This window comes from Gordonia pseudamarae, assembly GCF_025273675.1.
GTDB classification, from domain to species: Bacteria; Actinomycetota; Actinomycetes; order Mycobacteriales; family Mycobacteriaceae; genus Gordonia; species Gordonia pseudamarae.
In genome coordinates this window covers 4150370-4208040 of the sequence record NZ_CP045809.1, presented here as the reverse complement: position 1 = coordinate 4208040, position 57671 = coordinate 4150370, and the positions used below count along the sequence as shown (strand labels likewise).

Genomic DNA, 57671 nt, shown 5'->3' with positions numbered 1-57671 from the left:
GTCGAAATAGGGGTCGTCGTGGATGCGCGGATCGCGGGCGGTCAGAAATCCCCAGCCGATCGATCCCAGTTCGGTGGCCGGCGACTTGACCCGCGACGATGCCCAGCGCAGCGTGTCGCCGCGCACCATGTCGCGCAGCATGGTCGATGGGTTGGGCAGCCATTTGAGCACGTTGACCACCGACAGCCAGGCCGGGATGAACGCCGATGGCATCCCGCCGGTGATGTAGATGTCGCGGACGATGTCGTCGCAGCCTTCGACGGCGAACACCGCGCCGAGGCCCTCGGGCCGCTTGTCGGCGGCCTGTAGCGAGTTGATGGCCGAATACGACCAGCCGGCCAGGCCGAGCTTGCCGTTGCACCAGTCCTGTGCGCGCACCCAGTCGAGGATCTCGACGGAGTCCTGCTGTTCGCGGGCGCCGAGGATCTCCCACTTGCCGTGACTGGCGCCGGTGCCGCGGACGTCGACGATGATCTGGACGTAGCCGGCGCGTACCAGGGTGCGGTTGATGCCGAAGATGTCGAAGACGCCGCCGGCGAGGGTCTTGGTGAGTGTGCTCAGGCCTTCGAGCGCGGTGCCGGCGGCGTCGACCGAACCGGCGGCGGTGCGCATGGCCTTACCGACGACGGGCACGTTGAGTATCTGGTCGAGGAAGTCGATCGCGGCCCGGTTGTACGGGTTGATGTTGACGATGGCCGGGTACGGGGTCATCGCGGTCTGGCCGAAGCGGTTGGCGGGGCGGATGACGGTTGCGCGCAGTTTGACGCCGTCGCTCATCCGGATGGTGACGTCGCGGTCGATGGTGACGCGGGGGTAGATCTGGTTGCCGTCGACCTGCTCGCGCCAGCGGATGCCGTCGCCGCCGCCTGTCGGGTCCCCGAGGGGGAGCGTGCCGAAGTGATCGCCGCGGCGCAGTGGCAGGCCGTCGGCGTAGTGGGTCTCGGGAACGGTTCCGAGCTCCGGAACGGCTCCGAGACGGCCACGGACCGGATCGAGTTGATACGTCATGGTGCATCACCTGCTTTCCCACACGTGACGACGTGTCGCCCGCGTGGGTTCACAGGGTGGCTCCGGCGCGTTGTCGGAGGGCCTGTCGGCACATCGTCGTATCGATGCGAACATTGCATACAACAAAATTCATCTGTGTTTTATGTCACGTTCGCGGTCTAGCTGAGACTAACTCAGGTTATGTATCGGACACACAACCGGGGGGTCTCAATGTGATACATGCTCGGAAAGTCCCAGGTCAATCGCTGCGGCGGCCTCCAAAACCATCCATCCGGACAGTTGTACGGACAGGTCTTGCTCCGGCATCTGCGACGACTGTGTGGCTCCGTCCACCGTCTTGCCCACGGCCCCGCCGGACACCGGCATCCGGGCCGGAATCCGCCAATCGTGGCCGAACACGGGGGAGCCGCCGATGTCGAGCCGGTTGGCCCACGCCGCCTCGGCGCTCGTGGTGACGATCGCGGCGGCGCGCCGGCGCAACTCGTCGGCACCGGGTGCGCAGGAGGGCAGATCCGTCGCGATCAACGCCAGATAGCGGGCCAGGATGCCCGAGAACAGGCCGCCGTCACCGCCGCCGCCGAACGGGGCCGCCTTGATGATCTTGTCGGGGGCCAATCGCCGCTCGACCGCCCCGAGCAGCCGGTCGATGCGTTCGGCGTGCACCGCCTCACCGGTCAGCCGCAACAACTCGGTCTCGGCACCCAGGACGACCCCCTGACAATAGGTATAGATCGCGGTGACCCGCTCGGTCCGATCGGGGCCGGGCCGGATGCCGTCGATGATCAGTTGTGACGCTGTATCGACGAGGGTCGTCTCGATCCAGTCGCACATCGCCGCGGCCCGGTCCGCATGTCCGGTCCGTGCCAGCAGGATCGCGGCCGGACCGTTGGCCGGTGCGTTAAAGAACGGATCGGTCTCGTTCGACGCCTTCGCGTTGCGCCATGGGATGCCGCCGCCCGCCTCGGGTGCCCAGGGGGTCAGCAGCTGTCCGGTGAGGTCCCGCAGGGCCCGGGGATGGGACATGCCGAGCTTGCGGTCGGCACGTTCGACCGCCAGGCCGAGCCAGGCCATGTCGTCGTAGTAGTTGTTGATCCACCTGCCGCGGTTGCGCAGCCGGATACCGCGCAGCAACAGCCCGACCGCCCCGGCGACCGCCGGATCGTAGGAACGGTCCCCGTCGGCGCTGCCGCTGGGCCGGTGCACCGCGGCGTCGACCAGCGTGTCGACGAAGTGGGCGTGCCACCAGTAGTGCCAGCTGTGGCTCTTGCGCCGGGGCCAGGCCACGTCGGCGATGCGGGTGCCCGGCAGCCGCAGCAGCCGCCGCAGATGCCGGGTCGCCACCGCATCGGCGGCCTCGGCGGCGCGGTCATTGGGCCCGGCGGTATTGGGAGCGGGGGTTTTGGGAGCGGAGGCCGTGGCGCGCTGCACGTGATCGGGTGCGTCATCCATGGCCGGTAAGCCTAGTGGTGGTCAGGGAGTCGCTCGGCCGCGCACACACCTGTCTCCACCGGAGCGCTCAAGTTCCGCGCGGGACCGGCTGAGCGGTGGGTCCGGAAGGGGATTGGCCTAGCCTGGGCCTTTCACGGTAATTCCGTGTCGTTAACAAAGAATGGTGCCCTGACCTGGGATGATTGAACTTGCGAAGGTTCCAAACAGACCAGATCGAGGAGCACCATTCAGGTGAGTAAGTCTACGTCGCCGTACCCGTCAGTGTCGGTAGATGGTTCAGGAACCGGTGTCGTGTCGCATGCGGGGGCTGTGGTGTTGCTGCGTACGGCGCACAAAACTGGTCTGACCAGCGCACTGTCACAGGCATTGGCGCCGTGGCGTGCGCCGATGGCAACCCATGATCCGGGCAAGATCATCGCTGATCTGGCCGTGGCGGTCGCGATCGGTGGGGACTGCCTGGCCGACATCAACCAGGTCCGCACCGATCCGGGTGTGTTCGGGCCGGTGGCCTCCGATCCGACGGTGTCACGGCTGGTCTCGACGTTGGCCGCCGATGCCACCACAGCTTTGGCGGCGATCAACACCGCACGCGCAGCCGCGCGTGCGACGGCGTGGTCCGCTGCCGGTGAGGGTGCCCCTGATCATGGCCGTGATGCCCGTGCACCGCTGATCATCGATCTCGATGCCACGTTGGTGACCGCCCATTCGGAGAAGCAGCAGGCCACCGCGACGTGGAAGAAAGGATTCGGGTTCCACCCGTTGTGCGCGTTCGTCGACCACCAGGGCGAGGGTACCGGTGAACCCCTGGCAATCGAGCTACGCCCGGGCAACGCTGGTTCCAACACCGCCGCCGACCACATCACCGTCGTCGAACAAGCGTTGACACAGATCCGGGGCACCGGCGGGTATCGGGTGGGTAAAAGCGTGTTGATCCGCACCGATTCCGCTGGTGGCACACACGATTTCCTGGACTACCTGACCCGTCGGCGCCTGTCCTATTCGGTCGGGTTCGGGCTGACCGAGACCATCGCCACCGTCATCGACCGCCTCCAACCTGCGGCGTGGACACCGGCCTATGACAGCGACGGCACCGAACGCGACGGGGCGTGGGTGGCTGAGCTGACCGGCGTGCTCGACCTGTCGGGTTGGCCCGACGGTATACGCGTGATCGTACGCAAAGAACACCCGCATCCAGGGGCGCAACTGCGCTACACCGACTCCGACGGAATGCGGTTGACCGCTTTCGCCACGAACACCACCACAGGTCAGCTCGCCGCACTGGAACTGCGCCACCGTCGTCGTGCCCGCTGCGAGGACCGCATCCGCAACGCGAAAGACTGTGGCCTGACAAACCTTCCATTGCACGGCTTCGACCAGAACCGCATCTGGTGCGCCATAGTCATGCTCGCCTGCGAACTGATCGCCTGGACCCAACTCCTCGGATTCGACGGCACCACCGCACGCCGTTGGGAACCGAAAAAACTACGACTGCACCTGTTCTCCATCGCCGCCAAGATCACCCGACACGCCCGACGCACCCGACTCAAACTCGCCACACACGCACCCGGCCGACACCTACTACTGGCCGCACTCACCCGGCTGGACACCCTACCCAACCCCCGCTGACCACCCAACCAACCCGACCAACCAACACCGAAAGGACCACATTTCGGGGCCGTGAACCCCAACGCCCACCGACGCCTCGGCACACTCCTCACGGCCTCGGCCCGAAGTCAGGTCCCCAGACCACCCAATCGGGCCATCGGCAACCGACCGCCACCCCACGAAATTTTGAGGCTAGCGAAAGAAATCCTCCGAGTAGGAGCCTTCCAGGGAATGCTTTGCGCTGCGAATTAAAATCTATTGTGCGATATGGTTCGCATTGCGTATGTTGTGGCCCATCGGAAAGGGTGACTTCGGTGTGACGCGGGCGATGAAACATCCTCGGATGTGAAATAGAGCAACAATCGACGGTCCGCAATCTTTTTGTCCCCATGGTGATCCGGGATCTGATGTGTGGTGTTTCCCGTGACCGAGATGTCCGGTTGGGTAATCCGTGTTGAACGTGGCCGTAATGCAATTCTGGTTTGTCTCGCCCGATATCCAGAATGTGTTACCTGTGGGTAACCTGGTGTGTGGCACGCATTTAAAAGTGGGCATACACCCTTCGGGCTAGTGGTCATCTCCGTTAGTTCGTCGGGGGTCACGCCGCTTGGCGGAGGGTGCCGTCGTTGTTGAGTCGGTTGAGGTGGCGGTTGAGGTGGTCGCGGGTGTATTTCCAGCCGAAGGGTTCAGCGTTCTGGTTGTAGCGGTCCTCGAAGGCGAGGATTCGTTGCGCGAGGTCATCGAGGTCGGTGAAGTCGCCGGTGGTGATGGCTTTGCGTTGCAGGATCGAGAAGTAGATCTCGACTTGGTTGAGCCACGAAGCGTGTACGGGCAGGTGCACCAGGACCGCGCTGGGGAACGCCTCACGCATCCGGTCGATCGATGCCTGCCCGGCGTGGGAGGAACCGTTGTCGACGATCCAGAACACCCGCTTCGCTGAGGCATACGGTTCCTGGGTCATCACTTGTTTCACGAGGTGGGTGAACGGCACGATCCCGGTCTTCGGTGCTGTCATTCCATGCACCTGGGCGTGGTGGACGTCGTAGGCAGCGAAGTAGGCCAGCGTGCCACCGCGGCGGTACTCGAACTCGACTCTGCGTGGTTGCCCTGGTGCCGCGGGTGTTTCGGGGTGACGCCGCCTGAGGGCTTGCAGCTGGGACTTCTCATCGGCGCTGATCACGTATTCATCAGCGCCGAGCTCGACACCGTTGTACTGCCGTTGGTACAGGTCCAGCACCGGACTTGCTTTGACCGCGAAGTCGGGGTCGCGGGGAAAGATCCAGGACCGATGCTGCCACGGCTTGATCGCATCGGCGGCCAACCACCGGCCGATCGTGGACGGCGAGACTGGCCGCACCAGCCCGGCCGCAACCGCGTGTGTGCTGAGTTCGGCGGTCGACCACCTCGTTAACGGCAGATCGTGGTCGGCCGGTCGCGTGCACGCGAGTGCTTTGACCTCGGCAACCTCGACCGGGGTGAACACCGGTGGCCGCCCTGATCGGGGCCGGTCCTTAAGCCCGTCAAGACGCTGCACGCAGAAGCGATGTCGCCAGCGGCGGGCGGTGTCCTCGCAGACCCCCACGTCGCGGGCAATCTGGGCGTTCGCGACACCGTCAGCAGCAGCGAGCACGATCCGGGCACGCAGCAGATCGCGATGGGGGCATTTCGCGGCGTTCGCGCGGCGTGTCAGGACATGTCGTTCTTCATCGGTGAGGACCACGACGTCAGCACTGGTGAGAGTCACATCCATTTCTGACGCTCCGAGCCGCCGGAGGCCAAGACGCCACGCCGACACCGAACAGATCAAGGCAGCACATGACGATGCCACGATGATGAGAATCATGGCGAAGATCCCCGACTCGACCCAGACCTCGCTACGGCAAAAGCTCCTGGCCCGCGCCGCCGAACGCTGGCCCCAGATCCAGACCCTGCACACCCGCTACCGTGCGGGGTTCGCCTACATCGACGCCACCCTCACCGACGGCGAGGAGGTGAAGCTATGCCGGCTGCGCTACGCCGGATCGGCCAACCAATGGGGCTTCGCGATCTACCGCGCCAGCCACAACGACTACGAACAAGCCGTCCTCCCCACCGGCTGGCCCTCAGGCACCCCCGAGCAAGCCCTCGACACCGCCTGCGGCCTCTACCTCAACGACCCCACCACCTGGCTCCCAGACCCCCGACGAACTAACGGCGATACCCACTAGGTACGATCCAATCTGAAAACAAGGCAGATTTCGGGTTGAGCACCTCGTAAGTGCGGGCTACGATTCTCGTAATCCTGAATCGTGCAGAATCTGCTCTCTAGCAAACTACTCTCTTCGGGTTCCGCCATGCGCAGAACTGCGTCGGAACCGCCTCCGTCGGAAGGTGAAGCATGATGGCCAGCGATATACGAGCTGACGCATTGCTCGGTGTGCGTCGCCGGAAGTTCGGGGGGGCCGGCAGGGTCCGCGGTGCGATGACCTGGGCTCACGACTATGCTCGTCGGATCGCGCTGACCGATGCGGTTATCGTCACCGCCGCGGTGCTGGTGGCGCTGGTGGTTCGTTTCGGGCGTGAGGCGATCGGTTACAGCGTCGGCATGCAACTGTTCGCGGGCGGACTGGTCCTCGCCTGGGCCTGTGCGTTGCGCATCGGGCGCAGCTACGATCGGCGGATATTCGGCAGCGGGTCGCAGGAGTACAGCCGGGTGGCGACGGCGTGCTTCACGGTCTTCGGTCTGCTGGCGATCGTCGACCTGCTGTTTCAGCTGGGCGTCGCGCGTGGCTTCGTCGCGCTGGCGTTGCCGATCGGCAGCATCGGACTGTTGCTCTCGCGCTGGTTGTGGCGAAAGTGGTTGTGCCGAAGTCGAAAAGCAACCGGTTGCAGGATGGACAAGGTTCTGGTCGTCGGTGGCGAGACCTCGGCGATGAGTCTCGTGCACCGGCTGATCAACACCCCGGAGCTCGGGTATGACGTCGTGGGAATCTGTCTGCCTTCCGGAGCGGAATCCGCACATGACTCGCTGAGAATCGGGGACCGGGTTATTCCGGTGCGCGGAGACTTCGACGATGTCGCCGCTGCGGTCAGCAGATCGTCGGCGACCATTGTTGCCGTCACCTCCGCAGAGGCGCTCGGTCATCAGGCTATGCAGGACCTTTCCTGGGACCTCGAAGGGCTGTCCGTCGATATGGTGGTCGCGCCCGGGGTGATGGACATCGCCGGTCCGCGGATACTCGTTCGCCCGGTTGCCGGACTTCCGCTGCTGCATGTCGACAAACCGCAGTATGCGGGCGCCAACAAGACTCTCAAGGCGCTGGTCGACTGGTTCGGGGCGGCGCTGCTGCTGTTGGCGTTCGCCCCAGTGCTGCTTTCTGTCGCGATCGCGGTCAAGGTCGATTCCCGCGGGCCGGTATTCTATCGTGCGACGCGAGTAGGATTGAACAACAAGTCATTTCGGATGTGGAAGTTCCGTTCGATGGTTGTCGGTGCCGATCTCGCCAAAGTCGACCTCACCGACCGCGACGAAGGTGCGGGAGTGCTCTTCAAGGTGCGCGAGGACCCACGCGTCACTCGTGTGGGACGAATCATCCGGCGGTACAGCCTCGATGAACTCCCGCAGCTGTTCAACGTGCTCGGCGGTTCCATGAGCATGGTCGGCCCACGGCCTCCGCTGCCCGAGGAAGTGCGGAACTACGACGGTCGGATCGCCCGGCGCATGCTGGTCAAACCCGGTATGACCGGCCTCTGGCAAGTGTCCGGACGTTCGGACCTGCCGTGGGAGGAGGCCGTGCGGCTGGATCTGTCCTACGTGGAGAACTGGTCGATCATGCAGGATGCGGTTATCCTGTGGCGCACCCTGCGTGCGGTGGTATCACGTTCCGGCGCTTACTGATTCAATCTTCTTTCCGCCGATCCCCGTCGCCGTGGATCGGGACCAGAACAACCGATGCCTCCCATCGACACAGTCCTGACCGGGCTGTCGGGCGAACCCACTGGAGAAACATGAAGAGAGCTCTGATCACCGGAATCACCGGGCAGGACGGGTCGTATCTGGCGGAACTGCTGCTGTCCAAAGGTTACGAGGTGCACGGCCTGATCCGCCGCTCGTCGAGCTTCAACACCACCCGTATCGACCATCTCTACGTCGACCCGCACGAAACCGGCGCCCGGCTTTTCCTGCACTACGGCGATCTCAGCGACGGCGCCAGGCTGGTGACGCTGGTGGCGACGATCAATCCCGACGAGGTGTACAACCTGGCTGCCCAATCGCACGTCAGGGTGAGCTTCGATGAGCCCGAACACACCGGTGACACCACTGGGATCGGCTCCATCCGGCTGCTGGAGGCGGTTCGGCTGGCCGGCGTCGAATGCCGCTACTACCAGGCGTCGAGTTCGGAGATGTTCGGGGCGTCGCCGCCACCGCAGAACGAGGACACCCTGTTCTATCCGCGGTCACCGTATGGCGCGGCCAAGGTCTACTCCTACTGGGTGACGCGCAACTACCGCGAGGCCTACGGCATGTACGCGGTCAACGGAATCCTCTTCAATCACGAATCTCCGCGGCGCGGCGAGACATTCGTGACGCGAAAGGTCACCCGTGCGGTGGCCCGGATCAAGGTGGGCTCAGAACGCTATCTGTACATGGGCAACCTCGACGCCGTGCGCGACTGGGGGTACGCACCCGAGTACGTCGAGGGGATGTGGCGGATGTTGCAGGCCCCAGAACCCGACGACTATGTACTGGCCACAGGTTTCGCGTTCACCGTCAAGGACTTCCTGGTCGCCTCGTTCGAACACGCCGGTCTGAACTGGGAAGACCACGTCCGGTTCGACGAGCGTTACCTCCGGCCCACTGAGGTGGATTCACTGATCGGTGACGCTACCCGTGCGCAGACCCTGCTCGGCTGGAAGGCAACCGTCGACGCCCCCGAACTCGCCCGGATCATGGTTGACGCCGATATCGCGGCGCTGGGTTGCGAGGGCCGATCGTGGATCGACAGGCCGGTCCTGCCGGCGTGGGGCTGACATCATGGCACGGCAAGCCTCGACCACGGGCATCTTGACGGATACGACAGACAGCACCGATGCGCAGGGCGGTGTCGCGTACCCGATCGACCGCACCGCCAGGGTGTATATCGCCGGACATCGCGGGCTCGTCGGGTCGGCGCTGTGGCGGCACCTGCGGAGCCAGGGATTCACCGATCTGGTGGGCCGCACCAGTTCCGAGCTCGATCTGCGTGATCGGGAAGCGACCTTCGAGTTCTTCGCCATCGAACAACCCGACGTCGTCATACTCGCCGCGGCCAAGGTCGGCGGGATCGGGGCCAACAGCACCCGGCCCGTCGACTTCCTGTCCGACAACCTGCGCATACAGGTCAACGTCCTCGACGCGGCGCTGGCCCACCGGGTCGACCGACTGCTGTTTCTCGGGTCATCGTGCATCTACCCGAAGTTCGCGCCGCAGCCGATCACCGAGGACGCGCTGCTGACCGGGCCACTCGAATCGACCAACGATGCCTACGCCATCGCCAAGATCGCCGGCATTCTCCACGTGCAGGCGGTCCGCCGCCAGTACGGGCTGCCGTGGATCTCGGCGATGCCGACCAACCTGTACGGCCCCGGTGACAACTTCTCGCCGACGGGCAGTCACGTGCTGCCCGCGCTTATCGCGCGGTACGAGCGCGCCCGCGGCCAAGGGGAGCGAAGTGTTGTCAATTGGGGAACCGGCTCGGCGCTCCGAGAGTTCCTGCACGTTGATGATATGGCCGATGCCTGTCTGTTTCTCCTGGAGCATTTCGATGGCCCGACACAGGTCAATGTTGGTACCGGGAAAGATCTTTCGATACGTGAGCTGGCGGAGATGGTGGCCTCGACGGTCGGATTCACCGGTGAAACCCGCTGGGATGAGACGAAGCCCGACGGCACCCCGCGAAAGGTCCTGGATATATCGACACTGACGAAGCTCGGCTGGCGCAGTCGTGTGGGGCTGGCGGAGGGCTTGGCGGCCACCGTCGAGTGGTATCGCACAGCCGGTGCGGGTGTTCGTGGCCAGGGTTGACGGTCGTGGTGATCGATGCGCAAGGAGGTTGCCGCTATGAGGATTCTGGTCGTCGGGATCAATTACGCGCCGGAATGTACGGGTATCGCACCCTACACCACAGGGCTCGCTGACGGACTTGCGGCCCAGGGGAATTCGGTGCAGGTGCTCACCGGCATCGCGCACTATCCGGCGTGGTCGGTGCACGAGGACTTTCGCGACCGGCGTACCTATCGCGGTACGGCCGTCGCCGGAAGTCCTTCGGTCACCCGGTTACGGCACTATGTTCCGAGCCGTCCGAGTATGTTCCGGAGACTGCGGATGGAGCTGAGTTTTGCCCGCCGCGTCGTGCTGTGTCGATGGGGCCGGCCCGATGTGGTGATTGTGACCAGCCCCGCGCTGCTCAGCGCCTCGGCCGTGGTGCTTCGCGCCCGATTGCGGCGCAGGCCGGTGGGTGTGATCGTCCACGATCTGTACAGCCGTGGGGTGAAAGAAACCGGTGCCGCGCCCGCGACGGTGGCAAGGCTCGTCGGCATCATCGAATCATGGACGATGAAGTTGTCGTCCGGTACCGTCGTGGTCCATGAACGGTTCATCGACTCCTTGGTCGGGATCGGTGTCACACCAACAAATCTGAGGGTTGTCCGCAACTGGGTTCACGTGAATCAGGAAGCGCAGGAGCGTCGCGCCGATGTCCGGGACGGCTTGGGCTGGGGCGCGGACGACATCGTCGTCCTGCACAGCGGGAACATGGGCGTGAAGCAGGGACTGGAGAACGTCATCGATGCCGCACGGCTGGCGGAGGAACGGGACTCGAAGATCAGGTTCGTGCTCATGGGTGACGGGAGCAGGCGTGCGGACCTCGAACGCCAGGCGCGGGACGTCAGCCGTCTGCAGTTCGTCGCCCCGGTCGCCGAGGAGCAGTACACCAGCCTGCTGAAAGCCGCGGATCTTTTGCTGGTCAACGAATCTCCTGGCATCGAGGAGATGGCCATTCCGAGCAAACTCACCTCCTACTTCGCGTGTGCGCGGCCTGTGATCGCCGCGGTCGGCCGGCAAGGGCTCACCTCGGGTGAGATCGCCCGCTCAGGTGCGGGTGTCGTCGTCGACGCAGGAGATCCGGAAGCGCTGGTCGCGGTCGCCGAGCAACTCGCAGCCGACCCCGAGCGAATCGCTGTACTGGGTGAAAATGGTTGCAGCTATGCGAGTTCCATGCTTGACCGATCGGCGGCGATCGCCGCATACGGTCAGTGGTGTGCGGATCTGGCTGCTTCCGGGCAGGTTCTGGCAGATCAGCGAAAGGCGTGGCGATGAAGCGATCAACGGGTATCCGGGCAACTCTCCTGGACATGCGTATGGCGGGAACGTACGTTTCCGTCGTGGTCGGTCCTGTCGCGGAGGTGACCGACGATGAACTCCTGAATCGACTACAGCACATGACATCAGGAGGACCGGAGTACCGGATCGGTATTCTGCCGTCGTCCTCGAAGCGGCAGTGGGCATATCAGATTCCCGACGAGGGTTGGGTACACACCGGTACCGGTGCGGATACGCACGACGTCGCCGCGTCGGCTCTTGAGGCCCTGGAGTGGCGGGAGACCGCGCCGGTCGTCGCTGCACGTGGCCGCGATCATCTCACAATCAGATTCGATCACGGTATCGGTGATGCGTTCGTGATGTATTCGGTAATCGGCGCGCTCTGCGCGCTCGACGGACGGTCACCGGTCTTCGAAGAATCGCAGCGCTGGGCGTGGAGTCCGCTGTCCCGTACGGTGATGAAGTCGGTGCTCGTCGGCAGGCGGCAGTATCTGGAGGCCGTGCGATCGACCATCGGCGCGGCGTTCCGGCGAGGCCGCCGACCCGGTCCCGTCGGACCCGGCGGTGACACCGATCGGCTGCCGGAGATGCGTTCCACCGTCGTATTCGCCAGGTCCGGTGACCAACTCTGGACCGAATTGCGTGAGGCGGCCGGTAGGCACGCGGCGGCGACCCCGAGCGCGTTGCTGTGCTACCGACTGTCGTCGGCGCTGCGTCAGCATCTACCCGCGATCGACGACCAGTTGAAGGTGATCGTCAATATGCGCAGATACCTGCCCAAGGGAGAGTCTTTCTACGGAAATATGAATGCCGCGGCCACTCTGGCGGCGAGCTCCGATCAGGATGAGTTCGTAGCCGGCTACGTGGCGGCGGTACGCGATAACACGACACCTGGCCGGCTGGCGGCATCTGTCGTCAAAGCCCGGATCACGACGGCCATCTCCAATCCAGGAAAACAGCGGGCCATCAGCACCGACAACACGATCACCCTGGTGGTTTCGGATATCTCTCGTGGTGACATGTCCGAGGTTATTCACTACGTTGATTCGGGGTCCGTGCCACGCACCTTCTGCGTAGCGCTACCGCTGAGCCGGCCGAACCAAATGTCACTGCTGATCGCGCGTGTCGGGGCAGAAGTCCAGGTGACGGCGACTTTCGACGCGGGCTTGGTGGATGCGGACGCGGTGCGGGCAGCTCTGGCTCACGCACTGCGCGACTCGCAACCGGACGCAGCGGTGACCGAGGTGCGGACGACGGAAGGCATCGGGGAATGATGGCGCGGGTTTCCTGGGTGAAGGAGCGAATACGCGCTGCCGCGGTTATGCCGGCGCGGCTCGCTGTCGTCCCCGTGCTTGCCGTCCTGGTCCTGGCCCAGTGCGGAACAGGGCCGCCGCGGGTGGGCGGTGGCGGAGCGTACCTCGACCCGGTTCCTTGGCGGGGCACCGATCGGCCGCCGCAGGGCAGAATTCTCGAACGGCTTGACGCGGCCGACCTCGGGACCAGCTTCGGCGCCAGTGCCCGCACCGTCGAGAGACTGGTGTATCGGTCGACGGGTCCGACGGGAGCCGACTCACGGGTGAGCGGCGCGTTCTTCATTCCGCGTGGAACACCGCCTGCTGCCGGCTGGCCGGTGGTTTCCATTGCACATGGCACCGTGGGGGTGGCGAATCGGTGTGGGCCGACGTGGGACTCGCGGCTACGCGGCTACGACAAACTGGTCCGATCGCTGCTCGACGCGGGTTACGCGGTAGCACTGACCGATTACGAGGGACTCGGCGACGACGGTGCCCACCCTTATCTGGATGCCGGTGCCGCCGGACGCAACGTCATCGACGCCGTGCGGGTTCTGCACCGACTCTCCGCGGACGTCGACCGGCGGTGGGCTGCGGTCGGTGATTCCCAGGGTGGACAAGCCGCTTGGGCCGCAGCCGAACTCGCGCAGGACTACGGTATCGGCCTGGACCTCGTGGGTGCGGTCACGTTATCTCCGCCGCTTAATATCACGCCCTTGGCGGAAGCGGGAGAGGCCGATGCGCTCACCGACGACCAGCGCACCGTGTTGCCGCTGATTGTGGAGGGGGCGCTCAACGCCGGCCACGATCTCGGTGGCGTGTCGGCACGCCTCGGCGGGGTCGATGACGACCTGCGCGCACGGGCTCTGGGCTGCGATAGCGCCGCCAGGGCCCAGGCGGCCCGACATCTGGCTTCTGTCGGCGGCCTCGACCTGAGCGCGGATGAATGGGACTTACTGTCCGGAGTGCTGAGGCAGAACGCACTGCCCAAGAAACCCACGACTGTCCCCGTACTGGTGGTCAACGGCGACCGGGACCAGATGATACCGGCGGAGTGGACGGGCCGGGCGATAGCGCAGGCATGTTCGTTCGGAACCGGCGTCGATCATCGCTTCGAGGATGCCGGCCACTCCGACCTGCGCATCGACAGCCGGGCAACGGATTGGCTGGCGTCCCGATTCGCCGGAGACCCGGTGCAGGCCACGTGCGTGCAGGAGGGGGCGAACAGATGAGGATCCTTCAGGTCGCCACATTGTTCACCCCGGACGGGGAGTATGGCGGGCCGGTTCGCGTCGCGATGAATCAAGCACTCGCGCTTGCGGCCGCGGGGCATGAGGTGACGCTCGCCGGTGCGGCTCGCGGATTCGGCGGTGAGCGTATGCACGTCGACGGAGTGCGGATGAGGCTCCGGCCCGCGGCACAGGTGATCCCGGGAATCGGTTTCGCGGGACTGTACGCGAAGGGACTGGTACGTGGCCTGGTGCGCGATATCGGTGACTACGACATCGTGCACATCCACCTCTCCCGTGAGTTCGTGACACTTCCGGTCGCCACACTCGTATCCCGCCGAGGGATTCCGTACGTGGTGCAAACCCACGGAATGATCGACCTGTCGAATCACCCGCTGTCGGTGCCGTTGGACAGGTTCCTCACCCGGCCCGCGCTCCGCGGGGCCGACCGGGTCTTGTACCTGACCGGCACCGAATTGGGTCTGTTGCAAGAGTTCGCCGGAAATGATCTGCACACAGCGTGCCTGCGAAATGGTGTGCCGATGCCGGCTGAGTACGTCGAGCCACCGGACGGACCACCGGAAGTCCTCTTTCTCGCCAGGCTCCATCAACGAAAACGTCCCGACCTGTTCGTGCGCGTCGCCCAGGACATTCTGCGGGCGGGCACGTCGGCGACGTTCACCGTGGTAGGCCCCGACGGCGGTATGCTCGCCGCGCTAGAGGCGCAGGTCGGCGAAGACGGGGGTGTCGCCCTGGAAGGTCCGGTCAGCCCGGACGCCGTGGCCGGCAGGATGGCGCGCGCATCGGTGTACGTTCTGCCAGCGGTCAACGAGCCGTACCCGATGTCGGTGCTGGAAGCGATGGCGGTGGGCAGACCCGTGGTGGTCACTCGGACGTGCGGTCTGGCGGATGCTGTTCGCACGTACGAATGCGGAATTGTTGTGGAGGAATCGGCCGCCGCGCTCAAACACGCGATCAGTTTCTACCTCGACAACCCCGACGCGGCCCATGCGCACGGTCGCAACGGCAGAAGGGCAGTGCGCGAGCACTTCTCCATGAACGCGATCCGTGCCGAACTGGAGCAGATCTACCACGGGTGCGGTACCGGCCGCCGCTCTCGAGGTGCACGATGCTGACCGCGGACCTCGGCGGCCTTCTGAGACGATCATGGTGGATCATCGTCGCAAGCATGTGCGGCGCAGTGCTGGTGGGTGGATCCTTCGCGTACTTCTCCGACCCCGAGTACACCGCAACCGCGTCGATCGTCACATCGGCGGACGGTGGTCTGCGTGACGGCGGCGGTATGCGGGAAGCGCAGCTGATGGATTCGCGCATAGCCGAGTACGCGGCGATTGCCGAGGCATCGACATTTCTCGACAGAGTGGTCACCAGCCACGGACTGACGATGTCCGGGCCGGAACTGGGTCGTGTCCTGACGGTCTCCTCACCGAAGTCCACTTCCCTGATTCTGTTGTCGACGACGGGATCGACGCGTGAACTCGCGTCCTACCGGGCGAACGCGGTCGCCAACGAACTGGCCCGTGTCATACCCGTACGCGAGGATCCCATTCCGGTGCGGGTCACCGTCGCCGGCCGGGCCATGCCTGAATACGCGACTCCGGCGAAGAGTGGGTTGCTGGTGACGGTTCAGTGGCTTGTGGTGGGCATGACCTTCGGGTTCTGTCTGGTCATGCTGCGCTGCCGATGGATCGGGCATGACGAGTCCGGAGGTGACAGCTCATGGTGACCGTCTACGCGGTGGTGGCCCTCGCCGCTGTGCTCATCGGATGCTCGCCGATCAGACCGCGATCATTGTCCGGCGACGACCGGATCATGGTGGCGCTCCTGTTCTTCTTGACCGCGTGGCCGATAGGGATGACATTCTTCGTCGGACCGGCGCTTCTCGGAGGCGTGGCGGCTGCGCCATGGTATCCGGCGGCGTGGTACTTCCCGGCATGCCTGCTTGTGCTCTGGTCACTCGCGACGAAGATCCACAGCGGCGTTGCCCGCCTGGATATCTCGGCGGCATTGCTGGTTCCGGTATCGGTGCTCGCGCTGCTGAGTCTGATCCTCGGCCCGGGCGCCGACATCCAGAACCTGCCGCGGTGGGCTCTGTCGGCGGCGATCTTGGCATCGGTTGTCGTCAAGACCGGGCGCATCGGCCTGGACGTGATCGCGGTGGGCTGTCGTCTCGGGCTTCTCGGCACGGCGGTGGCGATCGCATTGACGGTGCTGCTCGTACCGTCGTCGGTCACCGGTTGCCGCGTAGACAAATGCGGTACGGCAGGGTCGGTTCTGACCTCGGAGTTCGCCGGCAACGGGAACATCCTGGGTATCACGGTGGCAATGCTCCTGCCGTTCGCGCTGGCGCGAATCCCGTGGTGGCGCGGTGTCCTGGTTATCGTCGGTGTAGGCGTCATCTGTGAGCTGTCGGGTAGCCGCACCGCGATCGCTGCGGTCGTCGTGATCGTCCTGGGCTACGCACTCGGTCGCCTTGTGCGCCCGGACCGGCGGTCGGCCGCGCTCCTGTGGCTACTGGGGGCATCGGTACTGGCATCGCTGATACCCGCGATATACAACTTCAGCGCAGCGGACTTCAGTTATCGTGCGGCGCTGTGGTTGTCGGCGCGGTCGATGATCGCCACCGACCCCGTCCTCGGGCGGGGGGCCACCGCATGGGAGACGTTCGGGGCGTCGGCATTGTTCGATGCCAACTATTCTCCACACAATTCCTGGCTCGACATCACCGTCTCGGTGGGCCTGGTCGGACTCCTCCTGATCGTTGCCGCAGTGGTATCCAAAGTGGTTCTCCTGGCCGGCGAGGAGCGGGAATACCTGCTCCTGTTTCTTTGCGGACTTGCCGCGGCCTCCACACTGGAATCATTGTTTGTCCCATACTTTCTCGGGATCGTCCCGTTCACCGTTGTCCTTGTGTTCATGCTCGACTCGACCAGGGTCGCGGTCCCTCCTTCGTTGGCCCCCCGACCCCGGAAATTCACGAACAAAGTCATCTATAGCTCCCGGATCTGGAGGTTGGTCAAGTGAATTCGCTGCTGGAAATCTACCGTCGTCGAATACTGTGGGTGGTGCTGTGCGCTCTGATCGCAGTGGCTATCCCGGTCGCACAGGCGATATCGTCGTCGGATTCCTATCGTGCGACAGCTCGACTGTTCGTGGCCACGGCCGCGCAGAACGTCACCGACGCGAATCAGGGAGCGCTTGCCGGGCAGTCCCGCGTCACAACCTATGCCGAGATGGCCACCGGGCCCGAACTTCTTCTCAATGCGGCGGAAGACGTCGGAGGCGGGGTCACCGCCGGGGACATCGCATCGAGTCTGCAGGTGACATCTGTACCGGGCAGTGTGCTGGTGGACATCTCCGCGCGATCGAGCAACCGGGAGCGTGCTGCCGCGATGGCACAGGCGGTGGCCGATCAGCTCGTACATCTGGTGGGCCGTGCGGAGGCGCCGATCAGCGGCGGCACCCCGTCGCTGGGTCTGATGGTGATTCAGCCGGCGGCGTCGGCCATCGAAAAGGTGCCCGCCTACAACTGGAAGGTGATCGGCGCCTGGGTGGTGGGTGGACTGATTCTGGGAAGTCTGCTGGCGATCCTGATTCCCGAGCGTTCCCGACGCCGCGGCGCGAACGACCCTGCTACGGTCCAAGGCGCGCGAGAAGTGCTGCCGGACATGGCCGATGATGATCTTCGTCCTACGCAGGAACTGAGGTTGTAATGAAAGGGCAGCCGCATGGCGTGGTTATCCGGAACCTCGCGGGATACCCGGACTCGGGTTTCGACAGGGGGCGCGCCACATATGTGCGGGTGCTGTGGCTGGCGGTGTGGGGAATGGTGGGCGTGCGGTGGTGGTGTCCCAACCGCGCGCGGCTCGCGATTCTGCGGTTGTTCGGGGCCCGCTTCGGACAGGGATGCATTGTGCGGCCCCGCGTGCGGATCGACCTGCCGTGGAAGCTCGTTGTCGGCGACCATTCGTGGATCGGCGAGGCTGTCTGGATCATCAACCCGGAAACGGTGACAATCGGGTCGAACGTCTGTCTGTCCCAGCAGGCTGTGGTGTGTTCGGGAAGTCATGACGCGTGTTCTCCGGTTTTCGCACGGAACTCCCGGCCGGTCCGGATAGACGACGGCGCGTGGATCGCCCTGCGGGGCACCGTTCTCAGCGGTGTGCGGGTGGGCAGTGGCGCCACAGTGGGTGCGGGTGCCGTCGCCTCCCGTGACATCGCGCCGGGAACATTTGTGCGTCAGGAGACTGCGCCGACGGAGAACATCGCCCAAGAGTCGGAAGGCTGGAAGTGAACAGTCAAGAAGAACAAGCTCTTTCGGTACTGATTCCGGTGTTCAACCCGGGGCCGTATCTGGATCCCGCTCTCGGCAGCGTCCTCGATCAACTCGGTGATGGCGACGAACTGGTGATACAGGACGCCGGTTCGACGGATGGCACTACAGCGGCCCTACTGGCCGCCGCCGAGCGCGACCCACGGATACGGGTTGTGGTCGAACCGGATGACGGGCAGTCCGATGGTCTCAATCGATGCCTGGCCCGGGCGCGCAACCGATGGTGCGTGTGGCTGAACGCCGATGATCTCGTGCTCGACGGTGGGATCGCCGCGCTCAAACGTGAGATTGCCGCGCACCCCGCCGTCGATCTCGTCATCGGAGGACATCGCCTGCTCCGCGCCGACGGGTCGACTGTCGACGAGTTTCCCGGACATCTGCTGACCGTCGAATACTGCGTGGTCCGGGGGATCGCGGGATTCTCCGGCTCCATCGCGATGCGGACAGAGTTCTTGCGGTCGGTAGGTGGATTCAGGAACGACCTCAACACGGTCATGGATCTTGAGCTACAGCTGCGGATGGCGGCCGCGGCTCCCCGGCAGGTCCTCGTCGATGCCCCTGTCGGCGCGTTGCGCCTGCACGACGCGTCGAAGTCGTCGAATCTCGGCCGGCAGTTCGTCTCCGAGAGCCACGCGGTGCGACAGGCATACGCGAAGTCCGCGGGGTTACGTGTGCGGGCGTTCGGCTCCACGATCTTGCATGTCGTTCTCCTCGTCACGTGGCCGGTTCGGCTGCACCCTGCATACCGGCGCGTTCGGGCCGCGATCCGCGCAATGAAATAGTGGGAGGAGCAGCATCCGTGGGCGTCCCCACCCGAGCTCGTCGTACTGACGGCGCGTCTGCCGTGGTCTTCAGCGTGCTCGGACGCGTGGGATCGAGGATCATCAGTTCGCTCGGCCTCGGTGTGGTGATCGTGCTGGTGGCCCGCGCCGCGGGCCCGGCCGAGTTCGGCGTCTTCATGGCGGCTTTCGCGGTGGGCTCGGTCGGTGGTCTGGTCTGTGGCTTCGGTGCTCCGGTGCGAGTGCTGCGGATCGCCGGACAGGACCGCCACCTGGCGGGGCAACTGTATGTGATGTACGTCCTGGCGATACTGCTCGCCGGGGCACTCGCGGTGGCGGTCTGCGGGTTCGCCGGGCTGGGGATGCCGGTGATCGCGGGCCTCGTGTTCGCGATAGGAGACGCTGTTCAGGGGTACGCGCAGGCGCATTTCACCGGACTCGACCGTCAGGGCATCGCCAACCTGCTCGTGGTGACCCATCGCATGCCGCCGCTGTTCGCGGTCATCGTCATCCAGATGGACCGGTGGACCGAGCACTCATGGGCAGTGATGGTGGTGGCCTTCCTGGTATCGGTGGTTGTCGGTGTGCTGGTGCCGATCCGTGCCGCCGCGGGGGTGGATCCCGCCGGCGCGCTGTCCTGCGTATCCGGTGGCCTCGACTACTGGGGGTACTCGCTGTCGGCGGTGACGACGCAGCTGCAACTGCCGTTGTTGGGCTTGGTGGCCTCGCCCGAAGTGACCGGCTGGTTCGCGTTGGCCACCAGAGTGGTGGGTCCCATCGCTTTGGTGCCGACATCGGCTGCCGCGATAGCTGTTCCGGAACTCGTCCGGCGCCAGGGGAGTATCGCCGCGCGTGAGCGGCTGACCAGACAGCTCTACGGCGCCTGTGGCGGCTACGCGATTCTGGTGTGTCTGGGGGCTGTTCCGCTGGCCTACCTCCTGCTGCACTTCACGGGGCCGGAGTACGACGCGGCACTGCCGATCCTCATAGGCGCGATCGTCGGCGCAGCGGTGAGCTCATTCTCGCAGGGCTTCAACGCAAGACTGCTGGCCGACGGTCGACCCCGGCACGCGATGTGGTCAATTCTGGCGGGTTCTGTGGTGGGCCTCACGTTGATCGCGGCTCTGGGCCGGTCGGGCAGCGCGGTTGCGTTGGGCTCGGTGGCAGTCGTTTCTCAGGTCGTTGTCCTGATCGTGATGATGGGAGCAGTTCGTGCGGAGAAGTAGCAGGATCGGATGCATTGCCTTGCTCGCGATGACCCTGGGCATCAACGGATGCTCGCAGGTACCCGAGTTCAGCCGGGTGGCGGGTCCGTCGGCAGCGCTGAACTACCTGGTGCAGCGACAGCACCACATTCTGGTTGTCGGTGACAGTACAACTGCCGGAACAACATTCGGTGGCCATGGCTATACGAACTGGGTCAACGTCGTCGCCACTGACCTGGCGGCCGAAGGGCGTTCGGCGGCCTTCGCCCGGGTCGCTTCGGGAGGTTCCGGATACCTGACGCCGAGTATCGATGACGGCGCCACCTTCTTCTCGGGCGTGCGGCGAAACGCAGGCCCCGACACCGACCTGATCGTCGCGTTCGGCAGCAACAATGACATGGAAGCCCCCGGTGACCTCCGGGATGCGGTGCGCCGAGTCATCGAACTGGCGCAGCAGAGGTCACCGAGAACTGCGATCATTCTGGTGGCGCCGATCTGGATTCGTAGCCCCCAACCGCCCGCATCGCATGACAGGATGACCAGAATTCTGGCCACCGTGGCCGAGGAGTATGACCTCGAGTATCACGACCCGACGCAGGAACGGTGGCTGGCGGACACGTCCGGGTATCTCGGTGAGGACGGTATCCATCCAAATGATGAAGGGCACCGAATACTCGCGAATCGGATGGGCGATGTCATCGGTCGCCGACTCGATCGCCTGGAGGCCGACCAGGCGTGATCAGCCGCCGGTGAGCGAGGTGATGGCGGCGACCACGGGCTTTGGTGTGCCGTCATGTCGGTACAGCCCCATGTTGCCGTCGAGGATGCTCGGACCTGCCACGAGGTCATGGGAATTGAATATGAATATGGCGGCGACCCAATCCGCCGAGTTCGCCAGTGACAGTGCATCGGTCACGATGGACGCCTGCTTGGCCTCGGACACCGACATGGACGATGTACCGGTCGGCTGGCCGAATTCGGTGATCCACACCTTCTTGTTGCCCTCCCCGGCCGCGAGCATCGCGGAACGGATCCAACGTAGGACGGCGGCTCCGCCCCCGTCGCCGAACCGGGGGTCATTGAGCAGGGGGTAGGGAAACGTGTAGGGATGAACTCCGATTCCGTCGATGTAGGGTCTCCCGCCCAGAAGGTAGAGCCGCTCGATGAAGGATATGTCGCGGGTATCGCCGCGTGAACTCGACGTACCGCCGGTGATGATCGGTTGTGTCGCGCCGGACGAACGGATTCCGGAGTACGCGGCGCGGAGCAAAGGCAGGTATTCATCGGCTGTGGGCGGGATCAGGTAGTGCGACAGATTCGGCTCATTCCAGATCTCCCACGCGAATACATAGGGGCTGTAACGGAGGGCGACAGCGCGGGCAAAAGTCCGGAAGTCCTGCGGGTCGAGCGGGGCGTTGCCGTTGGCGAGCGGGTCCGCGCCCGGCTTCTGCGCCCAGACGGGTGCCGGGCCCTCGAGATTGAGCAGCACGTCGAGCCCTTCGGTTCGCGCGGCCCGGACAGCCTGATCGAGCTGCGACCAGTTGTACGCGGCGGCGGCGCCGGGCTGGATCAGATTCCACTTCGCCGGTATCCGGATTGATGACGCTCCGACACCACTGACCTGGGCAGCCTCTCCGGCGTAGTCGCTGCCCGCATACATTGTCGATACCGAGACCACCCCGAGCCGGACCCGGAGTGTGGCGCCCTCGGCTGATCCGGCGAGTCCCAGGGGCGTCAGGGCAAACGCGAGGCCGACCACCGTGCAGATGACGACAGTCCGCAATCTGCGCCGTGTGTGGCGTGGGGTGTGGTGTGTCATACGGCGGGGCTCCGGGGAAGAGGAACGGGTTCGGCGCCCACTTGGGCCGCCACGAACCGGCCACCGCAGCCCTACTGTGATCGAGGTGTTGACCCGGTGTTGTCGGTACTGAGGTCGAACATCGCGCACGGCGGGGCTTCGTAGGGTTGTCGGCTCGTGAACTATTGTGCACGCGAAGCCCTGACGCCGTGTGGCGAAATATTCGAGGCGAGATATTGGCCCCGGGTCTCCTGCCCCGATTCGGGGTCTCGATTTTGAATGCGGGGCTGTGGCCGGTACTGTCGACAGCGATGTGATGCGCAGCTGTGCGTCGTATCGGTTCAACCAGAGACCGTCGGTCACCGGGAGCGATCCCGATCGAAGGCGCGAGAGACCTCGCCGGCCCACGCAGGATGAACGAGGACAGATCCAGCTGTCGCCCGGCCTCGCGCCGTGGTAGCAAGGATATTCGCGCCCCGTGCCTTCTGTGTGCCGGGGCGTTCGTCATTTTCGACGTACGCGGTGTCCAGCCCTCGTTCGACTCCCGAGGCCGGTGGTTCCGATACGTGAACCACGATCCCCGGGTGAGTGTGCGAAGGGGAAATGTCATGTGCGGACTTCGGTCCGCACTCTAGTGAGGAGAGAGGAGGCGAAGTATGGCCAAGTCAGACAAGGTGTCCGCGGTTGCGGAGATCGCAGATCAGTTCAAGGGATCGACGGCGACGGTTGTCACGGAATACCGTGGCCTGTCGGTCAAGCAGATCACCGAGCTGCGTCGTTCCCTCGGCGAGGGCGCAACCTACTCCGTCGCCAAGAACACCCTGGTGAAGCGCGCCGCTGTCGAGGCGGGCGTCGAGGGGCTCGACGAGCTGTTCACCGGCCCGACCGCGATTGCCTTCATCGAAGGTGAGCCGGTGGTGGCCGCCAAGGCGATCAAGACATTCGCCAAGGACAACAAGGCTCTCGTTATCAAGGGCGGGTACATGGACGGCCGTGCGCTGTCCGTGGCCGAGATCGAAGCGATCGCCGACCTTGAGACCCGCGAGGTGCTGTTGGCCAAGCTCGCCGGTGCCATGAAGGGCAACTTGGCAAAGGCCGCCGGACTGTTCAACCAGCCGGCTTCGCAGGTCGCGCGTCTTGCCGCGGCTCTGCAGGAGAAGAAGACCGAAGCCGGCGAATAGTTCGCCGCACCCCCGGACATCTCGTCCGGGAACACCGACTCACTCTGTACCGGTCGAAACGGTACAGAGATAATAAGGAAGGACGCCAACCATGGCGAAGCTCACCGCTGACGAGCTCATCGATCAGTTCAAGGAACTGACCCTGCTGGAGCTCAGCGATTTCGTGAAGAAGTTCGAAGAGGTCTTCGAGGTCACCGCGGCCGCTCCGGTCGCCATCGCCGCCGCCGGTGCTCCGGCCGCCGCCGGTGCTGACGCCGCTGCCGAGCAGGACGAGTTCGACGTCGTGCTCGATGGCGCTGGCGACAAGAAGATCCAGGTCATCAAGGTGGTCCGCGAGATCGTCTCCGGCCTGGGCCTGAAGGAAGCCAAGGAGCTCGTTGAGAGCGCCCCCAAGGCTCTTCTGGAGAAGGTCGACAAGGAGGCCGCTGAGGCTGCCAAGGCCAAGCTCGAAGAGGCCGGCGCCAAGGTCTCCGTCAAGTAGGACGGTTGCCTGGGTGGGCTGTCCCGTACACCGGGATCGTCCCCTCGCGCACGCATACGAAACCCGGGAGCACCTGCTCCCGGGTTTCGTCGCGTCTGTGACCTGGCATTACATGCCCTATGGTTTGGTTGTCCGGCCGCCGAGGCAGGAGGCCGCCGCCGTCGGACGCGCATTCTCGGTGCGGGCGGGAACCGAGGGGCGCGCCGTGCCGCGCCGGGGGCGCCGGGGGTATGCCGGGGTACCGATGATGCGAGTTCGGGCCGCTACGGCGATCTGGACGCGTGTAGCTACTCGGTGTGACGCCGAAGTAGGTCAGTTGTTCAGCTTCGTCATAGTCTGCGCTGAGCCTTTTCTCAGATTCGGGGGCCGTTGACGTCGTTCGGCTGGCTTTACCCGGCTGCGCGGCCTTCGCGGGGCCGGACTTCGGACTAGAGTCGCCGTTGACGATCCAGCAGGCGTATTTTGCGACTGTGATGGGCGGCGCACTTTTGCGAGGAGGGTGGCATGCGCTACTCTGCTCGCACGGCATGGTTACGGGCGAGTAGGGAGCACGGGTGAGCGTCGAACGTCGAAGGATTGCGGCACTCGCCATGCGCCCGTCACGCGGAACGCTGTATAGGTATCCGGGGGCGTCCGCTACAGTGACCCCAACCACAAGTGCCTCCTGGGCGATCGGGTCGTTTCGGCCGTCGCGAACGTGGGGGGCGCCACATGTCTGGAGGATGCAGTGGGTGTAGAGGTCAGTGTCGAGGGGCTTACCAAGTCGTTCGGGTCGCAGAATATTTGGCGTGATGTGACGTTGACGTTGCCGACGGGTGAGGTCAGTGCGTTGTTGGGGCCTTCGGGTACGGGTAAGTCGGTGTTTTTGAAGACGTTGATCGGTCTGCTGCATCCGGAGCAGGGGTCGGTGGTCATCGATGGCACTGATATCACGCAGTGTTCGGCGAAGGAGTTGTACGAGATTCGTAAGTTGTTCGGTGTGCTGTTTCAGGATGGTGCGCTGTTCGGTTCGATGTCGTTGTATGACAATATCGCGTTCCCTCTTCGTGAGCATACGAAGAAGAAGGAGGACGAGGTTCGTCGGATCGTGATGGAGAAGGTCGACATGGTCGGTCTGTTGGGGGCGGAGGATAAGCTGCCGGGTGAGATTTCCGGTGGTATGCGTAAGCGTGCCGGCTTGGCGCGGGCGTTGGTGTTGGATCCGCAGATCATTTTGTGTGATGAGCCGGATTCGGGTTTGGATCCGGTGCGTACGGCTTATATTTCGCAGTTGTTGATCGATATCAATGCGACGATTGATGCGACGATTTTGATTGTGACGCACAATATCAATATCGCGCGGACGATTCCGGACAATATTGGGATGTTGTTCCGGAAGGAGTTGGTGATGTTTGGTCCGCGTGAGCAGTTGTTGACGTCGGAGCAGCCGGTGGTGAAGCAGTTCTTGTCCGGTGATCGGTTTGGTCCGATCGGTATGTCGGAGGAGAAGGACGAGGCGGTGGCGGCTGCGGAGGCGGCGATGCAGGCTGCGGGTATTTCCGGTGGTGGTACGAAGGATGATTTCACGGAGATCATTCCGCAGGTGCAGCCGAATCCGGGTATGCCGGAGCGGCAGGCGGCGATTCGGCATCGTGCGCGGGTGCATGAGATGTTGCATACGTTGCCGCCGAATGCGCAGGAGGCGATTTTGCGGTCGATGGCGCAGGAGGATGAGATCAAGGCGCAGAATCGGGCTGAGCGGGCGCAGGCGCATGCCGCGGCCGGGGTCGGTGTGGGTAAGCCGCAGGCCGATTATGCCGGTGATGATGCGGTGACGCAGAGTTGGGCGGTTGCGCCGGGTTTGGCTGATAGTCCGACCATTGAGTACGAAGTCCCGAACGAGGGTGGGCGGCACAGCTCCACCGAAGACCCAGACAACCGGAGCTAATCTTTCATGGCCAGTGCCACCACGCGTGGTATTGATCGGATAGCAAAAGCTGGCAATGGTGCGCTCGCACAGTCCGGCAATATCGTTCAGCTATTCGTCGATGTCGCACGCCAGTCCATTGTGCGCCCGTTCCAGTGGCGAGAGTTCATCCAGCAGGCTTGGTTCATCGCCAGTGTGACGATCTTGCCGACGGCACTCATCGCGATTCCGTTCGGTGCGATCGTCTCTCTGCAGACCGGCTCGCTGATCAAGCAGATCGGTGCCGAGTCGTACACGGGTGCCGCCAGCGTGCTGGTGGTGATCCAGCAGGGCTCGCCCCTGGTCACCTCGCTCCTGATCGCGGGCGCGGCGGGCTCCGCGGTCGCCGCGGACCTCGGTTCACGGACCATCCGCGAGGAGATCGACGCGATGGAGGTGCTGGGCATCAACCCGATCCAGCGCCTGGTGGTGCCGCGCGTGCTGGCCATGATCCTGATCGCGATGCTGCTCAACGGCCTCGTCGCCGTCATCGGTATCGGCGGTGGCTACATGTTCAACGTGGTGCTCCAGAACGGCACACCGGGTGCGTACCTGGCCTCGTTCAGCGCACTGGCGCAGCTCCCGGACCTCTACATCTCCACCATCAAGGCGGCCATTTTCGGTGTTATCGCCGGCGTTGTCGCGGCCTACAAGGGGCTCAACCCCAAGGGGGGACCGAAGGGAGTGGGCGACGCGGTCAACCAGAGCGTCGTCATCACGTTCCTGCTGCTGTTCCTGGCCAATCTGATCATCACGGCGGTCTACCTCCAGATCGTTCCGGCGAAGGGAAGCTGACGCTATGTCCGATCCCGGTGGTGGCGTCACAATCACCAAGTCGCGGTCCGAGTACTACGCGTACGAGGCGCGCAAGCAGCTCAACAAGCCGCTGAAGGTTCTCGACGGTGCGGGCGAGCAGATGTCCTTCTACGGGCGCACCCTCGCCTGGATCCCGAAGACCGTCGTGCACTACCGGCGTGAGGTGCTCCGCCTGCTCGCCGAGGTGGCCTTCGGGACCGGCGGCCTCGCGGTCGTCCTCGGCACCGTCGGCGTCATGGTGATGATGTCCGGTTTCACCGGCGTCGTGGTCGGCATGCAGGGCTACGCCGCCCTCGACCAGCTGGGATCGCAGGCACTGACCGGCTTCCTGTCGGCGTACGTGAACACCCGTGAGGTCGCCCCGCTGGTCGCCGCGCTCGCCCTGTCGGCGACCGTCGGCTGCGGCTTTACCGCCCAACTGGGCGCCATGCGGATCTCCGAGGAGGTCGACGCCATGGAGGTCATGGCCGTCCCGTCGATTCCGTATCTGGTGTCCACCCGCGTCATCGCCGGCTTCATCGCGGTCATCCCGCTGTACGTGCTCGGCCTGATCTCGGCGTACTTCGCCTCCCGTACGGTGACCACCGTGTTCAACGGACAGTCCACGGGTTCCTACGACCACTACTTCAACCTGTTCCTGCCACCCGAAGACGTGTTGTGGTCGTTCGGCAAGGTGCTGGTGTTCGCGTTCGTGATCATCCTCGTGCACTGCTACTACGGGTACTTCGCCAGCGGTGGTCCCGCGGGTGTCGGCGTGGCCGTCGGGCACGCGGTGCGTACGGCGCTCGTCCTGATCGCCCTGCTGGACTTCTTCCTCGGTCTGGCCATCTGGGGCACGACGACAACCGTTCGAGTGGGAGGCTAGGCACCCGATGACCTCAACCGTTCGTCAACGACTCCTCGGTATCCTGTTCCTGCTCATCTGCATCGGCTTCCTGGCATTCACGATCCTGCAGTTCAACAAGGCGTTCACCTCGTTCACCACCGTCAAGTTCACCACCGATTCCGCCGGCAACGCGCTGCCCAACGCCGCCGACGTCAAGGCGCGCGGAGTGATCGTCGGCGAGGTCCGGGACATCACCCCGTCACCCGACGGCAAGGTCGTCGTGACGCTGGGTCTGAACCCCGACATGGCCAAGAAGCTGCCGGTCGAAACAACCGCGCGCATCCTGCCGAAGACCCTGTTCGGCGAACGCTTCGTGGACCTCAAAGTGCCCGACACCTCCGGCGGACCCACGCTGGCCAGTACCAAGAACGCGGTCATCTACACCGACCAGAGCGGCAACGCCAAGGAGATCCAGGAGATGTTCGACAAACTCCTGCCGGTCCTCAAGGCCGTCCCCCCGCAGGATCTCAACATCACGCTGACCGCGCTGTCCAAGGCGCTCTCGGGTCGCGGTGACGAGCTGCGCACCACGATCACCGATCTCAACAAGGTGTTCAGCGGCATCAACAAGGTGCTGCCCGACCTCGAGGGCACGTTGCGGGGTCTGTCGGACTTCTCGCAGACCTATTCCGAGGCGCTGCCCGACATCATCGACGGCCTGGACAATCTGCGCACCACCGGCAACACGATCGTCGAGAAACAGTCCGATCTGCGGAACCTGATCTCGACGCTGGGGGCCGCGGCCACCGACACCACGAGCTGGTTGCGGACCAACCGCAGGGACCTGCTCGACGTCGTCATCAAGGGCGAACCCTTCATGCGCGGTCTGGCGCGTCAGTCGCCGTCGTTCGGCTGCACGTTCGAGAACTTCGCCAGCATCTTCCCCGAATCCGACAGGGTCACCGGCAAGGGCTCGCCCAACCCCGGCCCCCGGGTGAACCTGCAGTTCGTCAACCCGCGCGGGCGCTACCTGCCCAACCAGGACGAACCCCGGTTCTTCGACTACAACCGGCCCGCCACCTGCTTCGGTCCGGCGACCGACAACCGGCCGTTCCCGCAGTATCCGGGAGGTGGGCTCGGTGAGGGCTCCTACCAGCCGCCCTCACGCAACGCCGGCCCCACAACCGTGCCGAACGTGGGCGACGACTTCCCGATCACCCCGCCGAACCAGAACAGCGTGATCCCCGCCGGAACCATCGGCGACACCACGCTGCGAGCCAACCCCTACGACAACGCGGAGTACGTCAATCAGTTGAAGGTCGTGTATGCCAGCACTACCGGCAACGACCCGGATCAGGTTCCCACCTGGGTCACCATGATCGGCGGAATGTCGCTGCAGGGAGCGCAGGTCAACATCCAATGAAATCCATCACCGGACCCCTGATCAAACTCATCGTGTTCGCGGTGGTCACCGTGGTCACGACGTCGATGCTGGCGCTCACGATCGGCAATGTCGGCGGCAGCGGCGACGCTGAGTACAAGGCGATCTTCGACGACGCCGCGATGCTCAACAAGGGTGACGACGTCCGCATCGCGGGCGTGCGGGTGGGCCAGGTGACCGATGTCCGGGTCCACAACCGGAACCAGGCACTGGTCACGTTCAACGCCGACCGCGACCGGCTGCCCGAGGGCACCAACGTCGCGATCAAGTACCGCAACCTCACCGGCCTGCGGTACCTGGCCCTTGAACGCGGCGCGGGCGATCAGCGGGTCACCTACAAGCCCGGCCACGTCTTCGGCACCGACTCCACTACCCCCGCGGTCAACCTCACCGAGCTGTTCAACGGCTTCAAGCCACTGTTTCGCGAGCTGAGCCCGACCGACGTGAACCAGCTCAGCGAGAAGATCATCAACGTCTTCCAGGGGCAGAGCGATGTGATGGCGAGTCTGCTCTCGGACACCGCCGACCTGACCACCGCCCTGGCCGACAAGGACAAGGTGATCGGTGAGCTGATCACCAACCTGACCAAGGTGATGGACACGGTCAACAAGCACAACGACGAGTTCGACTCGCTGTTGGTGAACACCTCGAAGCTGGTCAGCGGTCTGGCGGCGCAACGCGACTCGGTCGGTTCGGCCATCACCTCGGTGTCCAATCTGACCGCGGTCACCTCCGACATCCTCACCAAGACGCGGCCGTCCATCCAGGGCGACATCGCGGGTCTGAAGACGCTGGCCGATCAGGTCAACAAGCGCCAGGACGATGTCGCGCAGGTTCTGACGAATCTGCCGATCAAATTGCAGAAGGTGGGACGTGCGGCCACATTCGGTTCCTGGTTCCAGTTCTACCTGTGCGGCATCGACGTCGTCGCCGGCAACGGCAAGTCAACCTTGCTGACCAAGCCGCTGGTGTCCCTGCCCGACATCAATCATGTGCTGTACACCAGCGCGGCCACCCGCTGCTGGCGTGACAACAACAGGCCCCGGGGGTGAGGAAATTGACACACGAGAACACTCCCGCGGCGGGTGCCGCACAACCGAAGAAGAGCAGGCGATTCGCGGGTCGGAGAAATCCGGTCAGCATCGGTGGCATCGGCATCCTGGTGGTGCTGATGGTCGCGATCTCGGCGTTCTTCCTGAACGAGCTTCCGCTGCTGGGTGCGGGCGCGCGCTACAGCGCCGAGTTCAGTGAGGCCGCAGGCCTCAAGAAGGGGAACGAGGTCCGCGTCGCCGGTATCAAGGTCGGCGAGGTCGACAACGTCGAACTCGACGGCGACCGGGTGAAGGTGACTTTCCGCGCGAACAACACCTGGATCGGCGACCGTACCGAGGCATCGATCCAGATCAAGACGGTGCTGGGGCAGAAGTACCTAGCCCTGACCCCGCTCGGCGATAAGTTGGCCGACCCGGACACACCGATCCCGCTGGACCGGACGGTGTCCCCGTACGACGTCATCGAGGCGTTCTCGGATGCGTCGACCCAGCTGACCGGCGACCCGAACACGGGGGAGTCGGGAATCGACTCCAAGCAACTCGCGCAGTCGTTCAACGCCTTGAGCGATTCGCTGTCGGGTACGGCGGGCAATTTCGCGCCCACCCTCGACGGCCTCTCGCGACTGTCGGAGACCATTGCCAGCCGCGACTCGGAGGTCAAGCGCCTGCTCTCGGCCACCAAGAACACCACCAAGATCCTGGCCGATCGCAACGAGGAGTTCACCCGTCTCATCGCCGGTGCCGGTGAATTGCTCCAGGAGCTGAACAACCGGCAGAAGTCGATCACCAGGCTGCTGGCGACCACCACCTCGCTCAGCAACTCGCTCACCGGTCTGGTCCGGGACAACGAGAAGCAGATCGGGCCCGCGCTCGACGCCCTGGCCGAGACCAACAAGCTGCTGCAACGGCAGAACCAGAACATCCGCGACACCATCAAGTACATGGCGCCCTTCTATCGGCTTTACGGCAACGTCCTCGGGAACGGCCGCTGGCTGGAGTCGGTGGTCACCAATATCCTGCCGCCGGCTCTGCCGCAGCAGAACACCACACGGCCGCCAAACAAGCAGGCCATGCAGAACAACGGCGGAACGGAGGCCGGCTGATGACGGTTCCCGACATGACCCAGACATCGGGCCCGGGCCGCTGGTTCACCCCGCGAACCATTGTGGCGACGGTGTTCGCGCTGATCCTGGCGCTGATCGTCGGCGGTGTCCTGTGGTGGGTGTTCTCCTCGATGGGAGCCACCAAGATCACCGCGACGTTCACACGGTCCGTGGGCATCTACAAGGGCACCGATGTGCGGATCCTCGGTGTCAAGGTCGGCCAGGTCACCGACGTGACTCCCAAAGGGGACAGGGTCCAGGTCAAGATGACCGTCGACCGCGGTATCGACCTGCCCGAGGACGTCAAGGCCGTGCAGGTCGTGCCGTCGGTCGTGGCCGACCGGTATGTGCAGCTCACGCCGGTGTTCCGTGAGGGCGACGCGAAGGCACCCAAGTCGCTGCACCTCACCGTCGACAAGGGGCAGACGATGGTGCCCGTCGAGGTCGACGAGCTCTACCGCGGTATCCAGAACCTCACCGACGCGCTCGGTCCGAACGGGGCCAACAAGCCCGCGAACGGCGAGCAGGAGGGAGCGCTGACCAGGCTGGCCCGGATCGGGGCGGACAACCTCGAAGGAAACGGCGCCAAGCTCGGCGAAACCATCGAGAAGCTGTCGAAGGCCTCGCAGACGCTGGCCGGGTCCAGCGGTGACATCGTCTCGACCATCAAGAACCTGGATGTGTTCGTGGGAGCACTGCGCGAGAACGATCAGCAGGTGCGTCAGTTCAACACGCAGATGGCCTCGTTCAACAAGTACATGGTGGGTGAGCGTGAACAGCTCGGTCTCGCGCTGAACAAGCTGTCGTACGCGCTCGGCGATGTGGCGACCTTCCTCGACGACAACGAGGAGAAGCTCGGCAAGACGGTGCGCGATCTGCAGCCGACCACCAGGGCACTGGCCGACGAGAAGGACAACCTCAAGGAGGTCCTGACGGTGCTGCCGCTGACGATCAGCAACCTGATCAGCGCGTACAACGCCGAATCGGGAACGCTCGACATGCGCCTGACCGTCCCGGATCTGCAGGATCTGCTGGGTGCTGGCTGCCGGACGCTGGATCTGGGCAAGTTGATGCCCGGTGACCCGGCGGCCAAGCAGTGGAGTGCCTCGATGCGGCCGCTCATCGACAACTGCACCAAGGTGGGCAAACAGATCACCAAGGGTGTTCTGGAGCCGACGTTGCCGATCCTTCCGTTCGGCATCATGAGCAACGACAAGCTGCAGCGGAGCCCGGCGCCGGGGACCGTTCCCGGCAACCCCGATCCGCAGCTCAAGCAGACACCGCCGTCGCAGCGTGGGGGCAACTGATGACCAGGATCAGCAGCAGTGGCCGGTCGCGTACCGTCGGACTCGGGGCCGCGCTCGTGGCGGCGACCGTCACGGTGGCCGGTTGTGGCCTCAATATGCAGGAGCTTCCGCTGCCCGGTGGCACCGACACGGGGAGCAATCCGCGCACCTACACCATCCAGTTCGACAACGTGCTCGACCTGGTGCCGCAGTCGCAGGTCAAGAAGAACGGCATCAACGTCGGCCGGATCGTGTCGATCAAGGTGCCCAAGGACTCGTGGCAGGCCGACGTCAAGATCGAGGTCAAGAACGAGGTGAATCTGTCGGAATTGGCGCACGTCGAGATCCAGCAGACCGCCCTCCTCGGCGAGAAGTTCGTGTCGCTGTCGGAGCCGACGGGTTCGCAGAACGCGCCCCGGCAGGATCCCGCACAGCCGATCCGGAACTCGGTCGGCAACGAGCGCACCCGCACCGCCACCGACATCGAGCAAGTGCTCGGTGCGCTGTCGATGCTGCTCAACGGTGGTGGACTCAACCAGCTGACACCGATTGTCAACGAACTGAACAAGGCGCTCGGCCCCGACGGCAAGGAACTGCGTTCGCTGCTGGAGACCGCGCAGACGCTGGTCGCCGGACTGAACCGGCAGCGTGACGACATCGTCAACGCGATCGACGGACTCGACCGGCTGTCTCGGCGCACGGTCGCCCAGACCACGCAGATCGACCGCATTCTCAACGAGCTGCCCGAGGCCGTCCGGGTGCTCGAGGATCAGCGGCCGCAGTTCGTCGAACTGCTCACCAAGCTCGACCGGCTCGGCGAGGTGGGTACCGGCATCCTCACCAAGTCCCGCGACGCTCTGATCACCGATCTGAAGGCGTTGCGGCCGGTGCTCAGCGAGCTGACGAAGGCGGCGCCCGATCTGATCACCTCGGCCCCGTTGTTCCTGACGATTCCGTTCCCGGACGAGATCCTGCCCGCGGTGCACGGTGACTCGACCAACTTGTTCATGACACTGGACCTGCGGATCCTCAACCAGATCGAGGCACTCGGTGTGGGACAGGGAACACCGAAGCACTCGCCGGTCCAGGCGCACCCGTATCCGGTTGATCCGAGCAACCCGTACGTCAACGGCAACGGTCCGCGGGCGGGCTGGCCGACGATCACCCTGATCAACCCGCTGCCCGGTGCGCAGCCCGGTCCGAACACACCGCCCAGTGGCCGCAGATATTCGGCCAAGAAGAAGAACACGGCCGAGTCGGAGTCGAAGTCCCGGGCGAAGACGCAGTATTCGGTCATGCCGGCTCCCGCGGCCGCGGATCAGCGGTTCATCGACGGCCCGCTCTCGATGATCGGGGTAGACAAGTGATCAGCAAGCTAGCCAAAATCCAGCTGATCGCGTTCGCGATCGTCGGCATCGTCGCTGTGGTGTACGCTGGCGCCAAGTACGCGCGCCTGGACAAGTTGTCCGGACTCGGCCAGTACGACGTGACGGTGCAGATGGCCGAGTCGTCGGGCGGCATCTTCAAGAACGCCGAGGTGACCTACCAGGGCACGCCGGTCGGTACGGTCGGCGATCTGAAGCTGACCAAGGACGGCGTCGACGTCATCCTGAATCTCAACAAGAGCGCCCCGAAGGTTCCCGCGTCGGCGAGTGCCGTGATCGCCAACCGCTCGGCGGTCGGCGAACAGTTCATCGACCTGCAGCCGACGTCGTCGGCGGGCCCGTTCCTCAAGGACGGCTCGGTGATCCCGAGGGAGCGCACGTCGATTCCGCCACCGGTCGAAAACATCCTGAACTCGGCGATCAAGTTCACCGAGGAAGTGCCGATCGATGATTTCCACACGGTTGTCACCGAGTTGGGCGAGGCGTTCAACAGGCAGAGTGAGAACCTCGAACGTCTCGTGGACTCGCTGGGTGTGCTGGCCAAGGCGGGTGTCGACTCGTTGCCCGAGACCATCTCGCTGATCGAGAACTCGAATGTGGTGCTGGGTACGCAGGCCGAGCAGAAGGACGAGATCCTGAGCTGGGCCCGCAACCTCGACGTGGTCACCGAGACACTCAAGTCGTCCGATCCGGACATTCGGCGGGTGCTGAAGAACGGTCCGTCGGCGGGTACCGAGTTGTCGGAGTTGTTCCGCAAACACGGTGGTGACCTGACCAAGGTCATGAAGGATCTCGGCACCACGATGCGGACGATCGGGCCTACCGGTTACGCCACCAACACCATCTTCGCGATGCTGTCGGCGCTGTCTTCCGGCAGCAAGAGCGTGGTTCCCGGTGACGGGCAGATCCACTTCGGCATCGTGCTGGAGACCAATAACCCGCCGGCCTGCACCAAGGGCTACGAGAGCACGCAGAAGATCATCGAGGAGATGAAGAAGCGGAACCCGGACTTCGACATCAACTACGACGAGTTTCCGTTCAACACGCAGGCCGAATGCAAGGTTCCGGTGGGCAATCCGACGGGTGTGCGCAGCGCGGCACGCGCCGACCTGGCCAATCCGACGATTCCTCAGCCCTGGGACAACACTCCCAAGAAGGATCCGGACAAGCTCAATCTCAACCCGATCGCGACGCAGCTCGCGGGCCTACTCGGTATCCACGCCAAGTAGCCGAAGGGAGAACCCATGTCGTCCGCTCAGCCGCGGTGGCATGGGTTTTCTCAGCGTGGGGCGCTACAGTGGCCGACGGCCGACGGTGGGCGTGCTCACCCAGGAAGACTCGATGCCCCGTGCGTCGGTGATCCAGGACCTGGATGACCCGTGCCGCGGGGCGGACGATTCGGCGGTGGGCAGGCCCGCTGTCACAGCCAGACCTCAAGGATGACATGACCGACGACAGTTCTCAGCCGGTGAACGAGACCCCCCCTGACGCCCCGGACCCTGACACCCCGAGCCCTGACACCCCGGGCCCTGACACCCCGGGCCCTGACACCCCGGGCCCTGACACCCCGGGCACCGGTTCGGAGACGTCCGCGGAGTCGGCGGATCCTTCGCCCCGGACCCGACTCCTGGTGACGGCTGCGGCCGGGGTGGCCGCGGTGGTTGCCCTGGTGTGTGCGGTGATCTTCGGCATGCACGGCTATGACGTCTACGTCAACCAGAAGCCGACGCAGACCGCCCGCGAGGATTCGAGGATCGGTGCCGAGAACGCCATCGTCAACATCACCACGATCGACCCGGCGAACGTGAAGGACTGGCAGCGGCGGATCGATTCGTCGCTCACCGGTGCCGCGCGCAGTCAGATCACACCCAACGATTTCAAGGCCCTGACCCAGCAGATCGAGTCGGCCGGGACCGGGCAGGTGGCCACGTTGTCGAGCCGGGTGCTGCGTAGCGCGCCGGTGGAGGTGAACGCCGACGAGGGCACCGCAAGGGTGCTGGTGTACGTGGAGGCGACCTCGAAGAAGACCGGTGAGGCCGGCGTCAAACGGTCGATGGGCTTCATGGTGGGAATGACCAAGAAGGGCGACGTGTGGAAGGCGTCGAGCATCGCCTCGCTCGATTCGCTGGCACTGGAGACCGACATCACCAACGCGGGACAGGACCAGACGGGCACCACCGCGACGCCGCAGCCGAGCACAACCCAGGGGGCGGGTAACTGATGATGGCAACGAATCCACGTCCGAAGAAGGCACGCCCGCGTGTTGCGGGTCTCGACCGCGAGGGCAGGCCGATCGCCGACGTATCCGCGGCCGAAACGCCGGATCCGGGTACGTCGCCCGAGCCGGCCGACGGAACACGGAAGCCGGCCGGGCCGCCGAGCCTGGTCAAGCCGTCGTCTCGCCCCGAGAGCCCGACCGACCCCGACAGCTCGACCGACCCCGACAGCTCGACCGACCCCGACAGCTCGACCGACCCCGACAGTTCGGCCGCCGCAGACGGCTCGTCGGGCCCGAAGGCTTCTCCGGTCACCGACGGCCCGGCCGCGACCGGTACCGGATCCTCGTCGTCGGTTCCCGAAACCGCCGCGACGGCCACCCGTGCGCTCCGCGGCCGGTCGCCGTGGTCGGCGGCGATATGGCTGGCCGCGGCTGCGGTGGTGTTCGCCGTCGTCGCGATCGTCGGCGCACTGCATCCGGGTGCGACCATCGGTCCGAACAGGGCGTTCATCGACGAGGCCGCCACCACGGAGCTGGCCTCGCAGGCGGGCAGCAAGGCATGTACCGTGCTCGCCTACGACGGCACGGACTTCAACACCTGGGCCGACAAGGCGCGTTCGGCGCTGACCGGTGAACCGCTCAAGGATTTCAACGAGTATCTACCGACGCAGAAGCAGGCGATCGAGCAGACCAAGGCGGTCGCCGACTGCAAGGTGGACGGCGTGGGCGTGATGGAGCTGACGGGCAGTGGTGAGGGCGCCAGGGCCCACGTGATCATGAACCTGGTGATCAGTCAGTCGCAGAACGGCCAGGCGGCCAACAGCGGGGCGCCCGCGATCGACCTGCGCATGGTGCGCAAGGGCGATACCTGGTTGATCGAACAGGTCGACCAGATCAGCGCGGTGTCGTAGGGCGAGGGCGGGTGTTCGCGGGTGAACAACCGCTGAGAAATCGTGAATGTGGGCGTTTCGCTTGACGCGGAGCTGATCTCGGTCCACTCTGTCTGCAGTGACAGATGAGTGGGTAGCCACCGGCGTCAGCGCCGGATCGTTCCAGAGCCGGATCGCTTCAGGCGTGGGTTGACAAACCGCGCCTATTTTCTGATACAGTTGGACGTTGCGCTGGCTGCCTCCTGTCCATCTTTGATTCTTCCCCAGGCCACATGTGACGCGTCGTGCGTCGCATGAACTTGTGGTTGATGCCGACACAGGTGTGTCTCCAGCGAACGGCCCATCAAGCCGAGCACCGCTAGCTAGGTTCACACTTCGTGTTGGAAGGACGCATCTTGGCAATCAACCGCCAGTCCACCTCAACCATCCCCGGAGCGCCGCACCGCGCTTCATTCGCAAAGATCAGCGAGCCGTTGGAGGTTCCCGGTCTGCTCGATCTGCAGCTCGATTCGTTCGAGTGGCTCGTCGGGTCTCCGGAGTGGCGGGCAAAGGCCCTCACCCGTGGCGTCGAGAACCCGACGGGTGGCCTTGAGGACATCCTGCACGAACTGTCCCCGATCGAGGACTTCTCGGGCTCGATGTCGCTGTCCTTCTCCGATCCGCACTTCGACGAGGTCAAGGCCTCGGTCGATGAGTGCAAGGACAAGGACATGACGTACGCGGCGCCGCTGTTTGTCACCGCCGAGTTCATCAACAACAACACCGGCGAGATCAAGTCGCAGACCGTCTTCATGGGCGACTTCCCGATCATGACCGACAAGGGCAGCTTCGTCATCAACGGCACCGAGCGTGTCGTGGTGAGCCAGCTCGTGCGCAGCCCCGGCGTGTACTTCGACGCCGCCATCGACAAGGCCACCGAGAAGACCCTGCACACCGTCAAGGTGATCCCGGGCCGCGGCGCGTGGCTGGAGTTCGACGTCGACAAGCGCGACACCGTGGGTGTGCGCATCGACCGCAAGCGCCGCCAGCCGGTCACCGTGCTGCTCAAGGCACTCGGCTGGACCACCGAGGAGATCGCCGACCGTTTCGGTTTCTCCGAGATCATGATGTCGACCCTGGAGAAGGACTCCACCTCCAACCAGGACGAGGCGCTGCTGGAGGTCTACCGCAAGCTGCGGCCGGGCGAGCCGCCCACCAAGGAGTCGGCCGAGTCGCTGTTGGAGAACCTGTTCTTCAAGGAGAAGCGCTACGACCTGGCCAGCGTGGGCCGCTACAAGGTCAACAAAAAGCTGGGCCTGACCGCCAATCCGATGGTCGGTGAGTCGACGCTGACCCGTGAGGACATCGCGGCCACCGTCGAATACCTGGTGCGCCTGCACGAGGCCGACCCGCACACGGTCACCTTCTCGTCGGTCACCGGCCCCGAGGGCATCGAGGTGCCCATCGAGGTCGATGACATCGATCACTTCGGCAACCGTCGTCTGCGTACCGTGGGCGAGCTGATCCAGAACCAGATCCGCGTGGGTCTCTCGCGTATGGAACGTGTCGTGCGTGAGCGCATGACCACTCAGGACGTCGAGGCGATCACCCCGCAGACCCTGATCAACATCCGTCCCGTGGTGGCGGCGATCAAGGAGTTCTTCGGCACCAGCCAGCTGTCCCAGTTCATGGACCAGAACAACCCGCTGTCGGGGCTGACCCACAAGCGTCGTCTGTCGGCGCTGGGCCCGGGCGGTCTGTCGCGTGAGCGTGCCGGCCTCGAGGTGCGCGACGTGCACCCCTCGCACTACGGCCGCATGTGCCCGATCGAGACGCCCGAGGGCCCGAACATCGGCCTGATCGGTTCGCTGTCGGTGTACGCGCGGGTCAACCCGTTCGGCTTCATCGAGACCCCGTACCGCAAGGTGGAGAACGGTCACGTCACCGACACCATCGAGTACATGACCGCCGACGAGGAGGATCGTTACCTCATCGGCCAGGCCAACACCTCCTATGGGCTCGACGGCCGCATCACCGACGAGCGCGTCCTGGTGCGGAAGAAGGGCTCGGAGGTCGAGTTCGTCGGCGCCGACGCCGTGCAGTACCTCGACGTGTCGCCGCGCCAGATGGTCTCGGTGGCCACCGCGATGATCCCGTTCCTCGAGCACGACGACGCCAACCGCGCCCTGATGGGTGCCAACATGCAGCGTCAGGCCGTGCCGCTGGTGCGCAACGAGTCGCCGCTGGTGGGTACCGGTATGGAGCTGCGTGCCGCGGTCGATGCCGGCGACGTCATCGTCTCCGAGCTGACCGGTGTCATCGAGGAGGTCTCGGCCGATTACATCACCGTGATGGGTGACGACGGCAGCCGCAAGACCTACCGCCTGAACAAGTTCGCCCGCTCCAACCACGGCACGTGCGCCAACCAGCGCCCGATCGTCGACGAGGGGCAGCGCGTGGAGGTCGGTCAGGTGCTGGCCGACGGCCCGTGCACCGAGAACGGCGAGATGGCGCTCGGCAAGAACCTGCTCGTGGCGATCATGCCGTGGGAGGGCCACAACTACGAGGACGCGATCATCCTGAGCCAGCGGCTCGTGGAGGAGGACGTGCTCACCTCGATCCACATCGAGGAGCACGAGATCGACGCCCGCGACACCAAGCTCGGTGCCGAGGAGATCACCCGCGACATCCCCAACGTTTCCGACGAGGTGCTCGCCGATCTCGACGAGCGCGGCATCGTGCGTATCGGTGCCGAGGTCCGCGACGGCGACATCCTGGTCGGCAAGGTTACCCCGAAGGGCGAGACCGAGCTGACTCCGGAGGAGCGCCTGCTGCGCGCCATCTTCGGTGAGAAGGCCCGCGAGGTCCGCGACACCTCGCTCAAGGTGCCGCACGGTGAGACCGGCAAGGTCATCGGTGTGCGTGTGTTCAGTCGCGACGACGACGACGATCTCGCACCCGGCGTCAACGAACTGGTCCGCGTGTACGTGGCGCAGAAGCGCAAGATCCAGGACGGCGACAAGCTCGCCGGCCGGCACGGCAACAAGGGCGTCATCGGCAAGATCCTCCCGCAGGAGGACATGCCGTTCCTGCCCGACGGCACCCCCGTCGACATCATCCTGAACACGCACGGTGTGCCCCGCCGTATGAATATCGGTCAGATCCTGGAAACCCACCTGGGCTGGATCGCCAAGGCCGGATGGAACATCGACGTGGCCGGCGGTGTGCCGGAGTGGGCGTCGAAGCTGCCCGAGGACATGTACTACTCGGCTCCCGACACCAACACCGCCACCCCGGTGTTCGACGGTGCGCGCGAGGAGGAGCTGACCGGTCTGCTCGGCAGCACCCTGCCCAACCGTGACGGTGAGGTCATGGTCAACGGCGACGGCAAGGCGACGCTGTTCGACGGTCGTTCCGGCGAGCCGTTCCCGTACCCGGTGTCGGTCGGCTACATGTACATCATCAAGCTGCACCACCTCGTCGACGACAAGATTCACGCGCGTTCGACCGGTCCGTACTCGATGATCACCCAGCAGCCGCTCGGCGGTAAGGCCCAGTTCGGTGGTCAGCGCTTCGGTGAGATGGAGTGCTGGGCGATGCAGGCCTACGGCGCCGCCTACACCCTGCAGGAGCTGCTCACCATCAAGTCCGACGATGTCGTCGGGCGCGTGAAGGTGTACGAGGCCATCGTCAAGGGCGAGAACATCCCGGAGCCGGGTATCCCCGAGTCGTTCAAGGTGTTGCTCAAGGAACTGCAGTCGCTGTGCCTGAACGTGGAGGTGCTGTCCTCGGACGGCGCGGCCATCGAGATGGCCGACACCGACGACGAGGATCTCGAGCGCGCCGCGGCCAACCTGGGCATCAATCTGTCGCGCAACGAGTCGGCCACCGTCGACGACCTCGCCAACTGACCCTCACCCCATTGACTGAGCTACTGAAAGGCAACTAGTGCTCGACGTCAACTTTTTCGACGAACTGAAGATCGGCCTGGCCACGGCCGACGACATCCACAACTGGTCGTACGGTGAGGTCAAGAAGCCGGAAACGATCAACTACCGCACGCTCAAGCCGGAGAAGGACGGTCTGTTCTGCGAGAAGATCTTCGGACCGACGCGCGACTGGGAGTGCTACTGCGGTAAGTACAAGCGCGTCCGGTTCAAGGGCATCATCTGCGAGCGGTGCGGCGTCGAGGTCACCAAGGCCAAGGTGCGCCGTGAGCGGATGGGCCACATCGAGCTGGCCGCACCGGTCACCCACATCTGGTACTTCAAGGGTGTGCCGAGCCGGCTGGGCTACCTGCTCGACCTGGCGCCGAAGGATCTGGAAAAGATCATCTACTTCGCCGCCTACGTGATCACCTCCGTCGACGACGAGCTGCGTCATGCGGAGCTCTCGACCCGTGAGGCCGAGATCGAGGTCGAGAAGAAGGCCCTGGCCGATCAGCGCGACGTCGACCTGAACGAGCGCCAGCAGAAGCTGGAGCAGGATCTGGCCGAACTTGAGGCCGAGGGCGCCAAGGCCGATGTGCGCCGCAAGGTCAAGGACGGCGCCGAGCGCGAGATGCGTCGTCTGCGCGATTCGGTCCAGCGCCAGATCGACGAGCTGGTGGAGATCTGGGACAAGTTCACCAAGCTGAGCACCGGCGAACTCATCATCGACGAGAAGCTGTACCGGCAGCTCGACGAGCGTTTCGGTGAGTACTTCACCGGCGCGATGGGTGCCGAGGCGATCAAGAAGCTCCTGGAGATCTTCGACATCGACGCCGAGGCGGAGTTGCTGCGCGAGACCATCCGCAGCGGCAAGGGCCAGAAGAAGCTGCGCGCGCTCAAGCGCCTCAAGGTCGTTGCCGCCTTCCAGCAGTCGGGTAACTCGCCGCTGGGCATGGTGCTCGACGCGGTGCCGGTGATCCCGCCGGAGCTGCGTCCGATGGTGCAGCTCGACGGTGGCCGTTTCGCCACCTCCGACCTGAACGATCTGTACCGCCGGGTCATCAACCGCAACAACCGCCTCAAGCGACTGATCGATCTGGGCGCGCCCGAGATCATCGTCAACAACGAGAAGCGGATGCTGCAGGAGTCGGTGGACGCGCTGTTCGACAACGGCCGTCGCGGCCGTCCGGTGACCGGTCCGGGCAACCGCCCGCTCAAGTCGCTGAGCGATCTGCTCAAGGGCAAGCAGGGCCGGTTCCGCCAGAACCTGCTCGGTAAGCGCGTCGACTACTCGGGCCGTTCGGTCATCGTCGTCGGCCCGCAGCTCAAGCTGCACCAGTGCGGTCTGCCCAAGCTGATGGCGCTGGAGCTGTTCAAGCCGTTCGTGATGAAGCGTCTGGTGGACCTGAACCAGGCGCAGAACATCAAGTCGGCCAAGCGGATGGTGGAGCGTCAGCGTCCCGCCGTGTGGGATGTCCTCGAAGAGGTCATCAACGAGCATCCGGTGCTGCTCAACCGTGCGCCCACGCTGCACCGCCTCGGTATTCAGGCGTTCGAGCCGCAGCTCGTCGAGGGCAAGGCCATCCAGCTGCATCCGCTGGTGTGTGAGGCGTTCAACGCCGACTTCGACGGTGACCAGATGGCCGTGCACCTGCCGCTGAGCGCGGAGGCGCAGGCCGAGGCCCGCATCCTGATGCTGTCGTCGAACAACATCCTCTCGCCCGCCTCGGGCCGTCCGCTGGCCATGCCGCGTCTGGACATGGTGACCGGCCTGTTCTACCTCACCACCCTCAAGGACGGTGCTGTCGGTTCGTACCGGGAGGCCACCACCGACGGTGCGGAGGAGGGTGTCTACTCGAGCCCGGCCGAGGCGCAGATGGCCGTCGACCGCGGTGCACTCACCGTGCAGTCGCGGATCAAGGTGCGGCTGACCGATCAGCGTCCGCCGGCCGACGTCGAGCACGAGGTGTTCCCCGACGGCTGGCGCTACGGTCAGCCGTGGACCACCATCACCACCCTGGGCCGGGTGCTGTTCAACGAACTGCTGCCGATCGAGTACCCGTTCGTCGATGAGCAGATGCCGAAGAAGCGTCAGGCCGCGATCATCAACGATCTCGCCGAGCGCTACCCGATGATCGTCGTCGCGCAGACCGTCGACAAGCTCAAGGACGTGGGCTTCTACTGGGCCACCCGTTCGGGTGTGACGGTGTCGATGGCCGACGTGCTGGTGCCGCCGCAGAAGGCGGAGATCCTCGAACGCTACGAGGAGCGGGCCGACGGCCTGGAGCGCAAGTTCCAGCGTGGCGCGCTGACTCCGGACGAGCGTCGTGATGCGCTGGTGGAGATCTGGAAGCAGGCCACCGAAGAGGTCGGCAAGGTCATGGAGGAGTACTACCCCGAGGACAACCCGATCATCATGATCCCGAAGTCGGGTGCCACCGGTAACCTGACGCAGGTTCGTAACCTGTCGGGCATGAAGGGTCTGGTGACCAACCCGAAGGGTGAGTTCATCCCGCGCCCCATCAAGTCGTCGTTCCGCGAGGGCCTGACGGTGCTGGAGTACTTCATCAACACCCACGGTGCCCGTAAGGGGCTGGCCGACACCGCGCTGCGCACCGCCGACTCGGGTTACTTGACCCGTCGTCTGGTGGACGTCTCGCAGGATGTCATCGTCCGTGAGACCGACTGCGGCACCGAACGCGGCATTCTCGTCGCGCTCGGCGAGAAGCAGCCCGACGGTTCGATCATCCGCGACGCGCATGTGGAGACCTCCGCGTACGCCCGCACCCTGGCGGCCGACGCGACCGACGCCGACGGCAACGTCGTCGTGGAGCGTGGACACGATCTGGGCGATCCGGCGATCGAGGCACTGCTGGCCGCCGGTATCACCGAGGTCAAGGTGCGTTCGGTGCTCACCTGCGGCACCGGCACCGGTGTGTGCGCACATTGCTACGGACGGTCGATGGCCACCGGCAAGCTCGTCGACATCGGCGAGGCCGTCGGTATCATCGCCGCCCAGTCGATCGGTGAGCCCGGCACGCAGCTGACGATGCGTACCTTCCATCAGGGTGGTGTCGGTGACGACATCACCGGCGGTCTGCCGCGTGTCCAGGAGCTGTTCGAGGCGCGCGTACCCAAGGGCGTCGCCCCGATCGCCGAGGTCTCGGGCCGGGTTCGCCTGGAGGACGACGACCGCTTCTACAAGATCACCATCACCCCGGACGACGGTTCGGAAGAGGTTGTCTACGACAAGATCTCGAAGCGTCAGCGGTTGCGCGTGTTCAAGCACGAGGACGGCTCCGAGCGTCTGCTGTCCGACGGCGATCACGTGATGGTCGGCCAGCAGCTCATGGAGGGCTCGGCCAACCCGCACGAGGTGCTGCGCGTGATGGGCCCGCGCCAGGTACAGATCCACCTGGTCAACGAGGTCCAGGAGGTGTACCGGAGCCAGGGTGTGTCGATCCACGACAAGCACATCGAGACGATCGTGCGGCAGATGCTGCGCCGGGTCACCATCATCGATTCGGGTTCGACGGAGTTCCTGCCCGGTTCGCTCACCGAGCGCGCCGAGTTCGAGGCCGCCAACCGCAAGCAGGTCACCGAGGGCGGCGAGCCCGCTGCGGGCCGTCCGGTGCTGATGGGTATCACCAAGGCATCGCTGGCGACCGACTCGTGGCTGTCGGCGGCGTCGTTCCAGGAGACCACCCGCGTGCTCACCGATGCGGCTATCAACAGCCGCAGCGACAAGCTGATCGGTCTCAAGGAGAACGTGATCATCGGTAAGCTGATCCCGGCCGGTACCGGTATCAACAAGTACCGCAACATCCAGGTGCAGCCGACCGAGGAGGCGCGTGCCGCCGCGTACGCGGTGCCGTCCTACGACGACACCTACTACAGCCCGGACGGCACCTTCGGTGCCCCGTCCGGTGCCGCGGTTCCGCTGGACGACTACGGTTTCTCCAACGACTACCGGTAGTCACTGACGGTCTGAAAACCCCTGTGACCCCCGCGCTTTCGGTGCGGGGGTCACAGTCATTCCGGGGCTTCGCATCGCCTGATCGGCGATTCGGGTAGGTCGACAGGTGGTGGATGGGTGATGGGCGGGAACCATTCGCGTGCGTCTGCCCTCTGACGCATTGAACGCATATTTCAACTACTCGCCGACGTCGGTCCGTGTTGTGCGCGGCGCCGATGATCCGGTCAGGTGGGGAAGAGGTAGAGATGAGAGAGCCCGACGTCGTGATCCGCCATTTCACCGATCGGAGCACCGGCGAGTACATGCCCACCCATGTCGTGGTGCGCCGACCGCCGACCGGCTCACCGGCGAGGACGACCGAATACTGCCGCTTTTGCGGCAAGGGTTTCGAAGCGTCGACCTTGTCGGCCGGTACGTTTCGGACACGACGCAGCGTCCTGCTGGCTGTCGAGATGATCTTGTGGATTGGTATCGCCGTGTTGTGCGTACTGGTGCTCACCTCCGATCTGAAGACCTCGACCGTCGGTCTGTCCAACCTCGCGCTCATCCTCGTACTCGGCGTTGTGCATAACGTCCGCAAGTCATCCGGATTCAAGCTGCAGACAGGAGACGACTACGTCCATGAGCTTGCAGTGGGAAAGAAGGCGACCGAGGCGTGAGAACTGTCTGCTAGTGGTGTGTTTCGCAAATAAGTGACTCGTTGTTCGGTATTCATGATTCCATGAATCCACCTGCAGCGCCATTGCGGTTGACGAAGGCTGAGCGTGCGACGTTGGAGTCGTTGTCGCGGGCGCAGGCTGCGCCGCATCGGGAGGCGTTGCGGGCTCGGGTGTTGTTGATGGCCGCGGATGGGGTCGGCAATCGAGTGATCGCTGAGGAACTCGGCGTCACGGCGGTCACGGTGCGGGCGTGGCGGGCGCGGTTCGCCGAGGAAGGACTGGGCAAGTTCGGGCAGGTGCGCAAGGGACGGGGCCGTAAGCCGTCGATCAGCGAGGACGCGGTGGCCGAGATCGTACGGTTGACCAAGACAACCAAGCCGAAGGGGCATACGCACTGGTCGTGTCGGACGATGGCTGACCATGTTGGGGTGAGGCCAGCTACAGTGCAACGGATTTGGTCGGAGTTGGGACTCAAGCCGCATCTGGTGGACACGTTCAAGGTGTCCAATGATCCGCGGTTCGAGGAGAAGCTGGTCGATGTCGTTGGGCTGTATCTGAATCCGCCGGAGAAGGCCATCGTGCTGTGTATGGACGAAAAATCCCAGATTCAGGCCCTCGATCGTACGCAGGCGTCGTTGCCGATGGTCGAGGGCCGGGCGGGCACGATGACCCATGACTACAAACGCAACGGCACCGCCACGTTGTTCGCGGTGCTGGATGTGTTGACCGGAAAGGTGATCGGTCAGTGTCTGCCACGGCACCGGCACGAGGAGTTCATCACCTTTCTCAAGACCATCGACCGCGAAGTGCCCGATGAGTTGGCGGTGCATCTGATCCTCGACAACTATGCCACCCACAAGCATCCTAATGTGCAGCGATGGTTGAACCGGCACAAGCGGTTTCATCTGCATTTCACGCCGACATCGTCGTCGTGGCTCAATCAGGTCGAACGCTGGTTCGGGGAGTTGACCGACAAGAACATTCGCCGAGGGATCTTTCCCGGCGTGCCCGACTTGATCGCCAGCATCGAGGAATTCCTGAACTCGCACAACGACAATCCGAAACCCTACGTTTGGACCGCCACCGCCGAGTCAATACTTGCCAAAGTTGCTCGCGCACGAACCAAACTCGAACAACGAGTCAGCTGAAACTGAGACGGAGCACTAGATCTACGACTGTAGTACTAGCCGTTAGGCGCGCAAGCTCGCACCTGGTCCGAGCCGTCCACCACGACGGTTGAGGCGCGAGCTTGCGAGCCTCGAAACCTGGTGAGACGACCTTTCGGGTCAGGACGCCCACGCACTTCCCGAATTCATGCTGCCGGTACTCACAGGTAGGGTTGTTCAATCCACCATCTGTGCACTTCTGAAGGTTGTTTGACGGCCGGATCGTAGAAGATACACGAACCATATTGACTCGTTTCACGGGTTGAACACAACATATTGTATCCGTCGGTGCCGGCCATCGAATACGAGGTGTAGCTGTTCGGGGAGAACTTGGTGCCGACGTCAGGGTAGGTGGCGCCGGGCTTCTCGACGAACCCGAATGTGATGGCGGCCGCTGTTGCCGCAGTACCGAAATCGTAGACCCGCACTTCGTAATACGGCGATGATTGCATTGAGCTTGGCCAACATGTGATTCCGCTGACCAGCATGGTCATGCTGGGCTCTTCCGCTCTCTTGCACGAGACATATGAGTTGTCCCGGATCTCGCTGGGAATGCGCTCCAGCAGCGCGCACTGTTCAGTGGTGGGTGCGGCCACATCGGTCAGCACACACCCCGATGTGGAGTCGTCCGGCGAGGTGCCCGAATCCGACCCCGAAGTCGAGTCATCCGATGTTCCGGATGAATTGTTGGACGATGCCGCGTCGGTGTTCGGCTCGTCGTCTTGACCGTTGATGATCAGCGTCGCGGTGATTGCCACAAGGACTGCGACGAGGAGTGCGCCGAGGCCGAGCAGCAGTCCGCGTCGACTCTTGCGTCCGGTTTCCGGTGGTGGTTCCGGTGTACGTGCGGTGATGATGGCATCGATGCGTGGAAGGTGCGGGAGTTGGTCGTCGGATACCGACATGGGGGCGATGCTGACGATTCCCCGGCCTGCGGTGACACCTTTCTCCGGTCGCCAGTGGATCTTTCGGACGATTCCTTCGACGGGGGAGTCGAGGGTGAAGGCGGGGCGGCCGGGTGTGGTGTGGCCGGAGGCGACGGGTTGGCCGGCGGTGATGTAGCTGTTGGGTGCGGCGGTCACGGTCATGGTGGACCGGCCCGCGATGGCGGCCGGGATCGTGACCCGTGCTCCCGCCGTCGGCGGAGGAGGTGGCGGAGGCGGGGGCGGGCTTGCGGGTTGGGCCAGGAGCGCGCCTTGGACGACGACGGTTTTGGGGTCGCCGAGGGTGGCGATGGGACCCAGCGCGGACAGTTCACGGTGCACCAGTGGGATGTGGCTGGAGCCGCCGACCAGGTAGATCCGGGATACCGGCCCGGGGTTCCGGTGCTGGGCGGCGTCGATGACGCGGCGGGCCAGGGCGGCGGCGCGTTGCACATCACGGTAGATGAGGGTGTCGAATTCGCCTCGGGTCAACTGGATCGGTGCACCGGCACCGGGTATCGCGATGATCGCCTTGTTCGCGGCGGACAGGGTTTCTTTGGCGTCGCGGATACGGTCGATCAGGGTGAGCCGGGCGTGCGGGTTGTGCAGTTGCGGCATCAGGTGGTTGGCGTGTTCGCTGATGTGTCGCAGGGTCCAGTCGAAGATGCGGCCGTCGATGTCTGTGCCGCCGAGGTCGTCCAGTCCGTCGGATGCGGTGACGGTGTAGCCGGTGGGGGTGCGGTCCAGGACCGCCACATCGCAGGTGCCGGCGCCGAAGTCGAATACGCAGATCCGGCTGTCGGCGGGCAGATCACGATGGGCGCTGTAGTAGTGCGCGGCGGCTTGCGCTTCGGTGATCAACCTGATGCGCTGCCGGTCGAGTCCGGCGGCGATCGCGGCGTCGCGGAGCCGGTTTTGTAGGTGACCGGCCCAGCCGTCGGGGTGGGTGAGTGTGACCTGCCTGAACGGTGTGCCGGCGACGGTGGTGGCGGTGCCGATCACCGACCGCAGGACCGCGGCGACCAGTTCGGTGGTGTCGAACCGGTGGCCACCGAGGATGATGTCCGATTCACGCAGTCGTCGTTTGGGATTGGGTTCGAAGGCGTCGGGGGCGGTGGCCGACAAGTTGATCGCCGCCGATCCCACGACCACACCGGCGCCGGTCGGGCCTCGTTCGGCGAACACCGCCGAAGGCATCAGTGTCGATGTGTGTGACAGTCGTATCTCGTGGATCTGTCCCTGTGGGTCGACCCAGGCGGCCGCGGTGTTGGTGGTGCCGAAATCAATACTCAGACGTGGACCGGCCACAGGTACTCCTCTTCGCCGAGACCGATCGGGTTCTCCCGCGGCGTTCTGTTGTGTCGACAACCTGTGAGAGGCTACCGGACGGCGAAAAGTTCCCGGTCATGCGCAGACAACTGATTGTGATGTTGAGTGTGCTGATGATCCCGGAATCCGGGACTACCAGCACATTCACCTGGTCCGGACCTGCCAGATCCCGCTGATCCTGGCCAGGATGGCGGCGGTGGACCCGTCATCGGTCGGAGTGATGGTGTTGGTGGTGGGGCGCACCGGTTCGTCGGTGATGTCGGCGATATTGATCGACATATGCGCCGCGATACCGTGCACCGCGTGCGCCACATCGCAGCGCTCGATGGCGTACGGCCGGCGCGATCGGACGGTCATCTCGCCACGTATCCGGCCGTCGAGCCACGGCATATCGTAGAGCGGGTCATCGTCGGCGCAATCCTCGCCCACCGGCATCACGGCGATAGGCCGTCGATGCTGGTGCATCTGCCGGTGCGATCCGGACGGAAAATAGTGCACCGCAGCGGTATACACGTGCCGTGGTGACCCCGGCGTCACCAGCGCCGAGCGGGCTTGCACGCGCCAATAGTCCGTACCGCCCTCGCTGACCCGGATTCCCGTCCACGCCGAAGGATCGTCGAGGCGTGCGGCGATCAGCGGAAGATTGGTGACGAGTCGGCGCAGGAGCTCGGAATCGTCGGGGTCGGTGAGAATCGGCGGTCTCATCGCATCTGCGCTCCGGGGGTGTCCGTCGACGACTGCGCGGGGTCGGGGTGCTCGATGACGGCGGAAAAGCTGTCACCATCGAGTAAGCCGTCACCGAATAGTGGCGAGGCCGACTCGGCCGGTTCGTCGGGCTGGACAGGGTCGTTCCGGGGGACATTCGGGACCATTGCGGCAACTCCTGGGTGTCGTGGTTTTCTGTTACCGGTGCCCAGTGGACGTGCGGCTGATCAGTAAGTCGCCTGAAGCGGGTATACCCGTCGCGCCGGTCACCTGATCCGTAGGATGCGCGTGGCACCGGAAAGGTTCCCACGGTTCTTGGCGGTCAACATCGTCATGGCGACACACGTATGGCTCCACCCGTGATGGGGTGAAGCCATAGAGGGACGGCCGAGATCCGAGCGGGAGCGCAACTATAAGTGTGCTCTGCCAATTGAGCTACTCTGGACATCGTCCGGAGGTGGGAATCGAACCCACAACCCCACCCGGGCAATGGAAGTAAGCACGCCCTGCGCACCGGCCGTCGACCACAACCATAGCAGGCCCACGATGTGTACCGCACCCGATTTCTGGAAACGGATTCCGTGCGGGAATGTGCGGGTGGTCCCGTAGTCCGGGACCACCCGCACACCGAGGTGACTCGATCGGCAACGACCGAACTCAGTCCCGGTTACGGCCGAGATGCCACCATTTTCGGGTCGACGGTGGGACGTCGTCGTGGGGGCGGTAACCCGCGTCCACCGGCATCGGTATCTGCATCGGCTGGGTACCTTCCCCGCTCGGTGACCACACCAGCGTGTCCGGGCCCACTACTGTCTGCGGGCCGATTCCGGGCTCGGCGTACTGATTGTGGGCACCGCTGTCACTCAGCACGGTGACGGTTTCGGACACGGTCACCGTTGGCTTGTCCGGCTTCGGGTTACCCGACTTCGGCTCGCCCGTTGCCGGCTTGACCGCATCCCATGGCCATCGGCCACGGGAACTGTTCTCGTTCAACATGATCAGCGGCCAACTCGCGTCGGACAGGCCGCCGTACCAGTAGCGGTTGGAGCTCCCGGCGGCGTGCGCCTGCCGGTAGCCGACCAGGTTGAACGTATGCAGCGGCACGTGCGCGGGTACTACCGCGCCGGGGTCGGCCCCGTGGCCGGTGTATTGCTCGTCGGTCAGGATCACCACCCGGGTGTGCTCGGGCCGCAGATGCCCGCGGAGCGCACGCGCGGTGTCGGTGCCGCCCAGGTCGGAGAACCGCGACAGCATCGGCAGTACCGAACCGCCCTTCGGCACGTGCACCTGGTTGGAGAGGGTGCCGAACTCCACCAGCGTCGCCCGCTTGGCACGCAACGCCAGGGCCGTACCGAACACCGCTGCCGTGTCGGCGAAGGTCAGGTCCGAGCGCTGGCTGGTGGAGTAGAACATTGACCCCGAACGGTCCACCAGGATCAGCGTGTGCCCGTCCAGCCGGGGAATCGCGGCCAGCGAATGCTGCAGCGCCGCCTCCAGCGGGGCGTGCCAGCGCACACTCGGTGCGGCCCGGTACGCCGACAGCAATCGCATCGGCAGAATCCGCGACCGCTCGACGCCGGCCGCATCGGACAGCTTCTCCGAAACCAGTTGCGCCATCTGCGGCGACACACCTGCGGCGTCGAAGTTGCGCAGGTTCCGCGCCAGTGCCATCACTCCCATACTCGGGATGATCGACTCCCACAGCTGTGGTGTCCACGGACCGTCGACCAGTGACGGCACTGCCTCCCACGTCATTCCCGCGGCGGCGAGAATATCGGGCAGGGTGCCTTGGTCGGCGAGCCGATGGATCAGCTCCGCGGGCTGGGCCTTCAACCGCTCCCGCTCGACGATCATCGGCAGGTCACCGATGTCGATGGTGTCGCGGTTGTGGCGACGGTCGATCGCGTACCGGAACAGTGCGCCCTGCTGCGGCGACGACGCCTTCGGATGGGTCAGCTCGATGACATCACCGAACCGGAAGCCCTTCGACGTTCCGTCGTACTTGAGTAGGCTCCGCTGGTGGTACAGCCGGACCACCGCGTCGGCGACACCCCGCTTGACCGGTTTGGGTACGGTGCGCCCGTACTGGGAATGCCAGTAGGCCAGCATCTCGCCGGGCTCGTCGGGTCGTTGCAGCACCACCTCGATCAGCTGCCGGTTGATGCCACGCTCACCCGGCGCGAGGTTGTCGGCGGCGCCGGCGGCAAGCCGTGCGTGTACCGCGTCGGCGGCGATAATCAGCGACGCCGTCCGGATTCGGGCGTCGTCGCGAAGCCAGCGCAGGAAAGACAGCATCCACCGCGGGTCACCGACTGCGATGTCGCCGACGAGGACGCGTTGCCGGGTGAGCCGGCCGCTTTCGCTCTCGTAGAATGTGTTGTCGGTCAGGCTCGACACCGCGGACAGGAACAGTTCACTCCGCGGATCGTGCGAGTAGCCCCGCTGTCCTCCGAAAGTTGTTGTGTCGCTGTGGGTCGAGGTTTGTATCCCCGATGCCGCCATGGGCGTGGGCTTGTTGAACTTGGCCACCGGTTTCCTCCTCTTCGGGTCCGGCCCGACAACAGCCGGGGACGGGGACACGCGTGGCCCGTGCCCGGCTGTTGTCGGGCCGGGATGACCGAGATCGGCGGCGGACATGCACTCGTGGAGTTTGGTTGAAGTAAGCATGCCCTTCGCACCGGTCATCTGATAGGTAGGATGCGCGCGGTGCCGGAAAAGTTCCAGCCAATTTCTTGGTGGTCGGCGTCGTCGTGACAACACACGTGTGGCTCCACCCGTTCTCGGGTGGAGCCGCTGGGGGGACGGCCGAGATCCAAAGCGGGTGTGCGCTTTTTAAAGAAGTAAGCACGCCCTGCGCACCGACCGTCGTGTATGAACGTGGCAGACATACCAGGAGTTTCGCACCCGATATCTGAGTTCCGCTTCCCGGCGTCGGGAACTTTCTCGCCGACTCCGCGCTGATACCTGACATCCACCTCCGAAAACGGAAGACACTATGTCAGATTCAACCACCACCGAGCATACCTCCGCCGAGTCGCAGGTTGCCGCATCCGCGGTGATCGCCGACACCGACGGCGACCGGGAGTCCGGGGAGGCGGCGGGTTCTCATCTTGTAGTCGGAATGAGGCCGCTACTACGTCCGGTCCGATGTTCCGAGGTTGTTTCCATCTCAGCTCCCGCCGTCTATCGAGTGCTCATAACCTCCGAGGTAATCGACGCGGATACCTCGGCGTCGTACCGTGAATTCATCACTACCGGAGGGGGTAATCGATGTTCGCCCGACTGCGAGGTGGCCGGGGAGGCGATTTCTAGAAGTACGCCGGATTGTCCGGGGCTGCATCCTGGCAGTCCGCGATTCCGTCGCCGTCGCCGTCGGGGACGGCCGATGCGGTGCTGGCCGAGTCGGCGATTCCGTCGCCGTCGGTGTCGATCGACACCGATACCACTGTCTCGAACTTGCCGTCCTCGTCGGCGTCGATGCCCACCACGTCGGGGATGCCGTCGGTATTCGAGTCGACGGCGGTGATGTCGGCGACGTCGTTGTAGTCGGAGTCGATTCGGTAGGTGTCGATGATTCCGTCGGTGTTGTCGGTGTCCGAGCCGATGATGTCGACTTTGCCGTCGTTGTTGGTGTCGTAGCCGATGTCGTTGGGGATGCCGTCGAAGTCGCTGTCGACAACCGTGACGTCGAGGGTTCCGTCGCCGTCGCTGTCGTGGCTGGTGGTTTCGAAGTATCCGTCGCCGTCGAGGTCGAATGCGGCGGCGTCGGGGGTGCCGTCCCCATCGTTGTCGAGGATCAGGGCGTCGGGGGTGCCGTCGCCGTCGGTGTCGATGTATTGCGCCATGGTGATCTCCTGCCGGTGTGGGGTTGTTGCTAGGTAGGACGGGCGGTGGTGTCGGAAAGTTCCCGGGCGATGTCAGGGTCGTGGACGTGCGACGCCGTCAGAGCCTGCCCCAGCAGCGGACGGATTTGTCGACGATGGCGCAGGTGGTGGTTCCACGGGTGGTGATCGACGTGGCATCGGCGATGTCGGGGACGCGGACGGGGCTGGTGCGGTCGGTGGTGGTGCCGTCGCCGAGCTGGCCGTCGCCGTTCTCGCCCCAGCAGTACGCGGCGCCGCCGGAGAGCGCGCAGGTGGCGAATCCGCTGGTGTACAGGCTGGTCACATTGGTCAGCCCCGGGATCGGTCCCGGGGTGGCGTGACCGGTCAGCAATCCGTTGCCCAGGGCTCCGCTCGTGTTGTTGCCCCAGCAGTACGGTGTTGTGCCGTCGATGACGCAGGTGGTGCCGCCGCTGGTGGTGATCGACGACGGGTTGACGAAGCCGCCGACCTTTACCGGTGTGGCGCGCGATTCGGTGGTGCCGTCACCTATTTCGCCGCCGCCGTTGGCGCCCCAGCAGTACAGTACGGTGGCGATGGCGCAGGAGGTACCGCCACTGGTGACGATCTCGCTGGCCCCGGTCAGTCCGGGAACAGTTTGCGGCACAGTCTGATCGACCGTTGATTCGTCGCCGAGTCCGCCGTACTTGTTGTTGCCCCAGCAGTACGGGGTGTTGTCGGCGATGGCGCAGGTGGCGCTGGCCAGGGTGCCGTCGCTGTAGTTCGCGGTTCCGGTGGAGATGGTGGTGACCTCGGGCAGCGTGTCGATCCGTACCGGTTCGACACGGTTGGTTGTGCTGCCGTCACCGATCTGGCCGCCGGAGTTGTCTCCCCAGCAGTATGCGGTGCCGTCGGCTATGGCGCAGGTGGTGAGGCCGCTGGTGGTGATGGTGTCGGCCGATGCCAGTCCTTTGACCGGGGTCGGTACGGCGCGGTTGACGGTGGTGCCATCGCCGAGTTGCCCGTAGTGGTTGTCGCCCCAGCAGTACGGGACGGTGTCGGAGACAGCGCACGTCACCGTGCCGTCCTTGCCGTAGCTGGTGGACAGTGAGGTCACTCCGGTGAGGTCGGCGACAGCGGTGATTTCCCGCGGCGGGTCGTCGCTGCCGCTGTTGTTGTCGGTGGTGACCGCGACGGTGGCGACAACTGCCGCCACCGCCACCAGCACGAGTGTGACGAGCGCGATCACCGGTGTGCGACGGGATGCCGAGATGTTCTCCCGACCTCGGTCGTCATGCTGTTGATGCAGATCGTTCTGCTGATATTGATCGTGCTGTTGCCGGTGGTCGTGCTGCTGGTCGCTGTTGTACTGCTGGTGTTGATTGTGCTGTTGGTCCCGGTGGCGCTCCTGGTTTCGGTCGTGGAGGTGGTTCGGGTCGAGTGGGTCGTGCACCGGGATAACCGGCGGTGGCCCTGAGCGTGTTGATGGTTCGCGTAGGGCACCCTCGACAACAACGGTTTTCGGGTCGCCCAGGGTAGCGATGGGGCCGAGTGCGGCGAGCTCACGATGGATGAGTGGAATGTGGCTGGATCCGCCGACCAGGTAGATCTGCCCCAGCGGAATCGGTGCCCGCTGCTGGGCGGCACCCAGTACCCGCGTGGTCAGGGCAACCCCGCGTTGGATGTCGGAGTGGATGAGTGCATCGAATTCGTTGCGGGTCAACTGGATCGGTGTTCCGTCGGGGAGGGGGATGACCGCACGGTTGGCCGTCGACAGGGTTTCCTTGGCATTGCGGATATGGTCGATGAGGGTCAGCCGGGCGTGTGGGTTCTGCAACTGCGGAAGCAGCTGGTTTGCCGGCGTCGTGGTATGTCCCGGCCTGGTGACGTATCGCAGTATCCAATCGAAGATGCGGCCGTCGATATCGTTGCCGCCGAGGTCTTCCAGGCCGTCCGAGGCTACCACCGTATAGCCGGTGTCGGTGCGATCGAGGACCGCCACATCGCAGGTGCCCGCACCGAAGTCGAACACGCACAGCCGTGGCACGGCGGGCAGATCCGTTCTGCTGCTGTAGTACTGTGCGGCCGCTTGCGCCTCGGTGATCAGCCGCAGCCGCTGCGGCGGTATTCCGGCGCGGTGCGCGGCCTCCCGGAGCCGCGACTGCATGAATCCGGCCCACCCGTCCGGGTGGGTGAGGATTACCTCGTCAAACCCTGTGCCGGCCACCGCAGATGCCGAGGACAACACCGAACGAAATACGGCAGCAACAAGTTCCACGGTCGGAAACCGGGCATCGGCCAGCATGATGTCCGGTTCGCGCAGACGCCGCTTCGGATTCGGTTCGAAGGCTTCGGGACGCGTGGCGGATAGATTGATCGCGGCACCGCCGACGACCAGCGCGGCGCGGGTCGCGTGTCCCGTCGCGCCCGCGGTGTCGGCGAAAACCGCCGAGGGCATCAGGGCGGCGGTATGTGACAGCCGGATCTGGTGGAGCTGTCCGTCCCGGTCGAGGAAAGCCGCGGCGGTGTTGGTGGTGCCGAAATCGATACTGAGACGGGTCTGACCCATTGTTTCCTCTCGTCCCGTGTGGCTGGTGCTCACACCGTGCCACTCCTGGCGGTCCGCGTGGTCGTCGGGGTCACCGGGCCCTCATCGGGTGTGAGCGCTGTCAAGCCCGAGAGAGGCTCCCGACTCCCGAATTGATATGGCGGTGGGTCGACGTTCGATCCCTGTCCGGAGGTGCCGGGCGGTGGTACAGGGGCCCCACCAGAGTCGCCAACCCCTGGGGGGTTCAAGTCGCCCGAGCCGCCCGAGGTATTGTCACTCGGCTTGCTATCGTTCGGGGTCTGCTTGCTGGTGGGAGGACTTGTGTCCGCCTTTTTGTCCGGCTCGGTCGGGTCGGTCTGCTGGGTTCCGGATTCGCTGGCCTTACTGAAGTCGACGGTGACCAGCAGCAAAGCCGCGCAGGCGCCGATCACCGCCAGGATGATCATCAGGGGGTTGGGTGATCGTTTCATCGGGGTACTTTCCAGATGGTCACCTCGGGAACCCGGACGACGGCGCCGTCGGCGCGGATCCAGCCGGGCCGCTCGGTGCGGGCGACCAGCTGGTCGACCTGCGGTTCTGATGTACCTTCGGTTGCTACACAACGCATGTGGTCGGCGGAGAAGGGGACACCCGGTTCGATGATGACGATCTCGACGCCCGCCTTGTGCAGTTCTTGCGTGATGTGCAGGCGCACGGACTGCTCCGTGCTGGTGTCGTAGGCGCCGATGAGGGCGCGCAGCAGACGCCCGGCGTCCTCGCCGGGACCGGGCGGCTGGGGAACTACGGGGGGCGGTTGAGGTGCGGCGGGCGGCGCGGCCGGTGGCGGCGGACCGGCCCGCCGACCACGCATCGGTGTGGTGGGCGGTTCGGTGCCGGAGCCGCGGACGGACCGGCCGTGCGCCGACGGTGACATGTCGGCGCTGACCAGGTAGCCCAGGACACCGGCACAGCCGATGACCACCGTCACCAGTAGTAGCCGCCAGAAACTGAAATCGATTGTGCCGAAACCGCTCGCAACGTTCACCGTCGTCCCGCCTTACCGAGCGCGGCGCCCGCTCCGATGACGATCGGCAGCAGAATCCACGGGTTGTCGGTAGCCCAGGAGACCACATCTTCGACGTCGATGGTCTGCTGGTCGTCGGGGGTGCGCTCGAGCAACTCCCGGCCGATGTCCTCGCCGCTGCGCGAGGTGTCTTGGGCACCGAGGGCTTGGGTACCGGGGGTTTGAGTACCGAGCGCGCTGCTGTCTTTGTCGGTCCCGGATTCCAGGAATTCGGCGTTGGGTGACGGCTCGTCACACACGATCATCGTGTTGTTGCTTTCCGCCCACGCCTTCTCGAACTCGTCGAGCGGAACCGCGAGTTGATTGCCGTCGGGGGTGCCGGTGTCCGACAGGTAGACGACGCCGGCCTCCCGGTCGATTTCGGTGATCACGACGCAGTGGTCGGCGCCCACGTCGGTGCCGAGCCACTCGTCGAGGATCTCGGCACCCGGATTCCAGTAGCCCGAATCAACGAACACCATGGCTCCGTGCCCCGATTCCACCAGCGTCTCAAGATCGTCGATGGTGCTGCCCTCGACCATCGTCGCCGGGATGCCGGTGGCCACCATGAGTCGGTATGAATCCTCGATGGTCATCCCGTTGGAGATCTCACCGTCGACGAACATCCCCTGTTCCATCGCGTATGCGACGAAAGCGGACTCGTCGGTGAACTCGACACCCGAGTACTCGGACACGATCTGTGCGACGCTCGCCGGCACGCAGGTGCCGTCGGTGGCCTGGTAGAACCAGTGCTCGTCGAATTCCTCTTTCGGCCCCGAATCGCCGGTCGGGGACCGGCCGGCTTGGGGTTCACCGGTCTCGGGCACGCGCCATTGCTCGTCGGTGTCGATCCCGAGGCTGGGCACCGCCGGGTCCGTATCAGGGTGGGCTTCGTCGGCGCAGACCTCCTCG

General features: G+C 64.7%; 44 protein-coding genes (2 of these 44 running past the window's edge). 33 read left to right on the top strand and 11 right to left on the bottom strand.

The annotated features are described in order from the left end of the window. A protein-coding gene (locus tag GII31_RS18255) for a CocE/NonD family hydrolase (protein WP_260840094.1) crosses the window boundary here: on the bottom strand, positions 1–1008 show its beginning. It extends 1047 nt beyond the left edge of the window; 1008 of the gene's 2055 nt are visible here — the first part of the coding sequence; it begins with the start codon at positions 1006–1008; the stop codon falls past the left edge of the window. A 207-nt stretch (positions 1009–1215) separates the two neighbouring features. After that, positions 1216–2457, bottom strand: a complete 1242-nt coding sequence (locus GII31_RS18250; RefSeq protein WP_213244787.1) for a glycoside hydrolase family 76 protein — start codon at positions 2455–2457, stop codon at positions 1216–1218. 231 nt (positions 2458–2688) lie between these two features. Between GII31_RS18250 and GII31_RS18245 the strand changes: the two genes are divergently transcribed. Beyond that, positions 2689–4083, top strand: a complete 1395-nt coding sequence (locus tag GII31_RS18245) for an IS1380 family transposase (RefSeq protein WP_260840093.1) — start codon at positions 2689–2691, stop codon at positions 4081–4083. Between the two features lie 577 nt (positions 4084–4660). Here the strand turns inward: GII31_RS18245 and GII31_RS18240 are convergent. Then, positions 4661–5812: an IS630 family transposase gene (locus tag GII31_RS18240; RefSeq protein WP_246221877.1), complete on the bottom strand. Its 1152-nt coding sequence runs from the start codon at positions 5810–5812 to the stop codon at positions 4661–4663. A 91-nt stretch (positions 5813–5903) separates the two neighbouring features. On the opposite strand from GII31_RS18240, the gene GII31_RS18235 reads away from it, so the two are divergent. The 15 genes from GII31_RS18235 to GII31_RS18165 all read left to right on the top strand — a co-directional run bounded on the left by GII31_RS18235 (position 5904) and on the right by GII31_RS18165 (position 20999). Next, a complete protein-coding gene (locus GII31_RS18235) occupies positions 5904–6269 on the top strand; it encodes a hypothetical protein (protein WP_213243997.1) in 366 nt (121 codons plus the stop codon). Positions 6270–6523: 254 nt separating this feature from the next. Beyond that, positions 6524–7939: a sugar transferase gene (locus GII31_RS18230; RefSeq protein ID WP_246221943.1), complete on the top strand. Its 1416-nt coding sequence runs from the start codon at positions 6524–6526 to the stop codon at positions 7937–7939. Positions 7940–8049: 110 nt separating this feature from the next. Next, on the top strand, positions 8050–9072 hold the full coding sequence (gmd, locus tag GII31_RS18225; protein ID WP_213244784.1) for a GDP-mannose 4,6-dehydratase: 1023 nt from the start codon (positions 8050–8052) through the stop codon (positions 9070–9072). Positions 9073–9106: 34 nt separating this feature from the next. Next, positions 9107–10105 carry a GDP-L-fucose synthase family protein gene (locus tag GII31_RS18220; RefSeq protein ID WP_287384567.1) on the top strand — a complete coding sequence of 333 codons (999 nt, stop codon included), beginning with the start codon at positions 9107–9109 and terminating at the stop codon, positions 10103–10105. Positions 10106–10141: 36 nt separating this feature from the next. Continuing rightward, a complete protein-coding gene (locus tag GII31_RS18215) occupies positions 10142–11398 on the top strand; it encodes a glycosyltransferase (RefSeq protein ID WP_213244782.1) in 1257 nt (418 codons plus the stop codon). Then, positions 11395–12675, top strand: a complete 1281-nt coding sequence (locus GII31_RS18210; protein ID WP_260840092.1) for a hypothetical protein — start codon at positions 11395–11397, stop codon at positions 12673–12675. Before GII31_RS18215 ends, GII31_RS18210 begins: the two co-directional genes overlap by 4 nt. Next, positions 12672–13925, top strand: a complete 1254-nt coding sequence (locus GII31_RS18205; protein ID WP_213244780.1) for a lipase family protein — start codon at positions 12672–12674, stop codon at positions 13923–13925. The genes GII31_RS18210 and GII31_RS18205 overlap by 4 nt, the downstream gene beginning before the upstream one ends. Beyond that, positions 13922–15058 carry a glycosyltransferase gene (locus GII31_RS18200; RefSeq protein ID WP_213244779.1) on the top strand — a complete coding sequence of 379 codons (1137 nt, stop codon included), beginning with the start codon at positions 13922–13924 and terminating at the stop codon, positions 15056–15058. The genes GII31_RS18205 and GII31_RS18200 overlap by 4 nt, the downstream gene beginning before the upstream one ends. Continuing rightward, on the top strand, positions 15052–15669 hold the full coding sequence (locus GII31_RS18195; protein WP_260840528.1) for a Wzz/FepE/Etk N-terminal domain-containing protein: 618 nt from the start codon (positions 15052–15054) through the stop codon (positions 15667–15669). Before GII31_RS18200 ends, GII31_RS18195 begins: the two co-directional genes overlap by 7 nt. Next, positions 15663–16967: an O-antigen ligase family protein gene (locus GII31_RS18190; RefSeq protein ID WP_213244777.1), complete on the top strand. Its 1305-nt coding sequence runs from the start codon at positions 15663–15665 to the stop codon at positions 16965–16967. Before GII31_RS18195 ends, GII31_RS18190 begins: the two co-directional genes overlap by 7 nt. Continuing rightward, on the top strand, positions 16964–17656 hold the full coding sequence (locus GII31_RS18185; protein WP_213244776.1) for a YveK family protein: 693 nt from the start codon (positions 16964–16966) through the stop codon (positions 17654–17656). Before GII31_RS18190 ends, GII31_RS18185 begins: the two co-directional genes overlap by 4 nt. Beyond that, entirely contained in the window at positions 17656–18237 is a 582-nt protein-coding gene (locus GII31_RS18180; RefSeq protein ID WP_213244775.1) for an LbetaH domain-containing protein, read from the top strand. The genes GII31_RS18185 and GII31_RS18180 overlap by 1 nt, the downstream gene beginning before the upstream one ends. Next, positions 18234–19058 (top strand): glycosyltransferase, encoded by an 825-nt coding sequence (locus tag GII31_RS18175; RefSeq protein WP_213244774.1) that lies wholly within the window; start codon positions 18234–18236, stop codon positions 19056–19058. The genes GII31_RS18180 and GII31_RS18175 overlap by 4 nt, the downstream gene beginning before the upstream one ends. A 17-nt stretch (positions 19059–19075) precedes the next feature. Beyond that, entirely contained in the window at positions 19076–20281 is a 1206-nt protein-coding gene (locus GII31_RS18170; RefSeq protein ID WP_213244772.1) for a lipopolysaccharide biosynthesis protein, read from the top strand. 28 nt (positions 20282–20309) lie between these two features. After that, positions 20310–20999: an SGNH/GDSL hydrolase family protein gene (locus GII31_RS18165; protein WP_260840091.1), complete on the top strand. Its 690-nt coding sequence runs from the start codon at positions 20310–20312 to the stop codon at positions 20997–20999. Here GII31_RS18165 and GII31_RS18160 read toward each other — a convergent pair whose 3' ends face one another. Continuing rightward, positions 21000–22079 carry a cellulase family glycosylhydrolase gene (locus tag GII31_RS18160; protein WP_213244770.1) on the bottom strand — a complete coding sequence of 360 codons (1080 nt, stop codon included), beginning with the start codon at positions 22077–22079 and terminating at the stop codon, positions 21000–21002. A 635-nt stretch (positions 22080–22714) separates the two neighbouring features. Here GII31_RS18160 and rplJ point away from each other — a divergent pair. The 17 genes from rplJ (at position 22715) to GII31_RS18075 (ending at position 46373) form a co-directional block, all read left to right on the top strand. Then, complete coding sequence (rplJ, locus tag GII31_RS18155; protein ID WP_213244769.1) at positions 22715–23239, top strand: 50S ribosomal protein L10; 525 nt, start codon at positions 22715–22717, stop codon at positions 23237–23239. Positions 23240–23330: 91 nt separating this feature from the next. After that, entirely contained in the window at positions 23331–23720 is a 390-nt protein-coding gene (gene rplL / locus GII31_RS18150; RefSeq protein ID WP_213244768.1) for a 50S ribosomal protein L7/L12, read from the top strand. Between the two features lie 727 nt (positions 23721–24447). Next, entirely contained in the window at positions 24448–25647 is a 1200-nt protein-coding gene (locus tag GII31_RS18145; protein ID WP_260840090.1) for an ABC transporter ATP-binding protein, read from the top strand. 6 nt (positions 25648–25653) lie between these two features. Continuing rightward, positions 25654–26460, top strand: coding sequence for an MlaE family ABC transporter permease (locus GII31_RS18140; RefSeq protein WP_260840089.1), 807 nt, complete (start codon positions 25654–25656; stop codon positions 26458–26460). A 4-nt stretch (positions 26461–26464) separates the two neighbouring features. Continuing rightward, complete coding sequence (locus GII31_RS18135; protein ID WP_213244765.1) at positions 26465–27346, top strand: MlaE family ABC transporter permease; 882 nt, start codon at positions 26465–26467, stop codon at positions 27344–27346. A gap of 7 nt (positions 27347–27353) precedes the next feature. Beyond that, on the top strand, positions 27354–28730 hold the full coding sequence (locus GII31_RS18130; protein WP_213244764.1) for an MCE family protein: 1377 nt from the start codon (positions 27354–27356) through the stop codon (positions 28728–28730). Further along, a complete protein-coding gene (locus GII31_RS18125; protein WP_213244763.1) occupies positions 28727–29800 on the top strand; it encodes an MCE family protein in 1074 nt (357 codons plus the stop codon). The genes GII31_RS18130 and GII31_RS18125 overlap by 4 nt, the downstream gene beginning before the upstream one ends. Positions 29801–29805: 5 nt before the next feature. Beyond that, the gene (locus GII31_RS18120) at positions 29806–30903 is read left to right on the top strand and encodes an MCE family protein (RefSeq protein ID WP_246221942.1); all 1098 of its coding nucleotides are present in this window, start codon (positions 29806–29808) and stop codon (positions 30901–30903) included. Then, the gene (locus GII31_RS18115) at positions 30903–32210 is read left to right on the top strand and encodes an MCE family protein (RefSeq protein ID WP_260840088.1); all 1308 of its coding nucleotides are present in this window, start codon (positions 30903–30905) and stop codon (positions 32208–32210) included. Before GII31_RS18120 ends, GII31_RS18115 begins: the two co-directional genes overlap by 1 nt. Further along, a complete protein-coding gene (locus tag GII31_RS18110; RefSeq protein WP_213244760.1) occupies positions 32210–33556 on the top strand; it encodes an MCE family protein in 1347 nt (448 codons plus the stop codon). The genes GII31_RS18115 and GII31_RS18110 overlap by 1 nt, the downstream gene beginning before the upstream one ends. Further along, positions 33553–34803 carry an MCE family protein gene (locus tag GII31_RS18105; RefSeq protein ID WP_213244759.1) on the top strand — a complete coding sequence of 417 codons (1251 nt, stop codon included), beginning with the start codon at positions 33553–33555 and terminating at the stop codon, positions 34801–34803. Before GII31_RS18110 ends, GII31_RS18105 begins: the two co-directional genes overlap by 4 nt. A gap of 401 nt (positions 34804–35204) precedes the next feature. Then, positions 35205–35795 (top strand): hypothetical protein, encoded by a 591-nt coding sequence (locus GII31_RS18100; RefSeq protein WP_213244756.1) that lies wholly within the window; start codon positions 35205–35207, stop codon positions 35793–35795. Then, positions 35795–36703, top strand: a complete 909-nt coding sequence (locus GII31_RS18095) for a hypothetical protein (protein WP_213244755.1) — start codon at positions 35795–35797, stop codon at positions 36701–36703. The genes GII31_RS18100 and GII31_RS18095 overlap by 1 nt, the downstream gene beginning before the upstream one ends. A gap of 374 nt (positions 36704–37077) precedes the next feature. Beyond that, entirely contained in the window at positions 37078–40572 is a 3495-nt protein-coding gene (gene rpoB, locus GII31_RS18090) for a DNA-directed RNA polymerase subunit beta (RefSeq protein ID WP_213244754.1), read from the top strand. A gap of 37 nt (positions 40573–40609) precedes the next feature. Then, on the top strand, positions 40610–44566 hold the full coding sequence (locus GII31_RS18085; RefSeq protein WP_213244752.1) for a DNA-directed RNA polymerase subunit beta': 3957 nt from the start codon (positions 40610–40612) through the stop codon (positions 44564–44566). 245 nt (positions 44567–44811) lie between these two features. Beyond that, entirely contained in the window at positions 44812–45225 is a 414-nt protein-coding gene (locus tag GII31_RS18080; protein ID WP_213244751.1) for a hypothetical protein, read from the top strand. Positions 45226–45287: 62 nt separating this feature from the next. Beyond that, positions 45288–46373, top strand: coding sequence for an IS630 family transposase (locus GII31_RS18075; RefSeq protein WP_213244750.1), 1086 nt, complete (start codon positions 45288–45290; stop codon positions 46371–46373). Positions 46374–46552: 179 nt separating this feature from the next. Here GII31_RS18075 and GII31_RS18070 read toward each other — a convergent pair whose 3' ends face one another. The 7 genes from GII31_RS18070 to GII31_RS18040 all read right to left on the bottom strand — a co-directional run. Next, complete coding sequence (locus GII31_RS18070; RefSeq protein WP_213244749.1) at positions 46553–48622, bottom strand: Hsp70 family protein; 2070 nt, start codon at positions 48620–48622, stop codon at positions 46553–46555. Positions 48623–48787: 165 nt separating this feature from the next. After that, entirely contained in the window at positions 48788–49348 is a 561-nt protein-coding gene (locus GII31_RS18065) for a hypothetical protein (RefSeq protein WP_213244748.1), read from the bottom strand. A gap of 657 nt (positions 49349–50005) precedes the next feature. Next, on the bottom strand, positions 50006–51877 hold the full coding sequence (locus GII31_RS18060; protein WP_260840087.1) for a TROVE domain-containing protein: 1872 nt from the start codon (positions 51875–51877) through the stop codon (positions 50006–50008). Positions 51878–52656: 779 nt separating this feature from the next. Then, positions 52657–53193 (bottom strand): hypothetical protein, encoded by a 537-nt coding sequence (locus tag GII31_RS18055; RefSeq protein WP_213244746.1) that lies wholly within the window; start codon positions 53191–53193, stop codon positions 52657–52659. A gap of 97 nt (positions 53194–53290) precedes the next feature. Continuing rightward, positions 53291–55738, bottom strand: coding sequence for an Hsp70 family protein (locus GII31_RS18050; RefSeq protein ID WP_213244745.1), 2448 nt, complete (start codon positions 55736–55738; stop codon positions 53291–53293). A 445-nt stretch (positions 55739–56183) separates the two neighbouring features. Continuing rightward, complete coding sequence (locus GII31_RS18045) at positions 56184–56741, bottom strand: hypothetical protein (protein WP_213244744.1); 558 nt, start codon at positions 56739–56741, stop codon at positions 56184–56186. After that, positions 56738–57671, bottom strand: partial view of a cysteine peptidase family C39 domain-containing protein gene (locus GII31_RS18040; protein ID WP_213244743.1) — the 3' portion only. 32 nt of this gene lie beyond the right edge of the window; the window shows 934 of its 966 coding nt (coding positions 33–966); its start codon lies off the right edge, out of view — the gene reads right to left on this strand; it ends in the stop codon at positions 56738–56740. The genes GII31_RS18045 and GII31_RS18040 overlap by 4 nt, the downstream gene beginning before the upstream one ends.

Excerpts from the sequence above, each read along its gene's own strand:
- GII31_RS18250 (WP_213244787.1), bottom strand. The coding sequence starts at position 2,457 with ATGGATGACGCACCCGATCACGTGCAGCGCGCCACGGCCTCCGCTCCC.
- GII31_RS18240 (WP_246221877.1), bottom strand. The coding sequence starts at position 5,812 with ATGGATGTGACTCTCACCAGTGCTGACGTCGTGGTCCTCACCGATGAA.
- GII31_RS18235 (WP_213243997.1), top strand. The coding sequence starts at position 5,904 with ATGGCGAAGATCCCCGACTCGACCCAGACCTCGCTACGGCAAAAGCTC.
- GII31_RS18230 (WP_246221943.1), top strand. The coding sequence starts at position 6,524 with ATGACCTGGGCTCACGACTATGCTCGTCGGATCGCGCTGACCGATGCG.
- gmd (WP_213244784.1), top strand. The coding sequence starts at position 8,050 with ATGAAGAGAGCTCTGATCACCGGAATCACCGGGCAGGACGGGTCGTAT.
- GII31_RS18215 (WP_213244782.1), top strand. The coding sequence starts at position 10,142 with ATGAGGATTCTGGTCGTCGGGATCAATTACGCGCCGGAATGTACGGGT.
- GII31_RS18210 (WP_260840092.1), top strand. The coding sequence starts at position 11,395 with ATGAAGCGATCAACGGGTATCCGGGCAACTCTCCTGGACATGCGTATG.
- GII31_RS18205 (WP_213244780.1), top strand. The coding sequence starts at position 12,672 with ATGATGGCGCGGGTTTCCTGGGTGAAGGAGCGAATACGCGCTGCCGCG.
- GII31_RS18200 (WP_213244779.1), top strand. The coding sequence starts at position 13,922 with ATGAGGATCCTTCAGGTCGCCACATTGTTCACCCCGGACGGGGAGTAT.
- GII31_RS18195 (WP_260840528.1), top strand. The coding sequence starts at position 15,052 with ATGCTGACCGCGGACCTCGGCGGCCTTCTGAGACGATCATGGTGGATC.
- GII31_RS18190 (WP_213244777.1), top strand. The coding sequence starts at position 15,663 with ATGGTGACCGTCTACGCGGTGGTGGCCCTCGCCGCTGTGCTCATCGGA.
- GII31_RS18180 (WP_213244775.1), top strand. The coding sequence starts at position 17,656 with ATGAAAGGGCAGCCGCATGGCGTGGTTATCCGGAACCTCGCGGGATAC.
- GII31_RS18165 (WP_260840091.1), top strand. The coding sequence starts at position 20,310 with ATGACCCTGGGCATCAACGGATGCTCGCAGGTACCCGAGTTCAGCCGG.
- GII31_RS18160 (WP_213244770.1), bottom strand. The coding sequence starts at position 22,079 with ATGACACACCACACCCCACGCCACACACGGCGCAGATTGCGGACTGTC.
- rplJ (WP_213244769.1), top strand. The coding sequence starts at position 22,715 with ATGGCCAAGTCAGACAAGGTGTCCGCGGTTGCGGAGATCGCAGATCAG.
- rplL (WP_213244768.1), top strand. The coding sequence starts at position 23,331 with ATGGCGAAGCTCACCGCTGACGAGCTCATCGATCAGTTCAAGGAACTG.
- GII31_RS18140 (WP_260840089.1), top strand. The coding sequence starts at position 25,654 with ATGGCCAGTGCCACCACGCGTGGTATTGATCGGATAGCAAAAGCTGGC.
- GII31_RS18135 (WP_213244765.1), top strand. The coding sequence starts at position 26,465 with ATGTCCGATCCCGGTGGTGGCGTCACAATCACCAAGTCGCGGTCCGAG.
- GII31_RS18130 (WP_213244764.1), top strand. The coding sequence starts at position 27,354 with ATGACCTCAACCGTTCGTCAACGACTCCTCGGTATCCTGTTCCTGCTC.
- GII31_RS18125 (WP_213244763.1), top strand. The coding sequence starts at position 28,727 with ATGAAATCCATCACCGGACCCCTGATCAAACTCATCGTGTTCGCGGTG.
- GII31_RS18115 (WP_260840088.1), top strand. The coding sequence starts at position 30,903 with ATGACGGTTCCCGACATGACCCAGACATCGGGCCCGGGCCGCTGGTTC.
- GII31_RS18110 (WP_213244760.1), top strand. The coding sequence starts at position 32,210 with ATGACCAGGATCAGCAGCAGTGGCCGGTCGCGTACCGTCGGACTCGGG.
- GII31_RS18095 (WP_213244755.1), top strand. The coding sequence starts at position 35,795 with ATGATGGCAACGAATCCACGTCCGAAGAAGGCACGCCCGCGTGTTGCG.
- GII31_RS18080 (WP_213244751.1), top strand. The coding sequence starts at position 44,812 with ATGAGAGAGCCCGACGTCGTGATCCGCCATTTCACCGATCGGAGCACC.
- GII31_RS18075 (WP_213244750.1), top strand. The coding sequence starts at position 45,288 with ATGAATCCACCTGCAGCGCCATTGCGGTTGACGAAGGCTGAGCGTGCG.
- GII31_RS18065 (WP_213244748.1), bottom strand. The coding sequence starts at position 49,348 with ATGAGACCGCCGATTCTCACCGACCCCGACGATTCCGAGCTCCTGCGC.
- GII31_RS18055 (WP_213244746.1), bottom strand. The coding sequence starts at position 53,193 with ATGGCGCAATACATCGACACCGACGGCGACGGCACCCCCGACGCCCTG.
- GII31_RS18050 (WP_213244745.1), bottom strand. The coding sequence starts at position 55,738 with ATGGGTCAGACCCGTCTCAGTATCGATTTCGGCACCACCAACACCGCC.